Here is a 55,123-nt window from a genome sequence, read left to right on the forward strand (position 1 = left end):
GGCGCCGGCGTAGCTGCCGGCGGCCGGCAGCGGCGCCTCGCAGGTCAGCAGCGGGAAGGCGGCCGGCTTGGAATCGGCCGGGGCCGACGGCGTCGGCCGCAGCGGCACGGTGGCGGCCGGCGCGCGCAGCGCCATCGGCCGCGGGCGCTGGTCGATGACGATGTCGGGGCAGGCGGGGGCGGCGATCAGCACGCGCGCCACGGCGGCGCCTTGCTCGCCCAGCACCACGTACGAGGAAAAGGCCGGCGGCTGGCCGACGGTGGCGCAGCCGGCCAGCAGGGCGGCCAGCGAGGCGGCAACCAGGGCGGCGGGCAGCGCGGGCGCGCGGCGCGAAGGCCGCCGCAAGGGCTGGGAAAAGGGCAGGGAAAAAGGCAGGGAAAAGGGCACGGGGTCTCCAGCAGGGCAATCCGGTAATTTACCATGCCCTCGCGCGGCGGCGATCGGTGCGACAATATGTGGATTCCACATTCCGAGTTGCCCGCCATGACCCCACGCCGCCCGCTAGCCCTGCTGTTCGACCTTGACGATACCCTGTGGCCGATCGGCCCGGTGATCGCGGCGGCGGAAACCAGCTGGCACGCCTGGCTGGCCGCGCACGCGCCCGAGGTGGCGCAGCGCTACAGCGTGGCCGAGCTGCGGGCCCGCCGCATGGCGCTGCTGGAGCAGCGGCCGGAACTGGTGGTCGACCTGTACCAGCTGCGCCGCGTGGCGCTGGAACAAGTCTTCGCCGAGACCGGCGCCGACGCCGCCCACATCGACGGCGCCATGCGGCACTTCCACGAACGCCGCAACGCCGTTACGCCGTTCGACGACGTGGCGGCCGGGCTGGCCGCGCTGCAGGGCATGCTGCGGCTGGGCGTGATCACCAACGGCAACGCCGACCTTGAAGTCATCGGCCTGCACCACCATTTCGACACCGTGCTGGCCTCGTCGCGCTTCGGCCGTGCCAAGCCCGACCCGTCGATCTTCCTGGCCGCCTGCGCGGCGATGGGCGTGGCGCCGGCGGACGCCGTCTACGTCGGCGACGACCTGCGGCTGGACGTGCAGGGCGCGCAGCGCGCCGGCCTGCGGGCGGTGTGGATGAACCGGGGCGGCAGCGCCGCGCACCTGGAGGCGGGCATCGCGCCGGACGCCATCTGTGCCGGTTTTGACGAACTTCTGGCCTGGGTGCGCGGGCAAATGCAGCATTGACGCCACGCGGCGGCCCCCAGCGCCCGCAGAGCGTGCATAATAAGAGGAACTACCATTAGTAAATGACCATGCAACTCGATACCCGCGCACAAACCTTGCTCAAGGCCTTAGTCGAACGCTACATCGCGGACGGCCAGCCGGTGGGCTCGCGCGCCCTGTCCAAGATCTCCGGCCTGGACCTGTCGCCGGCGACCATCCGCAACATCATGGCCGACCTGGAGGAGCTGGGCTACGTCGCCAGTCCCCACACCTCGGCCGGCCGGGTGCCGACGCCGCGCGGCTACCGCATCTTCGTCGACACGCTGCTCACCGTGCAGCACCTGGACGAACAGTCGGTCGAAGGCCGCATGCGGCTGCAGGCGCCGCAGCCGCAGAAAATGATAGCCAACGCGGCGCAGATGCTGTCGTCGCTGTCGCAGTTCGCCGGCGTCGTGCTGAGCCCGCGGCGCGAATCGGTGTTCCAGCAGATCGAGTTTTTGCGGCTGGGCGAGAAGCGCATCCTGCTGGTGATCGTCGGCCCGACCGGCGACGTGCAGAACCGCCTGCTGCTGACCGACGCCGACTACAGTCCGGCGCAGCTGGTGCAGTCGGCCAACTACATCAACCAGAACTACGGCGGCCTGGCCTTCGACGAAGTGCACACGCGCCTGCAGAACGAAGTGCGCCAGCTGCGCGACGACATGGGCCGGCTGATGCAGGCGGCGGTGGAGGCCGGCAGCGAGGCGATGGCGGACAATTCGGACGACATGGTCATCGCCGGCGAGCGCAACCTGCTGTCGGTCAGCGACCTGTCGTCGAACATGACGTCGCTGCGGCAGATGTTCGACATGTTCGAGCAGAAGACGGGATTGATGCAGCTGCTCGACGTGTCGAGCAAGGCCAGCGGCGTGCAGATCTACATCGGCGGCGAATCGAGCCTGGTGCCGATGGACGAGATGAGCGTGGTGACGGCGCCGTACACGGCCAACGGCAAGATCGTCGGCACGCTGGGCGTGATCGGCCCGACGCGCATGGCTTACGAGCGGGTGATACCGATCGTCGACATCACGGCCAAGCTGCTGTCGAACGCCTTGAGCCACAATTAAAAAAAGCCCCGACGGGGCTTTTTTTTATGGCCGGTGCGGGCAGGCGGTCTTGGTGCAGTTGCCGTAGATCGCCAGCGCGTGCTCGGCGATCTTGAAGCCGCGCTCCTTGGCCACCAGTTGCTGGCGGCTTTCGATTTCCTCGTCGAAGAATTCTTCAACCCGGCCGCAATCGAGGCACACCAGGTGGTCGTGGTGCGAACCCTCGTTCAGCTCGAAAATGGCCTTGCCCGTTTCGAAGTGGTTGCGGTTCAGCAGGCCGGCCTGCTCGAACTGGGTCAGCACCCGGTACACGGTGGCCAGGCCCACGTCCATATTGTCGGCCAGCAGGATCTTGTAGACATCCTCGGCGGTCAGGTGGCGCACCTCGCTGTTCTGGAAGATGTCCAGGATTTTGAGGCGTGGCAGCGTGGCTTTGAGGCCGCTGGCCTTCAGGTCGGTCGGATTGTTGCCCATGGTGGAGACTCTTAGTAGTGGTTGGCGATAGCTAGCCCACAGTTTAACGCACTCCGGCTGCCGCCGCAGCTTTCCTTCCCCGGCGGCGCGGCCCCGCGTGAAATTTACATTTGCAATGTTTTACAATTAATCTTTATAAAACAAGGACATAGTTGCCGATTTGCTGGATAATGCCATCTCTCCGAGTGCCCGCGCAGCCCCATGTCGCACCTTGTGCTTTATGATATAGCGTTTTTCGGCACTTCCGCTCGATCAGATTGAGGACAACCATGCGCGTCACCCAGGCTTTATCGCAGTCTTTGTTGCACCGTTTCACCCGCCGCGCGCCCTTGCTCGCCGGCGCTGTTTGCGTCGCGCTGGCCGCGGGCGGCTGTGCATCCAACACCACGCTGGGCGAGAAATCGACCGAAGTGAAAGAAACCGGCACCACGCTGGACGCCAACAAGGGCGCGCAAACCACCACCATCACCCAGTTCCAGAAGTTCATGTGGTTCTTCTCGCCGTATCGTCCGGACATCCAGCAGGGTAACTTCGTCTCCGAGGAAATGCTGTCCCAGCTCAAGCTCGGCATGACGCGCGAGCAGGTGCGCTTCATCTTCGGCACCGCGCTGCTGGCCGACCCCTTCCACGCCGACCGCTGGGACTACGCGTTCCGCATGGCCAAGGGCAATGGCGAAATCACCACCAGCCGCGTGATCGTGTTCTTCGACAAGGACGGCAAGGTGGCGCGCTGGGAAGGCGGCAACCTGCCGACCGAAAAAGACTACATCGCCCGCATCGCCGGCCCGGCGCCCAAGGTCAAGAAAGACTTGAACACGCCGGACGCGCGCCCGGTGGGCAATACCTCGCCGATTCCGGCCGGCAGCGACAACGCCGCCGCCTCGCCGGTGGGCATCACGGTGAACAACGACAAGAAATAAGCACGAGGACAGACGCATGACAGACCTGAACATCGCCATCGCCGGCGCCGGCGGCCGCATGGGCCGCATCCTGATCGAAGCGGTGCAGGACGCGCCGGACGCGCGCCTGTCCGGCGCGCTGGACCGCGCGGGCTCGGCCAACATCGGCAGCGACGCCGCCGCCTTCCTCGGCAAGCCGGCCGGCGTGTTGGTCGAAGCGGAACTGGCCAAGGGCCTGGCCGGCGCCCAGTTCCTGATCGACTTCACCCGTCCCGAAGGCACGCTGGAGCACCTGGCGTATTGCGCCGAGCATGGCATCAAGATGATCATCGGCACCACCGGCTTCGACGAAGCAGGCAAGGCCGCCATCGCCGAAGCGGCCAAGAAAACCGCCATCGTGTTCTCGCCCAACTTCAGCGTCGGCGTCAACGTCACGCTCAAGCTGCTGCAACAGGCGGCCAAGGCGCTGTCGACCGGCTACGACATCGAAGTGATCGAAGCCCACCACCGCCACAAGGTCGACGCGCCGTCCGGCACCGCGCTGAAGATGGGCGAAGTGCTGGCCGACGCGCTGGGCCGCGATTTGAAGGATTGCGCCGTCTACGCCCGCGAAGGCGTGACCGGCGAGCGCGACCCGTCGTCGATCGGCTTCGCCACCATCCGTGGCGGCGACATCGTCGGCGACCACACGGTGCTGTTCGCCGGCACCGGCGAGCGCATCGAGATCAGCCACAAGTCCAGCAGCCGCGTGACCTACGCCCACGGCTCGCTGCGCGCCTGCCGCTTCCTGGCCGACAAGGCGACCGGCCTGTACGACATGAACGACGTGCTGGCGCTGAACTGATGACGCCCAACCACTTCACCCTCGCGAGCTACTGGGAGCAGGGCGACACCATCAGCCACCTGGTGGCGCTGGTGCTGCTGGCGATGTCGCTGGTGAGCTGGTTCTTCATCCTGTCCAAGGCGTATGCCGCGTGGCGCATCCGCCGCAGCGCGCCGGCCGTGCAGGCGTTCTGGGAGGCGCCGACCATGCAGGACGGCGTCGCCGCGCTGACGCTGGCCGACCCCGAGCAAGTCTTCCTGCCGCTGGCCCAGCAAGGCGCCGCGCAATTGCAAACCGCCGGCCGTCCATCGCTGGGCGGCGCCATGGGCCACGCGGCCCAGGTGACGCGCGTGCTGCGCGTGGCGATCCAGGCGTCGACCAACCGCCTCGAGGGCGGCCTGACCCTGCTGGCCTCGATCGGCGCCACCGCGCCGTTTGTCGGCCTGCTGGGCACGGTGTGGGGCATCTACCATGCGCTGGCCAATGTGTCGGCCAACGGCACGGTGCAGATCGACAAAGTGGCCGGCCCGGTGGGCGAGGCGCTGATCATGACCGCCATCGGCCTGACGGTGGCGATTCCCGCCGTACTGGCGTATAACGGATTCAACCGCGTCAACCGGCTGACCCTGGCCGAACTGGACGCCTTCGCGCACGACCTGCACGCCTACCTGACCACGGGCGAGCGTGCGGGTGGGGGTCAAGTCTGACATTTGGACACGAGCTCTGCCGTAGCGGTCGCTACGGCAGAGCTCGTGTCCAAATGTCAGACTTGACCCCACCGTTTTAGGAGCAAGCATGAGCTTTGGCGCATTCAACCACCACCGCAATCCGGGGCCGATGGCCGACATCAACGTCACGCCGATGGTGGACGTGATGCTGGTGCTGCTGGTGATCTTCATCCTCAGCGCGCCGATGTTCACCAATTCGGTCAAGCTGGACCTGCCGAAGGCGCAGGCGCAGGCGAACCCGCAGCAGCCGGCCACGGTGACGCTGGCCATCGACGGCGCCGGCAAAATATTCTGGAACAACGACCCGGTCGAGCAGAGCATGCTGGAGGCGCGCCTGGTCGAGGCGGCCAAGCTGGAGCCGCAGCCGGAACTGCAACTGCGCGCCGACAAGGACACCCGCTACGAAGTGGTGGCGCAGGTGATGGCGGCCGCGCAGTCGAATGGATTAACGAAATTGGGCTTCGTCACCGATCCCAAAAAAGAAGGAAAAAAATAATGGCAACCGCAGAATTGAACGGCGCGGACATCACCGGCTTCGACAGCTTCCACGCCGCCTGCAAGGCCGCGCTGGGTTTCCCCGACAGCTACGGCAACACCATGGACGCCTGGGTCGATTGCCTCAGCTATCTGCGCGACGAGGACGGCATGAGCAAGTTCCGCCTGAAGCCGAACGAGGTGCTGGAAATCGTCATCAAGGACGCGGCGGCCATGCAGGCCGCGGTCCCGGATATTCTGGAAGAAGTGACGTACTGCGTGGCCGGCATCAACGAGCGCTACGAAGACTACGGCGAGAAGCCGGCCCTGAAACTTACGCTGCGCTAGGGGCTGCAGCTCCGGCGGCGCCGGCCGGCACGGCGTTCGGGATCTGCGCCTTGGCGCCGGTCTCGCCCGGGGCCAGCGTCAGCACCTCGAAGCCGGTCTCGGTAACAAGCACCATGTGCTCCCATTGCGCCGACAGCGATTTGTCGCGCGTCTCGACGGTCCAGCCGTCGCTCAATTCCTTGGTCGCCGCCTTGCCGGCGTTGATCATCGGCTCGATCGTGAACAGCATGCCCGGCTTGAGCACCACGCCCTGGCCCGGACGGCCGTAGTGCGTCACCTGCGGCTCCTCGTGGTAGACCATGCCGATGCCGTGGCCGCAGTAGTCGAGCACCACGCTGTAGCCGGCCTTCTCGGCGATGGTCTGGATCGCGAAGCCGACATCGCCCAGCGTCGCGCGCGGCTTGACGGCGCGGATGCCGGCCCACATCGCCGAATACGTGGTTTCCACCAGCTTGCGCGTGGCCTTCGACGGTTCGCCGACGTAGTACATGCGGCTGGTGTCGCCATGCCAGCCATCCTTGATGACGGCGACGTCGATGTTGATGATGTCGCCGTCCTTGAGGATGTGGTCGGCCGCCGGAATGCCGTGGCAGACCACGTGGTTGACCGAGCTGCACACGGTGGCCGGGAAGCCGCCGTAGCCGACGTTGGCCGGGATCGCCTGCTGCACGTTGACGATGTAGTCGTTGCACAGCTGGTCGAGGTGGGCCGTGCTGACGCCCGCCTTGACGTGCGGCGCGATCATCGTCAGTACGTCGGCCGCCAGCTGGGCGGCGACGCGCGCCAGGACGATTTGCTCGGGCGACTTGATCAGGTTGGCGTTACGGCGGGACATGGGACGACCTCTTTCATTTTTTAAGCCGCGTATTCTGCCACAAATGCGTGCCGCGATCGCTAGCGCACCGCCTTCACGTCGAAGTGCGGGTTGTCGGTCAGGCAAAGCAGGTTGCCGAACGGGTCGGCCAGTTCGACCGTCTTGATGTTCTCGCCGACGTCCTGGATGGCGCCGTGCACGCTGGCGCCCAGGGCGACGATGCGCTCGACTTCGGCGGCGATATCGTCCACGCCCCAGTAGACCATGCTGCCGGTCTGGCCCGGCTTGCCGTCCGGGATCAGGCCCAGCTCGAAGCCGCCGATGTTGAAGCCGACGTAGAACGGCTGGTCGAAATAGGGTGCGGTGTCGAATACCTTGCTGTACCAGGCCTTGGCGGCCGCCAGGTCGGCGACCGGATAGGCCACGGTGCGTAATCCCTTGATCATGCTTGTCTCCCTTGAGATGTCGAAAACATCATCTTGGCACAATGGCGGCGCGAGCGATTGTAAAAATGGAAGCTAGGCCGCCAGCAGGAAGCGCTCCGGCGCGCTGCCGGCGAATTCCCGGAACTCGTGGATCAGGTGCGACTGGTCGAAATAGCCGCAGGCCAGCGCCAGTTGCGCCCAGTCCGGGGCGGGCGAGGCCTTGAGCGCGGCGGCGGCACGGCGGAAGCGGCAGATGCGCGCATACAGCTTGGGCGACAGCCCGACCCGCGCGCGGAACAGCGCCGCCATGTGCTGGCGCGACACGCCCAACTGGGCCGCCAGGTCTTCGATGCGCAGCGCGCCGCCGCTGGCGTCCAGCGCGGCCAGGGCGCGGCGGATCAGCAAATCGCCCGCATCGGCCGGCTTGCCCGCTGCGCGCAGGCGCAGCAACAACTGGTGCTCGATGACGGCGATCCGTTCGCGGTCGGACAGCTCGCAGGTCCACAGCGCATCGGCCAGCCGCTCGGCATCGCTGCGGCCCCACAGCTGGTCGATATCGGCCCGCTGGTCGGTCAGCGCATGCAGCGGCGCGGCCAGGAAGGCGCCGGCCGCACCGGGCTTGAAGCGCACCGCCACCGTGCGCAGCGGCCCGTCGCTGGCGACCAGGATGGCGCTGCTCATCATGCCGACCGCGAAGCCGGGCCGGCCGCCGTCCTGCCACAGAATATCGACGCAGTTATCCGGCAGCACCCGGTGCGTATGGGCGCCGCCGGGCGCGCAGGCGGCCCACATGCACTCGACATGCGCGGCCAGCGCCGGATGGGGAGGATATTCGCGGTAATACATCCGCCCAGTATACCCCGTGGGGTCAAGTCTGACATTTGGACACGGCCTCTTCCGCAGTGCAGCAGAGGCCGTGTCCGAATGTCAGACTTGACCCCCTGGGTTATAATGTCCGGTTCATATACACTTATTGGCCGCACACCATCATGCAAGATAAATATAGTCCCGCTGACGTAGAAAAAGCCGCTCAATCCCACTGGAAAGCCATCGACGCCTACAAGGCCGTCGAGCACGACCCGCGTTTCCCGAAAGGGAAGTACTACGCCTGCTCGATGCTGCCTTACCCATCGGGCAAGCTGCATATGGGCCACGTCCGCAACTATACGATCAATGATGTGATGTACCGCTACCTGCGCATGAACGGCTACAACGTGCTGATGCCGATGGGCTGGGATGCGTTCGGCATGCCGGCGGAAAACGCGGCGATGGCCAACAACGTGCCGCCGGCGCAATGGACCTACTCCAACATCGCCCACATGCGCGAACAGATGGAGTCCATGGGCCTGGCCATCGACTGGTCGCGCGAAATGACCGCGTGCAAGCCGGAATACTACAAGTGGAACCAGTGGATGTTCCTGAAGATGCTGGAAAAAGGCATCATCTACAAAAAGACCGGCACCGTGAACTGGGATCCGATCGACCAGACCGTGCTGGCCAACGAGCAGGTGGTCGACGGCCGCGGCTGGCGTTCCGGCGCGCTGATCGAAAAGCGCGAAATCCCGATGTACTACGCCCGCATCACCGACTACGCCGACGAGCTGCTGGCCTACGTCGACGACAAGCTGCCAGGCTGGCCTGAGCGCGTGCGCACCATGCAGACCAACTGGATCGGCAAATCGACCGGCGTGCGCTTCGCCTTCCCGCACCAGATCAAGGGCGCCGACGGCTCGCTGATCCAGGACGGCAAGATGTACGTCTTCACCACCCGTCCGGACACCATCATGGGCGTGACCTTCTGCGCCGTGGCCGCCGAGCACCCGCTGGCCATCCACGCCGCGCAGACCAATCCGGCACTGGCCGCCTTCAACGCCGAGTGCAAGCTGGGCTCCGTGATCGAAGCCGACATGGCGACGATGGAGAAGAAGGGCATGCCGACCGGCTTGTTCGTCACCCATCCGCTGACCGGCGAGCAGGTTGAAGTCTGGGTCGGCAACTACGTGCTGATCACCTACGGCGACGGCGCCGTCATGGGCGTGCCCGCGCACGACGAGCGCGATTTCGCCTTCGCCAAAAAATATAACCTGCCGATCAAGCAGGTCATCCAGGCCGAGGGCAAGGAGTTCTCGACCGAAGCCTGGCAGGAATGGTACGGCGACAAGGAAGTCTCCATCGTCACCAACTCCGGCAAGTACGACGGCCTGGCCTACGCCGCCGCCGTTGACGCGGTGGCCGCCGACATGGCCGCCAAGGGCCTGGGCGAGAAGAAGATCACCTTCCGCCTGCGCGACTGGGGCATCTCGCGCCAGCGCTACTGGGGCACGCCTATCCCGATGATCCACTGCGGCGATTGCGGCGTGGTGCCGGTGCCGGAAAAAGACCTGCCGGTGGTGCTGCCGGAAGACTGCGTACCCGATGGTACCGGCAACCCGCTGAATAAATACGAAGCCTTCCTCAAGTGCGACTGCCCGCAGTGCGGCAAGCCTGCGCGCCGCGAAACCGATACGATGGACACCTTCGTCGATTCGTCGTGGTACTACATGCGCTATACCTCGCCGGGCGCCGACAAGGCCATGGTCGACGAGCGCAATGACTACTGGATGCCGATGGACCAGTACATCGGCGGCATCGAACACGCCGTCATGCACCTGCTGTACGCGCGCTTCTGGACCAAGATCATGCGCGACTTCGGCCTGGTCAAGTTCGATGAGCCGTTCACCAACCTGCTCACGCAAGGCATGGTGCTCAACGAGACCTACTACCGCGAAGACGCAGCCGGCAAGAAGACCTGGTTCAACCCGGCCGACGTCGACCTGACGCTGGACGACAAGGGCCGCCCGCAAGGCGCGACCTCGAAGGCCGACGGCCAGCCGGTCAACATCGGCGGCACCGAGAAGATGTCTAAGTCGAAGAACAACGGCATCGACCCTGCGGCGCAGATCGACCAGTATGGCGCCGACACCGCGCGCCTGTTCACCATGTTCGCTTCGCCACCGGAGCAGACGCTGGAATGGTCGGGCAGCGGCGTCGAAGGCGCCAACCGCTTCCTGCGCCGCGTGTGGGCCTTCGGCTACGCGCAGCGTGAAGCCATCGCCGCCGCCGGCGCGCCGCTGACCGCCGCCGCCACCACGGACGCCGGCAAAGCACTGCGCCGCGAACTGCACAAGGTGCTGCAGCAGGCCGACTACGACATCAAGCGCATCCAGTACAACACCGTGGTGTCGGCCTGCATGAAGATGCTCAACACGCTGGAATCGGCCAAGGATGCGGATGCCGCGTCGGTCGCCGAAGGCTACGCGATCTTCCTGCGCCTGCTGAACCCTGTCGCCCCGCACATCACCCACGTGCTGTGGGAAGAACTGGGCTACGCCAAGGCGCACGGCGACATCCTCAACGTGCAGTGGCCGCAAGTGGACCCTGCTGCGCTGGAGCAGTCCGAGATCGAAATGATGATCCAGGTGAACGGCAAGCTGCGCGGCAGCGTGGTGGTGGCCAAGACCGCCGACAAGGCCAGCATCGAGGCTGCCGCACTGGCCAACGAGGGCGTGCAGAAGTTCATCGAAGGTACGCCGAAGAAGATCATCGTCGTGCCGGGCAAATTGATCAACATCGTGGTTTAACTGGATTCAAACATGCTGACTACTTCCGAGTTGTTCCGGCGCGGCCGCCTGGCCGGCGCGGTGCTGGCCGTGGCGCTGACCGTGTCGGCCTGCGGCTTCCATCTGCGCGGCGACGGCGGCCATTACACGCTGCCGTTCCCGACGATGTACATCGGACTGCCGGAAGCGTCGCCATTGGCCATCGATTTGAAGCGCAACATCCGCGCCAACGGCGGCACCACCGTGGTCAACGCGGCCAAGGATGCGGATGGCGTGGTCGAGGTGATTTCCGATCCGGAGAAAACCCGCACCAAGACCATCCTGTCGCTGAACAGCAATGGCCGCGTGCGGCAGTATCTGCTGTCGTACAACATCGTGTTCCGCGTGCTGGACAAGCAGGGCAAGGAGCTGCTGGGCAGCACGCAGATCCTGCTGACCCGTCCCATCGACTTCAACGAAACCCAGTTGCTGGCGAAGGAACAGGAAGAGGCGCTGCTGTACAAGGACATGCAGACCGATCTGGTGCAGCAGATGATGCGCCGTATCGCGGCCATCAAGACGCAGCAGGTGTCGCTGCCGCCGCCCAAGGCGGTGCCGACGCCGTCGGCGCCGGCCGTGCCTATCCAGTAAGGACGCGCGATGCAATTAAGGTTGGAAGCGCTGGACGGCCATTTGACGAAGTCGCTGTCCCAGCTGTACGTGATCACCAGCGACGAGCATCTGCTGGCGCTGGAAGCCGCCGACAAGATCCGCAAGGCGGCGCGCGCGCAGGGCTATTCCGAGCGCGACGTGCTGACCGTGGAGCGCAGCTTCAAGTGGGGCGAGCTGCTGGCGTCCAACCAGGCGCTGTCGCTGTTCGGCGACAAGAAGCTGATCGAGCTGCGCATCCCGACCGGCAAACCCGGCAAGGATGGCGGCGCGGCGCTGCAGAATTATGTGAAAGACCTGAGTCCGGACAACCTGACCCTGATCACGCTGCCGAAGCTGGATTGGCAGACGCAGAAGGCGGCCTGGGTCGCCAGTCTGCAGCAGGCGGCGGTGTATATCGACATCGCCCAGATTGAGCGGGCGCAGTTACCCAATTGGATAGGCCAGCGCCTTGCCGCACAAGGGCAAAGCGCGGACAGACAGAGCATCGATTTCATCGCCGATCGCGTTGAAGGCAATCTGCTTGCGGCCCATCAGGAGATACAGAAGTTGGCCTTGCTGCACGAGCCGGGCAAGCTGACCTATGAGCAGGTGCACGATGCGGTGCTGAACGTGGCGCGTTACGACGTGTTCAAGCTCAGTGAAGCGATGCTGTCGGGCGATCCGGCGCGTCTGGTGCGCATGCTGGAAGGCTTGAAGGGCGAGGGCGAAGCGCTGCCGCTGGTGCTGTGGGCCGTGTCGGAGGAAATCCGCACGCTGCTCAAGCTGAAGGCGGGCATGGCGCAGGGCCGTCCGCTGGGTGCGCTGCTCAAGGAGTATCGCATCTGGGGACCGAAGGAACGCATGATGGAGCCGGCGCTGCGCCGCATCTCGCTGCCGGTACTGGAAGCGGCGATGAAGGACGCGGCGCAGGTCGACAAGATGATCAAGGGCTTGCGCGCCAAAGCGCACGCCGGCGACGCGTGGGATTCGATGCTGCAGCTGGCGCTGAAAGTCGCACGCGGTTAGGAAAGCTAGCTATGGATATCAAGCACTACATGGAACAACTGGGCCAGCAGGCGCGCAAGGCATCGCGCGCCATGGCCCGTGCCGACAGCGCCACCCGCAACCGCGCGCTGACGCTGATCGCCGACGCGATCGAACGCGACGCCGCCCAGCTGCGCGCCGCCAATCAGCTCGACATGGACGCGGCGGCCGCGAACGGCCTGGCCCCGGCCATGCTGGACCGCCTGGCGTTGTCCGAGCAGGCCATCGCCACGATGGTGGAAGGCCTGCGCCAGATCGTCGCGCTGCCCGATCCCATCGGCGAAATCACCGGCCTGAAATTCCGCCCGACCGGCATCCAGGTCGGCCAGATGCGCGTGCCGCTGGGCGTGATCGGCATCATCTACGAATCGCGCCCAAACGTGACGGTGGACGCGGCAGGGCTGTGCATCAAGAGCGGCAACGCCACCATCCTGCGCGGCGGCTCGGAAGCGATCCACTGCAACCGCGCGCTGGCCAAGCTGGTCAAGGAAGGCCTGCTGGGCGCTGGCCTTCCGGCCGACGGCGTACAGGTCGTGGACACCACCGACCGCGCCGCGGTGGGCGCGCTGATCACCATGCCGCAGTACGTGGACGTGATCGTGCCGCGCGGCGGCAAGGGCCTGATCGCGCGCCTGATGGAAGAGGCGACGGTGCCGATGATTAAGCACCTGGACGGCATCTGCCACGTCTACATCGACGCCAAGGCCGATTTGAAGAAGGCGCTGGACATCGGCTTCAACGCCAAGTGCCACCGCTACGGCACCTGCAACACCATGGAAACGCTGCTGGTGGCGCGTTCCATCGCGCCGGCGGTGCTGCCGGAACTGGCGAAGCTGTACGCCACCAAGCAGGTCGAACTGCGCGCCGATCCGGAAGCGATGGCGATCCTGGCCGGCTACCCGCACCTGGTGGCGGCCACCGAGGAAGACTGGTCGACCGAATACCTGGCCGCTATCCTGTCGGTGAAGATCGTCGCCGGCATCGACGAGGCGATGGAGCACATCAACCATTACTCGTCCAAGCACACGGAATCCATCATCACCGAAGACCATACGGACGCGATGCGCTTCCTGCGCGAAGTCGATTCGGCGTCGGTGATGATCAACGCGTCGACGCGCTTCGCCGACGGTTTCGAATATGGCCTGGGCGCGGAGATCGGTATCTCCAACGACAAGCTGCACGCGCGCGGCCCGGTGGGGCTGGAAGGTTTAACATCGTTGAAATACATCGTTTTCGGTAATGGACAGATTCGTGCCTAAAGGGCCAACATCATGCTAACTCGTCTGCGTGTCAAGGGATTCAAGAGCTTAGAGGACATAGAAGTGCGCTTCGGTCCGTTCACTTGCATTGCGGGTGTGAATGGCGTTGGGAAGTCGAATCTGTTCGATGCGATCTTGTTTTTGAAATATCTTGCAGACCTTCCGATCATTGAAGCTGCGACGAATATACGTAATTCCGTAAAACAGCGCGCAAACATTGCATCGCTATTCACGAAAACCGCCACGCACCATGCGCAATTCATGGAGTTTGAAGCGGACTTTCTGGTGCCCGCTACTGTGACGGATGATTTTGGTCGTCAAGCAAAGCCCAAAGTCACTTATCTGCGATACAAGTTAGCCTTGAAATATGTCGCAGCCACTTCATCAACATCCGAAGGGATTGAACTGGCGTCGGAGTCGCTGACCTTTATCCAGAAAGGCTTGGCTGCCCGCGAACTAGGCTTCGAGATGTCGAAGGAGTTCTTTGCGTCCATTTATCAGGGAAGTAGCAAGATCGACTTCATCTACATGGATGAAGATGCGGTGGGCGTTGTTAAGATCCGGCAGGATCAAAATGGTGGCGGAGGCTCTCCAATTAGTATTCCCATCGCGAAGGCCGGACGCACGATCCTCAGCAATATTAATACGATAGATCGCCCTACTGCATTAGCTGCCCGGCGCGAGATGCAGTCCTGGGTTAATTTGCAGCTTGAGTCGAGCTCATTGCGGAAGCCAGATGATTTTCTTTCTGTTAGCACGGTCTCTGCAACAGGTGAACATTTACCTGCCGCTTTGGATCGTCTGAAAAAAAATGAGGAAGTGACAAATCAGCTTGCAAATTTGTTGCCTGATGTTGCAGATGTGTTTGTCGATGTTGACGAGAAGCGCCAATTGAAGACGTTGTATCTCGAAACCACGAGTGGAATCCGGCATGAGGCACGGTCGTTGTCGGACGGTACTTTGCGGTTCTTGGCATTGGCAATTATCGGAGCTGACGGCGAGGCTGGCGGTGTCATTTGTCTGGAGGAACCGGAAAATGGAATTCACCCGGCGCGTATTCCTGCGATTGTTGAATTGCTTAATCAGATGGCTGTTGATACACGGTACGCCGTCGGCGAGGATAATCCACTGCGGCAGATTATTATTAATACGCATTCGCCTTTGGTGATCGAGCGACTGAAGCTGGATAATCTCATTGTTTCTCAGGCATATAAGCGTGACGGCGCATCGCTTTCGACCTTTGGCCCGATCAAGACCACGTGGCGGGATGCCTTTGCTGACGCGGCGAAGGGAACGAGGCCTGTAGGATTTGGAGCGCTCATGGCATACTTGGCTCATGATGATGTATCTGAAGAGGGCATAGCGGATAAATTCAATGTTTTGCACCAATTCAAGCACCAGCTATCGCTGATAGATAGCGGTGCAAAATGACAGTTCTCCGATACACCCTGCTTTCAGATGGCACTTCGGATGCCGTGCTCATGCCGATAATCGAATGGTTGATCAAGGAGCATCGACCAGACTTCGGTCTGCAAGGCCAAGTCGCCACAGGCTTGAGTACTGTCGACCGTAGTCTGGCGAGCAGAATACCGGCTGCCCTTGCCTCGTGCCCGTGCGATATGCTGTTCATACATAGGGACGCAGAAGGGGAGTCGATCGAATTAAGATTGTGTGAAATTGAGGACGCCGCGCAAGTTCATAATGCAGATTACGTACCTATCGTTCCTGTAAGGATGACCGAGGCTTGGCTGTTTTCTGATGAGGCTGCTATTAGATCTGCCGCAGAGAATTTGCGAGGGAATATGACTCTCAATCTCCCTGCCAAAAAGACTTGGGAAAGACTGGCCGATCCTAAAGGCGTGCTTTTTGAGACGTTGGTGATTGCGTCTGGAAAACAAGGGCGTGCTTTGGCGAAGTTTAATCCGCATCGGCAACGACGGTTGGTTACGCAACGAACTCACGATTTTTCCGGGTTACGTGGGTTGCCTTCGTTTGATGAATTTGAATCACAACTTTTGAGAAAGCTAAGAGACTTTTGACTATGCTCTGGATTAAAGCGCTGCACATTTTCTTCGTGATCTCCTGGATGTCGGGCGTGTTCTACCTGCCGCGCATCTTCGTCAATCTGGCGATGGAAACCGACAAGGCCACGACCGCTCGCTTGCTGGTCATGGCGCGCAAGCTGTATCGGTTTTCGATGTGGTTGTCGGTGTTCGCGGTGGTGTTCGGCGCCATCCTGGTGTGGATGCAGTACGGCGCGCAGATGCCGCACTGGCTGCACGCCAAGCTGTTCTTCGTGGTGCTGGTGATCGGCTATCACCACGCGTGCGGCGGCATCCTGAAAAAATTCGAGAAGGGCGTCAATACCCGCAGCCACAAGTGGTATCGCGTCTTCAATGAAATGCCGGTGTTTATGATGCTGGCGATAGTGCTGCTGGTTGTCGTCAAACCCTTCTGATCGGAGCGTCATGAGTAAAGTCTGCCAGTATTTTTTCGCCACCCATTCGCCGTGGACGTATCTGGGCCATGAGCGGTTTATCGCCATGGCGCGTCAGCACGGCGTGCAGGTGGAAGTGCGTCCGGTGGACCTGGGCAAGGTGTTCGGCGTCTCCGGCGGCCTGCCGCTGGCCAAGCGCGCGCCGCAGCGCCAGGCCTATCGCCTGGTCGAGTTGGCGCGCTGGTCGGAGTTCCTCGGTATTCCGCTCAATGTGCAGCCGAAGTTTTTCCCGGTCTCGCCGGAGCTGTCCAACCGCATGGCGATCGCCGCGCGCCTGACGCATGGTGTGGACGTGTCGCTGGAGCTGGCGTTCGCGGTCATGCGCGGCCTGTGGGCTGAAGATAAAAATATCGGCGACGAAGAGACGCTGGTGCAGATCGCCGGCAGCTGCGGCCTGGATGGCAAGGCGCTGATCAAGTCGGCGGAGACGGCCAGCGTGCAGGCCGAGTACGACCGCAATACAGAAGACGCAACGGCGGCCAGCGTATTCGGCTCGCCGTGGTACGTGTTGGATGGTGAAAGTTTCTGGGGCCAGGACCGCCTGGACTTCCTGGAAAGAGCAATGCAGAAGTAAGTAGTGTAGTAAATGCGGCGCCGCGCCACTCGGGCGGCGCGCAATTTTTTTAACGGACAAAAGGTACACCTATGGCATCCTATTTTTGCCCATGCCCTCGCGGCATGGAAGCGGCGCTGGCCGAAGAACTGGGCGAAATCGCCCTGCTGAGCACCACCATGAAGGTGCACAACCAGGTACCGGGCGGCGTGCACTGCTCCGGCGACCTGCTCGATTCCTACCGCATCAACCTGCACTCGCGCATCGCGTCGCGCGTGCTGATGCGCATGGCCGTCACCGGCTACCAGAACGAGAACGACATCTACGACCTGGTGCTGGCGCAGCAGTGGGAAGACTGGTTCACCTACGACCACACGATCCGCGTCGATGTCACCGCCGTGAAGTCCCCGCTGAAAAGCCTGGAGTTCACCACGCTGAAAATCAAGGACGCGATCTGCGACCGCTTCCGCGACCAGTTCGACAAGCGTCCTTCGGTCAACACCAAGGAGCCGGACATGCGCATCGTCGGCTTCCTCGACGCGCGCCAGTTCATCATCTACCTCGACACCTCCGGCGAAGCGCTGTTCAAGCGCGGCTGGCGTGAAGAAACCGGCGACGCGCCGCTGCGCGAAAACCTGGCCGCCGGCCTGCTGCGCGTGTCGGGCTGGAAGCCGGGCATGCCGCTGTTCGACCCGATGTGCGGCTCCGGCACCATCCTGTGCGAAGCGGCGCAGATGGTGCAGGGCATCCCGCCGGGCGCGCGCCGCCGCTTTGCCTTCGAAGCCTTCAACGACTTCGATCCGGCGCCGTGGAACGAGATGAAGAATTCGATCAAGGCCAATCCGCTGCCGGAATCGCCGACCATCTTCGGCTCCGACATCTCGGGCGACATGGTGGCGATGACGCGCCATAACCTGAAGTGCGCCGGCATCATGTTCGACGTGCCGCTCAAGCAGATCGAGGCGCAGGAAGTGAAGGCGCCGACCGAGCAGCCGGGCATCCTGCTGACCAACCCTCCGTACGGCGAGCGTATCGGCGTGCGCGGCGACAGCACGCTGCCGGAAGACGAACTGGCGACCAGCTTCTACTCGGCGCTGTCGACCACCTTGAAGCAGCGCTTCGCCGGCTGGACGGTGTTCCTGTTCACGGCCGACCTGGGCCTGCCTAAGCTGCTGCGCCTGAAGGAATCGCGCAAGACGCCGTTCTTCAACGGCGCGCTGGAATGCCGCTTGTTCCGCTTCGATATGGTGGCGGGCTTCAACCGCCGCGAAGCCGCGAAACCCAAAGAAGTCTAACAACCACGCCACATGTTCCCGACACCTCCCGCAAATCTTCCCCCAGATCCTGTCGCGGAGGTGCCGGAACCGCCGCCGTCGCACATGAAAGTCCTCAGCGCCGGCGCGCTGGCCGCCGTGCTGGCGGCCTTGTCGATGCTGGGGCCTTTCTCCATCGACGCGTATCTTCCCGCCTTCCCCAACATCCAGGCCACGCTTAACGCCACGCCCATCGAGGTGCAGCAAAGCCTGACCTTCTACATGCTGTCCTTCGCCTGCATGGTGCTGTGGCACGGCGCGCTGTCGGACGCCTTCGGCCGCCGCAACGTGGTGCTGGTGTCGCTGGTGATGTTCGCCATCGGCACGCTGGGCTGCGCCGCCGCGCACAGCGTGCATTACCTGTGGGCCTTCCGCATCCTGCAGGGCGTGTCGTCCGGCGCCGGCGTGGTGGTGGGGCGGGCCATCATCCGCGACCTGTACCAGGACGCCGCCGCCGCAAGGCTGCTGTCGATGGTGACGATGATCTTCTCGATCGCGCCGGCCATCGCGCCGATACTGGGCGGCTGGGTGGTCACGCTGTTCGACTGGCGGGCGATCTTCCTGGCGCTGCTGGTATACAGCGTGCTGCTGTTCATCTACTGCTACCGCCGCCTGCCGGAGACGCTGCCGAAGGAAAAGCGCCATCCCTTCAATCCGCACTTCCTGCTGCGTAACTACAGCGAGATCCTGCGCTCGCCGCTGTTCCACATGAAGTCCGGCGTGGTGGCCTGCAATTTCGCCGGCCTGTTCCTGTACATCTCGTCGGCGCCGGTGTTCCTGCCGCAGCACCTGGGGCTGGGCGCCTCGCAGTTCGGCTGGCTGTTCATTCCGTCGGTGAGCGGTATCTTCCTGGGCGCGCTGGCGGCGAACCGGATTGCCGGAAAGATGGCATTTTCGCGACAGATTGGTATTGGCTTTTGTTTCCTGCTGGCGGCGTCGATATTTAACGTTTGCTACCACCTGCTGCTGCCGCCCGCGCTGCCCTGGTCGGTGGCGCCGATGTTCTTCTACACCTTCGGCATGTCGGTGGTGGCGCCGGCGGCGACCTTGCTGGCATTGGACTTGTTCCCGCATATCCGCGGAACGGTGGCATCCTGCCAATCTTTCGCCACCACCCTGCTCGGCGCCATCGTGGCGGGGGTGATCGCACCCTTCCTATCACACTCCGTGCTCTGGCTAGCCGCAGGACAGATGGCATTTAGTGCCTCTGCTCTCGTTTTGTGGTTGACGTCGCGCTATTACCGGCGCATGCTACTACGCCATCCGGGCCAATAATTATTTACGGCAGGAAATTGAGTTAGTTTAGAAAGAAATCTTACTTGCTGTTAAGTTACTAACGAGACTTTATGTTAGTATAACTTTTTGCTAGTGAGTTTCTTCCCACGTTTTTTGCACAACGCACCCGGCCCAGACAACGCTTGATACGATGCATCAACCTGACCATGATATTCGCAATCGCCTGCTGATTGCCCGTCTGCCGGCGATGCCGCAGATACTCATTAAGTTGATTGAGCACTTGCAGGCCGACGACGCCGGCATGCCGGAGCTGGCCGCCCTGATCGCCAAGGATGCGGCGATGACCAGCAAGATCCTCACCGTCGCCAACAGCTCGGCGTACCACCGCAACGCGCGCGTGGTCGGCCTGGAGCAGTCGCTGGTGTCGCTGGGCACCGACATGATCAAGACGCTGGTCATCAGCGAATCCGTGTTCCAGACCTTTAACAGCTTCCCGCATTCGAGCAGCACCGACCTGCGCGGCTTCTGGAAAGGCTCGCTGACCACCGCCGTCATCGCCCGCGACATCGCCAAGAAGATGGAGTACCCGCACGTCGAAGAGGCTTATCTGGCGGGCCTGCTGCACAACGTCGGCCGCCTGGCGCTGCTGGCGACCGCGCCCAAGGAATATGCGTTCAACTTCATGGCGCGCGACGATGAGGACCTGTGCGCCGTCGAACAGCGCACGCTGCAGATCACCCACTCGGAAGCGGGCGCCTGGCTGATCGAGCGCTGGCACCTGGACTCCTTCCTGGCAGACAGCGTGCTGTATCACCATGAACCGATTTCGCGCGTGGAGTCGGCCCATCCGCTGATCCGCGTGGTGCGCCTGGCGCACCTGCTGTGCTTCCACGAAGACCAGGAGCAGGCCATCGCCGAAGCCGGCCACCTGTGCGGCCTGGATGGCGAGGCGCTGGAGCTGATCGTCAAGAGCGCCGCCCGCCAGGTGGAGAAGTCCGCCGCCTACCTGGGCATCGACCTGGCCGGCGCCGACGATATTCCGACGCCGTCGGCCTACGCGCCGCCGGTGGTCGATCCGGTGCAGCAGCGCCTGTCCGAGGAAGTGCGCAACATGGTGCTGGTGTCCGAGATGGGCCAGACCTTCGCGCGCCAGCAGGGCGAAGCCGGCCTGCTGGACGCGATGACGCGTTCGGCGCGCATCCTGTTCGATTTTGAAAACGCCATCGTGCTGCTGGAGAATCCGACCGGCCACGCGCTGCACGGCACCGCCACCGGCGACCAGCAGCAGCGGCTGGCCGAATTCGTCATCCCGCTCAACAAGGGCGGCGTGGTGGCCGAGTCGGCGGGCGCGCGCAAGCTCAGTTTCGTCAGCCGCGATTCGCAGGCACTCAGCGTGGCCGAGGAACAGCTGTTCCGCATCCTCGGCAGCGAGGGCATGGTCTGCCTGCCGCTGGTGGCCAACCAGCGCTGCCTGGGCGTATTGATCGGCGGCGCGCCGGCGTGGCAGATGGCCGGCCTGCAGAAGCGCGAGCGCTTCCTGCAATCGTTCGGCACCCAGGCCGCCTCCGCGCTGGAGACGGCGATCAGCGAGCGTGGCCACACCAAGCGCCAGATCGCCCACGTGGCCGAAGAATACCGTGAAGCCTCGCGCCGCGTGGTGCACGAGGTGAACAACCCGCTGTCGATCATCAAGAACTATCTGTCGGTGCTGGACGGCAAGCTGGCCAAGCGCGAACCGGTGGTGGGCGAGATGTCCATCCTGAACGAGGAAATCGACCGCGTCGGACAGCTGATCAACGGCCTGGCCGATCTGCAGCCGACCGAGAGCTCGCGCGTGACCGATGTCGGCCGCGTGGTCGACGATGTGCTGCGCCTGTTCCGCGCCACCGACTTCGTGCCGGCCTCGGTGCAGATCGTGGTGCGCATGCAGGAGGAGCCGGCCGAAATCGACGGCGACGCCGACCTGCTCAAGCAGATCCTGGTCAACCTGATTAAAAACGCCGTCGAAGCATTGGCCGACGGCGGCAAGATCGAAATCTCGAATCGCGGTCACGTCAACCGCGAACGCAAGCTTTACCTGGAGCTGGTCGTCAGCGACACCGGCCCCGGTTTGTCGGCCGAGGTGCTGGCCAATCTGTTCTCCGCAGTACGCAGCACCAAGGAAGGCGCGCACCACGGCCTGGGCCTGTCCATCGTCCACAGCCTGGTGAAGAAAATGCAGGGACTGATCACCTGCCGCTCCGGTAAAACGGGTACCACCTTTGAAATCCTGCTGCCCGCCCGTGGCAGCACCAGTCAAGTCGCCGGCGTGCAAACGCGGGTGATGGATTCAGTTTAAGGCCATGATGAACTTGAACCCAGCCAGCCTAGCCGCTGTCACCACGGACGACCACGCCCCCGTCGCCCTTCCCGATCACTGCCCGCGCATCCTGCTCGTAGACGACGAGCCGCGTTTGCTGTCATCCCTGTACGAACTGCTGCGCGACCGCGACTACCATCTGGTGACGGCCACCTGCGGCAGCGAGGCGCTGGCCCAGCTGACCCGGCTCAAATTCGACCTGATCCTGCTCGACCTGCGGCTGCCGGACATGAGCGGCCACGAGATCATGGACTTCATCAACGCCAAGGAGATCGACGGCGACGTCATCGTCATGAGCGGCGATGTCGGCATCGAGGCGGCCATCGGCGCCTTGAAGCGCGGCGCCTACGATTACCTGCGCAAGCCTTACAGCCGCGAGGAGCTGCTCAAGACGGTGGAGAACGCGCTGCAAAAGCGCCGCCTGGCCATCGACAACGAGCGTATCGCCTCCAAGCTGGAAAACTCGGAGAAGATGTACCGCTACCTGGTGGACAGCTCGCCGGACATCATCTACACCCTGAACCACGAAGGCAAGTTCACGTTTGTGAACGACCGCGTGCAGCAGCTGCTGGGCTTTACCCGCGAGGAGCTGATCGGCCGCCACTACTCGGTGCTGGTGCATGACGAAGACCAGGAGCGCGCGCGCTACGCCTTCAACGAGCGCCGCGTCGACGAACGCGCCTCGCGCAACGTCGAGCTGCGCCTCAAGTGCAATACCGGCAGCGGCATCGAGCGCACCTTCAACAACACGCTGATGACGATTTCGCTCAACGCGATCGGCATGCACATCCCCGATCACGAAGTCAAAAAGCACGAGTTCTTCGGCACCTATGGCGTGGCGCGCGACATCACCGACCGCAAGCGCGCCGAGGAAGTGATCTCCTACCAGGCCTACCACGACATCCTGACCGACCTGCCTAACCGCATGCTGTTCAAGGACCGCCTGGGCCTGGCCGTGATCCAGGCCAAGCGCAAGCTCACCGAGCTGGCCGTGATGTTCGTCGATCTCGACCGCTTCAAGCTGGTTAACGATACGCTGGGCCACGTCAAGGGCGACGAGCTGCTGCAACAGGTGGCCACGCGGCTGAAGGACTGCCTGCGCCGCGGCGATACGCTGGCGCGCCAGGGCGGCGACGAATTCACCATCGTGCTGCCGGAGCTGCGCGACCGCCAGGACGCCAAGTCCATCGCCGACAAATTCCTCGAAAGCCTGCACAAGCCGTTCGACCTCGATGGCCATGAGGTGCACATCTCGGCCTCGATCGGCATCGCGATCTATCCGGGCGACGGCGAGACCATCGACGAGCTGCTGCGCCACGCGGACATCGCCATGTACCAGGTCAAGGCGCTGGGCAAGAACGGCCACAGCTTCTATCACAACTCGATGCTGGACGTGTCGCACCAGAAGATCGCGCTGGAGCAGAGCCTGCGCAAGGCGCTGGAATTGAACGAGCTGGAAATGTACTACCAGCCGCAGGTCGACGTGGCCACGGGCCGCATCATCGGCGCCGAGGGCCTGATGCGCTGGAACCATCCGCAGCGCGGCCTGCTGTCGGCCGGCGAGTTCCTGCCGTTCGCCGAAGAGAATGGCCTGATGCTGCCGATCTCCGACTGGATGCTGGGCGCGCTGTGCCGCGACCTGCTGCAGTGGAACGCGGCCGGCGGCGAGGCGATCCGCCTGTCGCTGAACCTGTCGCCGCAATACCTGGACCGCGGCGACTTCTTCGAGAAGATGCGCGGCGCGCTGACGCGCTACGGCATTTCGCCGGCGCAGATCGAGGTCGAGATCACCGAGAACATCTGCATCCGCAATCCGCAGTATGCGATCGAGCAGTTGAACAAGTTGTGCCAGCTGGGCGTGTCGGTGGCCATCGACGATTTCGGCACCGGCTATTCGTCGCTGTCGTATCTGCACCGCTTCCCGATCCACACGATCAAGATCGACCAGTCCTTCGTCAAGGAGATCCACGACGAGAACGGCCACTATCCGGTGATCCTGGCCATCATCTCCATCGCGCGCGGCCTCGGCCTGCACCTGGTGGCGGAAGGCGTGGAGACCGACGTGCAGGCGCGCTATCTGCAGGCCAACGGCTGCACCACGATGCAGGGCTATCTGTACCACCGGCCGATTTCCCTGGCCAGTTTCATGGACGTGCTGCAGGACCAGGGCCGCCTGACGGCGCCGCCGTCGGCCCATGTGCTGCATGCGGTTCCCACTTTAGACACCCAACCGGCGATGATCGCGATCCAAGCCTGACGTAGCGTAAAAAAGGTATGACGAAATACAGTCCCAACGAAGCCGACGCGAATAACGGCAGCACTTACACGGCCGAGTTCTTGCGCGTCAAGGGACTGGCCGAGCGCGGCGTCGCCAATGCCCAGCACAGCCTGGGCTTTATGTATTTCAACGGCCAGGGCGTGGCGCAAAGCTATGAGCTGGCAGTGGTCTGGTATCGCCAGGCCGCGCAATCGGGCCTGGAACACGCGCAGTACAACCTGGGCGTGATGTACCAGAAGGGCCAGGGCGTCGAGCAGAATTACCAGGAGGCGGCCGCGTGGTACCAGCTGGCCGCCGAGCAGGGCTACGCCGCCGCGCAGTACAACCTGGGCTGGCTGTACGCCAAGGGCCAGGGCCTGGACGCTGACACGCAGAAGGCCATGTACTGGTTCAGCAAGGCCGCCGACCAGGGCGACGCCGGCGCGCAAAACAATCTCGGCATGATGTACGACACCGGCAAGGGCGTGCCGCAGGACTTCAAGCAGGCCATCGCCTGGTACCGCAAGGCGGCCGAGCAGGGCTATCCGCGCGCGCAGTTCAACCTCGGCCTGCGCTATGACAACGGCCAGGGCGTGCCGCAGGATGTGGGCCAGGCGATGTCCTGGTACCGCAAGGCGGCCGATCAGGGTTATGCGCCGGCGCAGTTCAACCTGGCGCTGCGCTTCGACAAGGGCGACGGCATCGCGCAGGACAGCCAGAAGGCCATCCTGTGGTATCGCCGCGCGGCCGAGCAGGACCACGCCAGCTCGCAGTTCAACCTGGGCCTGATCTACGACAACGGCCAGGGCGTGCCGCGCGACGAGCAGAAGGCGCTGGACTGGTATCGCAAGGCGGCCGAGCAGGGCCACGCGGCGGCGCAGAACAACCTCGGCCTGCGCTACGACCACGGCCAGGGCGTGGCGCAGGATTACGAGCAGGCGCAGTTCTGGTACCGCAAGGCGGCCGAGCAGGGCTTCCCCGGCGCGCAATACCATCTGGGCATGCTGTACGACGCCGGCCACGGCGTGGTGCAGGACCACCAGGAGGCGATCTTCTGGTATCGCAAGGCGGCCGACCAGGGCCATCTGCGCGCCCAGTTCGACCTCGGCCTGCGCTACGAAACGGGACGCGGCGTGCCGCGCGACGACCGCAAGGCCATGGCCTGGTATCGCCGCGCCGCCGAGCAGGATTACGCGGCCGCCCAGTACAACCTGGGCCTGCTGTTCGACAAGGACGACGGTCCGCAACCCGATTGCGCCCAAGCCAACGGCTGGTACGCCAAGGCGGCCGAGCAGGGCCATGCGCTGGCCCAGTTCACGCTCGGCCTGCGCTATGACAACGGCCAGGGCCTGGCGCAGGATTACGCGCAGGCCCACCACTGGTATCTGAAGGCCGCCGGCCAGGGCCACGCGCGCGCGCAGTTCAACCTGGGCCTGATGTTCATGGTCGGCCAGGGCGTGCGCGCCGATATCGCGCAGGCCTGGATGTGGCTGGCGATGGCCGAGCGCAGCGGCTATGCCGCCGCCGGCCGCTACCTGAAAAACGCCGCCGCCCGCATGGACGGCGCCCAGCTGGCGCAAGCCCGTGAGCGCCTCGAATTGCTACCTGGTTAAAATTATTCTGTAACAGGGATAGACACGCTAGTTATTTTATAGTTAATATCTAAAAACCAACTAAAACATAGGGTGTCTTATGAATAAATTTTTGACCGCCGCAATGCTCGCCAGCCTGGTGGGTTTGACCGCCTGCGCCACCGTGGATCAGCCTATCGTGCAGGCCGACGCTTCTGCGCCCGCCGTCAAGCCATCCCAGGTTCGTCCGCTGACCGGCACCCGCATCCCTTCCAAGGGCACGGGCCAGACGCTGTCCGCCACCGAAGGTTCCGACTATGACCGCGATTCGCGCGGCCAGGCTGCGCCCTACACCAAGTAATTGTTTCGCACGGGACGTTCAAGTCCCGCTGTTTGCTGCCGTTAGTTAGACGACAACCACTTTTTCGCAGTGGCATCGGACAGCGACGGCATGCAGATCAACACCAACCTCTCCTCCCTGAACGCCCAGCGCAGTTATGCGCTGTCGGGCGAGGAGATGGCTGCGCGCCTGCAAAAACTGTCCAGCGGCCTGCGTATCAATTCCGCCCGCGACGACGCCGCCGGCCTGGCCATCAGCGACCGCATGAGCTCGGACATCAACGGCCTGCGCCGCGCGCGCCAGAACATCAACGATGGCATTTCGCTACTGCAGGTGGCGGACGGCGCGACCGGGCAATTGCTGGGCAATTTCCAGCGCATGCGCGAGCTGGCGGTGCAGGCCGCCAACGATACCAACAGCAAGGTCGATCGCGCCGCCATCCAGGTCGAGGTGAATGCGCTGGTCGCTTCCAACGTGGACATCGTGGCCGGCGCCCGCTATAACAATCTGGCCTTGCTGGACGGCTCGTTCTCGCAGCAACTGCAGGTCGGCTCCCAGGCCGGGCAGACGCTGGCGCTGGCCATCCCGGCCGCGCTGGCGCCGGCCAGCTACAACAAGACCCTGGTCAACGTCGCGCCGCAGCAGGCCACCCTGGTCGGCACGGCGGTGCTGGGGGCGATCGCTTATGGCGACGTGATCATCAACAACACCGCGGTCGGCGCCTCGTCCGCCGGCGCGCAGCCCGGGCAGGGCGCGGCCAGCGCCTACGCGGTGGCGGCGGCCATCAACGCCGCCAATGTGCGCGACGTGACGGCCAGCGCCGCCACCACGCTGTCCGGCGACGTCGGCGCCAGCGGCGTGCTGGCGGCCGGCAGCTTTTCCATCAACGGCGTCAACATCGGCGCCATCGCCGGCAACACCGCCGCCATCCGCGCCGCCAATGCCGCCGGCGCCATCAGCGCGGCGTCCGCCACCAGCGGCGTGACCGCCAGCGCCAGCGGCGGCACGCTGACCCTGAGCGCCGCCGACGGCCGCGACATCATCATCATCGAATCCAACCCGGGCAGCACCGCCTCGCTGGGGCTGGCGTTGGGCACGCACAAGGGCAACGTCACCGTCAGCAATGTGCCGCGGCCGGGATCGCATCCGATCAGCATAAGCGGCGGCAATCCGGCGGCGGCCGGCCTGCTGGCGGGCCGGCAGGCGTCGGTGGTGGTCGGGCCGCCGGACCTGCAGCTGCAGGATGTGTACAGCGGCGGCGAGCCGGTGCAGGATCTGTCCAACTTCAGCGGCGCCACGGCCGCGCTGGACTACTACGACGGCAAGATCGACCAGGTGAGCGAGATCCGCGCCGCGCTGGGCGCGGCCAGCAACCGGCTGTCGGCGGCGGCCGGCAACGACGAAAGCGGCGCCAACAACCTGGAGGCGGCGCGCTCGCGCATCCGCGACACCGACTACGCCAGCGAGACCGCGCAACTGACGCGCGCCAGCATCCTGCGCCAGGCCGGCGCCTCGATGCTGGCCCAGGCCAACGCCCAGCCGCGCTACGCGCTGCTGCTGCTGCGCTAGTCCTGGCCCGGCGCCGACACGTGGCCGACCCGGTAGCGCTGCTCGTTGGGCAGCGGCGGCAGCGCCGGTTCGGCGCGCCACAGGCACAGGCGCACGATGCTCCAGCCGCCCGGCTCGAAGCCGATCACCACCGCCAGCGCGCCGCACGCGAGCGCATGGCGCGCATGTTGCTCCTCCCGCTGCCGCCATTGCGCCAGGTCGCTGTGGGGCGGGATCGCCTCGACGCTGCGGGTGGCGTGGCGCGCCTGCCGCACGTCGGCGCCGACGCTGGCGTGCCACGGCGTCCAGGTGCGCACCGCCGGCCAGCCGAAGGCCTGGGCCACGCCGGCGAACCCGGGGCCGTTCAGGAAGTCGTGCATGCCATCCTCGCTGTGCCACAGGTAGAAGGGTGCGTACAGCTTGTCCGGCGCCGCGCCGCGTTCGGCGTACAGATAGGCCTTGAACGCCAGGTGCGGCAGCCGGTCCAGCAGCGGCCCCTTGCTGGCGATGCGCTCGCGCACGATGGCCATGTCGTAGTCGGCCGGCAGCGTGAAGCTGTATTGCATGGCGATCATGCCGGCCTCCACAGGCTGGCGGCCGGGGCGCCACCGCTGAACGACCAGTCGTCGCCCTGCGAGACCGATAACACCACCATCACATCCTGCGGCCGCAGGCCCGGCGCCTCGGCCAGCAGTTCGACCAGGCGGCGGTAGAAGGCCTGCTTCATTTCGGTGCTGCGCGGCTTGCCGGTGGTGATGTTGATCAGCACGTAGTCGTCGGAGCGCGGGCCGGCCGGGCTTTCATAGTCGCGGTCGAACACCAGCTCGTACGGCTCGTGCTGGTGGATGGCCTGGAAGCGGTCTTTTTCCGGCACGTTGAAGGCCTCGACCATGGCGCGGTGCAGGCTGTTCGACAGCGCGGCCAGGTACTCGGGCGATTTTCCTTTCAGCAGAGAGATGCGGCTCATGGGCATGACGGCCTCCGTTTTGTGATTGACAGCTTCACGATACAGGGATATTTTAATCCTGAAAATCAGGAATATTTTGATTGATGGTTCGATAAATCAGGATGGTTATGCGACGAATTACCTTCGACCTCGACGTGCTGCGCACCTTCGTCACCGGCGTCGACCTGGGCAGTTTCGCCAAGGCGGCGGAGCGGCTGGGGCGTTCGACCTCGGCCGTCAGCGCGCAGCTGAAAAAACTGGAAGACCAGCTGGGCCTGCCGGTGCTGCGCAAGGAAGGGCGGGGCATGGTCACGACCTCCGCCGGGGAATCGCTGCTGGGCTATGCGCGCCGGCTGCTGGAGTTGAACGATGAGGCGGCCACGGCGGTGCGCGGCGCCGAGCTGGCCGGCAGCGTGCGGCTGGGCATGCAGGAGGATTTCGGCGAGCACATCCTCACCGAAGTGCTGGGCCGCTTCGCCCGCGTGCATCCCAGGCTGCGCATCGAGGCTTGCGTGGCGCGCAACGCCGACCTGATGGCGCAGCTGGCGGCCGGCCGGCTGGAGCTGGCGCTGGCCTGGCACAGCGACGCCGCGCCCTCGGCGCCGGCACCGGCGCCCGAGCTGGCCCGCCTGACGATGCGCTGGATCGCCGCCGCCGACAGCGGCGCCTGGCCCGCCTGGGGCGGCGGACGCGAGCCGCTGCCGCTGGTGATGATGGACGCGCCCTGCATCATGCGCTCGGCCGCGATCCAGGCGCTGGACCGGGCCGGCATCCCGTGGCGCATCGCCTTCAGCAGCCCCAGCCTGGGCGGCGTGTGGGCGGCGGTGGCGGCCGGACTGGGCGTGACGGTGCGCACGGCGATCGGCTTGCCGCCGGCCTTGCGCGCGCTGGAGCAGCCCGGCCTGCCGCCGCTGCCGGTGATCGGCCTGCGCCTGCACTGCGGCAGCGACGAACTGAGCGCCCCGGCCCGGCGGCTGCACGACATCGTGCTGCAGGCCATCGCCGCCCATCCGGCGATATCGGCGCACGCCGCGGCCGTGGGGCGGTGATGCAAGATTTGCCATGTTCCATCCGGATTGCGTAGACTAGCGCGCACTATGAAAAAAATCGCCAGGGTGTCCATGTTTGCTGCATTGATCGTCGCTGCCTATCTGAGTTTGTGGCCGGTTCCCATCGAGCCGGTCAGCTGGACCGCCCCCCCGCCGCCCGGCTACACGGCGGCCAACAGCCGGCTGGCCGGCCTGCAGCAGATCTCGCTGGGCGCCGAAGCCGGCCCCGAGCATGTGCTGGCCGGGCCCGACGGCCAGCTCTACACCGGCGTCCTCAGCGGCAAGATCCTGCGCCTGCCGGCCGACGGCGGCGCGCCGCAAGTGCTGGCCGCCACCGGCGGCCGGCCGCTCGGCCTGGCCTTCGACGCCGCCGGCCAGCTGATCGTCGCCGACGCCATCAAGGGCTTGCTGTCGGTCGCGCCCGACGGCCGCGTCAGCGTGCTGGCCGACCGCGTCGATGGCGAGACTATCCGCTTTGCCGACGGCGTGGCGGTCGCGGCCAACGGCAAGATCTACTTCAGCGATGCGTCGCAGCGCTTCGGTCCCGGCGCGCGCGACACGATGGAGGCGGCCATGCTGGACGTGCTGGAGCAATCGGCCACCGGCCGCGTGCTGGAGTACGACCCGGCCGCCAAGGCCACGCGCGTGGTCGCCGCCGGCCTGAGCTTTTCCAACGGCGTGCTGATGAGCGCCGACCAGCGCCACCTGTACGTGTGCGAGACCGGCCGCTACCGGGTCTGGAAAATCGACGTCGACGCGGCGCGGCTGGACGTGCGGATGGCCTCGCCGCAGGCGCAGGTGCTGCTCGATAACCTGCCCGGCTACCCGGACAACCTGGTGCGCGGCGAGGGCGGCCGCATCTGGCTGGGCCTGTCCGGCCCGCGCAACGACCTCGACAAGATGGCCGGCCAGCCGTGGCTGCGCAAGCTGATGCTGCGCGTGCCGCGCGCGCTGTGGCCCGAGCCCAAGCCTTACGGCCACGTGCTGGCCTTCACCGAGGATGGCAGCATCGTCGCCGACCTGCAGGACCCCAGCGGCGCCTCGCCCGTCACCACCGGCGCCACCGAGGCCGGCGGCCGCCTCTACATCCACAATGTGGCGGCCCACAGCATCGGCTGGCTGCCCCGCTGAGCCCGCTTGCATCTTGCAACTATGATAAAAACAACGTTTTCATAATATTTTTAAAAATAGCTATCATATTGATAATTTGTTGACATATTCGCAGTAAAATAATCGCACTGTTGCCCGCCAAATCCTCCAATCTTCTGAGGTTAGCCATGCGTAAGTTATTTTCTGCCTTGTTGTGCGCCGTCGCGTTCGGCGCTTCGTCCGCCGAGGCGGCCACCAATCTGGTTGCCGACGGCGATTTCTCCGCCGCGACGCTGTCGCCCGCCTGGACGCAAAGCGGCGACACCTCGGCGCAGACGCTGGGCTATGATTATTCCGGCACGCCGTTGTCCAATCTGTTCAACAGAGTGTTCAGCGATGGAGCCTATGACGGCTTCGGCATCCTGGGCCAGAAGGTGGACCTGGACCGCCACTTCGTCTACAAGCTGGAGTTCGACCTGCAGCGCTACCATGCGAGCCAGACCGACCCGGTCGTCAACGACTCCAAGGTGCTGCTCGACGGCAAAGTCATCTGGCAGCAGACCAATAGCGGCGGCGACTGGACCCATGTCACGGTGCCCAATCTGTGGAGCGACCAGGGGCAGGTCTGGCTGCAGTTTTTCAATAAGAACTTCTTCGACTACACGGCGCTCGACAATGTGATGCTGCGTCCGATGGGCCAGGTCGTGCCCGAGCCTTCTTCCGTCATGATGCTGTCGCTGGGCCTGGGCATGCTGCTGCTGGCGGGCCGCGTCAAGCGGCGCCGACCCTCCTGAGCCGGCCCCCGTCCGCCTGAACGCCGTCCGCCGACGGCGCTTTTTTCTTACGCCGCCCGGCATCGCCACCGCGGCCTCTTTCGCTACCAGGAGCCACCATGTCCTTACCCTTCTTAGGTGAAATCCGCATGTTCAGTTTCGGCTTCGTGCCTAAAGGCTGGGCGCGCTGCGACGGACAACTGCTGTCGATTAACCAGAACCAGGCGCTGTTCAGCATCCTGGGCACCAACTACGGCGGCAACGGCGTCAATAATTTCGCGCTGCCCGACCTGCGCGGCCGCATGCCGATGCACAACGTCCAGCCGGGGGCGGCAGGCGGGGCGGCGCATATCACGCTGACGACGGCGCAGGTGCCGCAGCACGGCCACACCGTCTACGCCGCCAACGAAGTGGGCCCCGGCGCCTTGCGCTCCACCAGCCCCAGCGGCAACTACCTGGATTCGATCCCGGCGGGCGGCGCCAACATCTACCACGGCTTCGACGGCAGCGCGGCCTTGCATCCGGACACGGTGGGCTACGCCGGGAATTCGGCGCCGCACGAGAACCGGCAGCCCTACGCGCCCAGCATGTTCTGCATCGCCCTGTCGGGTATTTTCCCTTCATACAATTAAACTTTTCCTGCTTCCAGGAGACTAACCATGTCCGTACCTTATGTTGGTGAAATTCGTATGTTCGCGGGGAACTTCGCTCCGTCGGGCTGGGCGTTTTGCGATGGCGCCCACTGGCCGATAGCGGAGAATGAAGTCTTGTTCGCCCTGATCGGCAACATCTATGGCGGCGACGGCATCGAGACCTTCGCCATGCCCGATTTGCGCGGCCGCGTGCCGGTCCACGTCGGCACGCTGCAGGGCGACACCTACCAGCTCGGCCAGAACGGCGGGGTGGAGCGGGTCACGCTGAGCACGGCGGAAATGCCTTCCCACAAGCATGTGATCAACGCCAGCACCGCCGCGCCGCCGTCGGCCGGCGGCGGCATCAACATCACCGATGGCAACAGCTGGGTGCCTGCGGCGCCGTCGCCCAAGCCCAAGGTGTATGCCGCGGTGGCGCCGAATCTGCTGATGGGCGGCAGCACCATCGGCCCCACCGCCGGCGGCCAGCCGCACGAGAACATGGCGCCCTACCTGGCGATCCAGTTCATCATCTCGTTGTTTGGCATCTTCCCTTCCCAAAGTTAAGGAGTCGTCATGGCAGATCCATTCCTTGCTGAGATCCGTCTGTTTGCCGGAAACTTCGCACCCACGGGCTGGGCCACTTGCGACGGCCAGATATTGCCGATTTCGCAGAATACGGCCTTGTTCTCCTTGCTGGGAACCCAGTATGGCGGCGATGGAAAAAGCACGTTCGCGCTGCCGAACTTGCGTCAGCGCGCACCGCTGGGTACTGGCCAGGGGCCGGGATTGAGCGAACGCTTCCAGGGCGAGACGGGTGGCCAGGCCAGCGTGACGCTGGCGGCCAGCGAGCTGCCGCCGCACTCGCACGCGATGCAGGCGACCAGCACGCTGGCCACCACGGCCAGCCCGAACGGCAACACGCTGGCCGTTTCGGTGTCGCCGACGCCGCCGTATATCGGTCCGTCGCCCTTGCATCCGATGGGGCCGGCCGTGCTGAGCGGCGCCAACGGCGGCGGGCAGGCGCACAACAATGTGCAGCCCTATCTGGAGCTGAACTTCATCATTGCGTTGCAGGGCATCTTCCCACCGCGCAGCTAATCTTCGTCAAGGAGCGATCATGGAACGTCGAACATTTGTGCTGGCTACCGGAGGCATGCTGGGCAGCGGGGGCCTGTGCGGTGCGGCCGAACTGAGCAAGGCCAGGACCGCGCCGGCAGCCGGCATAGGCGCCGGCAACGTCGCGCCGGCAGCGGCCGGCAGCGCCACCTATCTGCCGCTGGTGCGGGAGCGCTTCAATGTGTATCCGGGCAGCCGGGGCGTGGCGATGACGCTGCTCAGCGTCAAGCGCAGCTTCGTCGATGCGCGCGGGGACCAGTTCTCGCTGACCTTCGCGGTGGCCGCCGGCCAGACGCTGGCCAGCGGCGTCTACGAAGTCGAGAACGCCAGCATCGGCAAGCAGTCCATCTATCTGCAACGCGCCGGCAGCGGCCCGGAAGGCACGTACTACCGGGCCGACTTCAACCTGCTGAACTGAGGGGGCAGCGGCGCGGCGGCGCCCGCCGCCGCTATCCTGCTGCTTAAATGCTGTTGCAACTATCCGGCTTGAAGTTGGAGCCGCTGGCCGGGCCGTAAAGGCAGGCCGCACCCAGTTTGTCTTTTTGCGTCAGTGTCAGAGACCAATCGCCAAGCCCGTTACATTGCGGGTAGTGCATCACGGAGAAGGCGTCGTAGCTGGTCAAGGGCACCCAGTTTTTGTCTTCAAAACACTTGCCGGCTTCAGGCCTGGTTTGCTCATGGCGATAGCCCAGGGTATGGCCTAGTTCATGACGCAGTATCCCGGCCAATTCCAGTTTTCCCGGCTTCAGCGTGAACGACGAATCGTCGATCAACACATTGCGTTGGGCGCGGGCATAGCGCGGGAAAAATGCGCGGGCAAGATACTCTCCGCCGACGTTCACCGGCCGTACATCGAACACCACGCCGGGCGTGGACGCATCACATTTTCCATCCAGGCTGTCGACGTGCACGAAGCGCACATCTGCCACCGCTTCCCAGGCCTGCGTTGCGCTCTGGATCGCCTGCAGGGTTTTCGTGTAGTTGCTCCCGAATGTCTTGCTGATGCAGTAGGTCAGATTTCTCTTGCTCACGTTATCCCAGGCTGCGGGGTTGCCGTTGGGAGCGTCCAGGATGAGCTGAGTCGTGGCGCCCTGGCCAAGGGCGATGCCGAATTTTATGCTCTTCCATTCAGCCACGATCTCTCTCTGGTAAAAGTCCAGCAATTCCTTTTCATCGGCCACCGGCGTATCGCCGTTCACGATATAGACGCCGCCCGGGAAGGATTCCTTGTAGACCTTCTTTTTAAATGCCTCGTACCCGAGGTCTATCGCTTTCTCGCGCGCTGCCAGGGACAGGAGTTTGCTTTCGCGTACGGCTGATTTAAAAGAGCTCGCCTCATCCGCGCCCAGCGCAAATGCCAGCGAAAGTGACGCGATGGAAGATGTCACCAGTACTGCCGTGATTACTTTTTTCATGGAAGCTCCCAGGGTGGAATTTATGTGTAGGCGCTCATGTGTCACGTTGGCGCTTTCCTATCGTGCGCTTCGATTGTGTCCGCAATAAAATGCAAAAATATACACAAATTGTCACTATAGTTAAATTCTCTCCCTGGGGAATTTTGATAGCGGGAAGGCTAATGATTCAGGGACGCAGCAGCGTCGGCAAGATCAGGCTGGTCAGCAGTTTTTCGCTCAGCGGATGGGCGCCGCGAATCTGGAAATTGGTGGTCGTGATGACGACCACCGCATCCTGCTCCGGCAGCACGAACACCTTGTTGCCGCCCGATCCGGACATGCCGAACGCCGGCACGGTGCGGCCATCGACCTTGAAATTTTGCAGCCACCACAGATAGCCGTAGTCGTAGCCTTCCCGCGCATTGGCGTGCGGCGCGATGGAGTTGCGCACCCATTCGGCTGAAATGATTTGCTTGCCTTCCCAGCGGCCGCCGTTGAGGTAGAGCTGGCCGAGCTTGGCCAGGTCGACGCTGCGCAGTTGCAGGCCGCCGCCGGTCATGGCCGATCCCTTGGGCTGGAATTGCCATTTCACCTGCGTGATGCCAAGCGGCTTGAACAGATTGGCGGCGGCGAAGTCCGGCACGCTCTGGCCGCTGACGCGTTCCAGCAAGGGCCCCAGCAGCGTGACGCCCGCAGTGCAATAGCTCCAGGCGCGGCCGTAGGGCGATTTTTCCGGCCGGGGCTGCCAGTCAGGGAAGCCCCGTATCGGCAGCTCGGCGGCAAAGCGGCTCCAGTCTTCGATCAGGTACATGCGTTCCTCGTTGCCACGGGAGAGCTGGTTGTCGTCGTCGCATTCCAGCAGCGAGCTCATGGTGAGGAAGTCTTCGACCGTGATGTTGTCCTTGCGCGGATCGGGGTTGGCCAGCGGCCGCAACTCCGGGAAGCGGGGCAGCACTTTGGTGTCCACGCGCAGCAGCTTGCGGTCGGCGGCCACGCCGACCAGCATGCCCGTCACGGTTTTCGTCACCGAGCGGGTGTTGCGCAAGCCTTCGGCGCCGTCCTGGTCGAAGTAATGTTCGTAAATCAGCTTGCCGTGCTGCGACACGACGACGCTGGTGATCTGTTTGTACTCGCCCGCATCGACGGCGGTCGTCACGCCATCGAATGGCTGGGCGTGGACGCAGCTGGCCAGCAGCAGGAACGGCAGGGGCAGGTGTCGCAACATGGTGGTCTCCGATCGTTGAAAGTCCGGACATTCTAGGGAGGACGGATGTGCCGCGTGAGCCCCATCCGATGAAGCATGCCGGTGGCGGGATGAATGGTGGAAACCGTATGACGAGCTGTCGGCGCCGCCGGCAGCATTGTCAACATGATGCAAAGCCGCGTAGAATGCGTGCATCGCGGGTGTAGCTCAATGGTAGAGCAGAAGCTTCCCAAGCTTACGACGAGGGTTCGATTCCCTTCACCCGCTCCAGCCTTTCTTCATTCCCATAGTAGCCCGCTTCGATATCGACCAGCACCTGGTGCAGCTGCGCCGGCGCCACCGGCTTGTGCAGCAGGGGCACGCCGCTGTTGCGCGCCTCACGCAGCCGGGCCGGGGCGGTGTCGCCGGTGATCAGCAGGGCCGGCAGCGCCACGCCCGCCTGTTCGCGCAAGGCGGCGATCGCCTCGGCGCCGGTCTGCTGGCCGCGCAGCCGGTAGTCGCTGATGATCAGCTCGGGCCGCAGCGCCGGCGCCAGCGCCAGCGCCTGGTCTATGCCATCGGCCACCTGGCACTCGCAACCCCAGGCCTGCAACAGGCGCTGCATGCTGGCGCAGACGATGGCGTCGTCGTCCACCAGCAGCACCCGCATCGCCAGCGGACGCAGCGGCGCCGGCGGCGGTGCGGCCACGGCCGCGGCCGGCGCGCTCAGCGTCGCCAGCGGCAGCGCCAGGCGGAACACGCTGCCGCGTCCCGGCTGCGACGACAGCGTCAGCGGCGCGTCGAGGATGCGCGCCAGGCCGCGCGCGATCGACAGCCCCAGGCCCAGGCCTTTCTGCCGGTCCCGCTCGGGATTGCCCAGCTGGTGGAACTCCTGGAAGATTTCCTGTTGCTGCGCGGCGGCGATGCCGATGCCGGTGTCCCACACCTCGACCACGGCGCCGCCGCCGCGCCGCCGGCAGCCGACCAGGATGCCGCCGCGCTCGGTGTAGCGCACGGCGTTGGACACCAGGTTGCGCAGGATGAGCTCGACCAGCGCCGGGTCCGATTGCAGCACCAGCTCGCTGTCGTGGGTGCGGTAGACCAGGCCCTGGCTGTCGGCCTGCGGCGCCAGCTCGCTCTCGATCTTGGCCAGCAGCGGCTGCAGCCGGAACGGCACGATGTGGGCCTCGACCACGCCGGCCTCGATGCGCGAAAAATCGAGCAGCGTGTGCAGCATGCTGGCCGACGCCTCGGACGCCGAACGGGCGCTGGCCAGCACCTCGCGCTGGGCCGGCGTCAGCGCCGAGCGGCCCAGCACTTCGAGGAACAAGCCCTGGGCATGGATGGGCTGGCGCAGGTCGTGGCTGGCGGCGGCGAGGAACTTGGACTTGGCCAGATTGGCCTGCTCGGCCGCGTGCAGCGCCTGCTGCGCCTTGTCGGTTTCGACCCGCAGCTGGCTGATCAGTTCGATGTTGTCGAAGCGTAGCTGGATCGCCGCGCGCGCCGCACGCGAACTGTTGCGGCCCTGGCTGAGCAAACTGGCCAGGTAGATCAGCACCGCCAGGCTCAGCGCCTGGAACGCGACGTCGCCCAGGGTCCAGGTCTTGAGCGCCAGCGCGCCCAGTTCGAACACGCAGAACACGGCGAACACCGGCAGCACCGGCGACAGCAGCGACATCGAATTGCCGACGATGCCGGCCAGCACCGCCACCACCAGGATGCTGTTGGCGGCCGAGCTCGGGTCCAGGCCGGCGAAGGCCAGCGCGCCCCAGGCGGCGCCGTCGATCGCGTTGAGCACGATCAGGCGGCGCGTCAGCCGGCCGGCGTGTTCGGGCAGGATGGGGGCGCGCAGCAGGCGCCGCGCATCCCAGCTGGCGAACACCTTGGAGACGATCACGCTGGCGCACCACAGGCGCAGCGCCAGCGTGTTGTCCGGCCTGGCCAGCACATGGACCAGCAGCAGGGCGACGGCGATGGCCGGCAGCAGCGAGCTGCCCATATTCCCCATCAGCAGGCGGGCCTGCTCGGCGCGGATCAGGCGCTCGGTATCGGGCGCGGGCCGGCTAGCCAACCAGGCCCCGCTTGCGGGCGGCAAAGGCGGCCTCGGCGCGGCTGACCACGCCCAGCATCGCCAACAGCGCCTGCACATGGCCGCGCACGGTGTTTTCCGACAGGTTCAGGCGGCGCGCGATCAGCTTGTTCGACAAGCCCTCGCAGATCAGGGCCAGCACTTCGCACTGGCGCGGCGTCAGGTGCGGGCGCGGGTCGGCGGCGGCCGGGGGCGCGTCGCATTCGCCGCGCAGCACGGCGCTGATCGCGGCCTCGATCGCGGCGGCCGGCTCGGCCTTCGAGATGAAGCGGGCGGCGCCGCGCGCCAGCGCGCTGTGGGCGGTGGCGCTGGCGCCGTCGGCCGACAGCACGATCACCGGACAGTCCGGCCAGCGGCGGTGGATCAGCGTCATGCCGTCGAGGCCGTTGACGCCGGGCAGCTGGATATCGAGCAGCACCAGGCAGGGGGCGGGACTGTCGCGCGGGATGCCGAGGGCTTCGTCGATCGAGGCGGCCTCCCGTACGTCGAGGTGGTCTATGGCGCCGGACAGCATCAGGCGCAGGCCGGCGCGGAACAGCGAGTGATCGTCGATCAATAGGACGGTGGGTTTCATGGCGTGCATTGTCGCTAGGGTGCGGCGGCGCAGACAAGGGCCGTGCCGCACTTCAGTCCAAATGGACTATTTTCCGATTAATGGTGTCAATTTATTATCACATTTAGTCGCCGAGCAAGCAACATGCAGGCGCCTCCAACCTCAACTATCCAGGAACCATGCTATGAAATCGACCCTTCTCGCGTTCGCCTTGAGCGCCGTCTTCGCCTCGTCCGCGATGGCCAAGACCTATGACATCGAATTGCACCAGTCGAAAACCAATCCGCTGCAGTGGACCGGCAGCTTCAACCTGAGCCAGCCGACCCCGCTGGAAGGCGACTACTTCTCCGACACCTACAACTTCAAGCCCGACCTGCCCGGCAACCTGAAGATCAACGGCGGCGTGATCAATTTCTTCGGCTACGACGACGAGAAAATCTATTTCACCAACGTGTCGCTGAACGGCGTCTCGCTGGATCTGACCTACGGCGACGGCGAGAGCAAGGCGCGCCTGTTCAACACCGTGCTGAGCGGCCCGCTGACGCTGCGCGTGAGCGGCTTCACCGGCAGTTCGGCCAGCTACTCGGGCAACTTCAACATCACCACCGCCGTGCCGGAACCGGCGACCTACGGCATGCTGCTGGGCGGCCTGGGTCTGGTCGGCATGGCGGCCCGCCGCCGCAAAGCGCAATGATATAAATCGTTTATATCGCGCCGCGCCGGAGCCGTCCGCTCCGGCCGGCGTTCAGCTGCGTGATGCCCACGGCCAGCATGATGCCGACCGTATAGGCGAGCATGTCGTGCCAGGAGAAGGTCGACCCCAGCACCAGATGTCCCGCCGTCGTGGCGCGGACCGCGTTGATCCACGGCGCCTGGTACAGCTGCGACAGTTCATCCAGATAGCAGATCGCTAAAGCGCAGGCAGCCAGGCGGCCCGTTGCCGCGCCGGGCCGGACGAAGGCGCAGCCCAGGTAGACCATCGCCGCCCATAGCGCGTCGCCGGGATATTTGCCCAGGAACGCCGGCAGCAGGAACGGGTATTTGCGCGACAGCAGGCCGCACACGATCACCGCGACAAAAGCCACGAACAGCCGCAATCGTTTCCTCGCCATGCCTAGCCCTTGCCCTGTACCGACTTGATCAGGCTGTCGCGCAGCGTGGCGACGGCTTTTTGCACGGCGGAGAATTCGTCCGGCGTCAGGCCGCAGGCGTCCACCAGGTTCATGTCCAGCCCTTTTTCGCGCAGCGCGCGGCCGGCGCCGGTCAGGTTGACCAGCACCTGGCGCTCGTCGCCGGGATCGCGCTCGCGGCGCAGATAACCCATCGTTTCGAGCTTCTTCAGGATGGGCGTGAGCGTGTTCGATTCCAGGAACAGCTTCTCGCCCAGGCTGCCGACGGTCTGGCCGTCCTGCTCCCACAGCGCGATGATGGTGATGTACTGGGTGTAGGTCAGCCCCAGCTCGTCCAGGATGGGCCGGTAGGCCCGGCCGAACGCCAGGTTGGCGGAGTAGATCGAGAAGCATAGAAAATCGGCCAGCTTGCGCGTTTCTTTTTTTGCGGCGGCTTTGGTGCTCATGGCGGTCCTCTTGATCTGGAGATGGTTGATTATACATCGGATGCGATTTGATCGGAAATGCTTGACATTGTTTTTGCCTGGGGTATTATTCGTCACATCCGATTGCATCGGATGCGATATAAACTTAATGCCAACCACCAGGAGCGCACCATGACCCGCATCGAACAAGTGTTGTACACCGCAAAAACCCACACCACCGGCGGCCGCGACGGCAACGCCCGCAGCAGCGACGGCCGGCTGGACCTGAAGCTGTCGCCGCCCGGCGGCAACGGCCAGGGCACCAATCCTGAGCAGCTGTTCGCGGCCGGCTGGTCGGCCTGCTTTATCGGCGCCCTGGGGCATGCGGCGCGGGCGATGAAGGTGCAGTTGCCGGCGGACCTGGCGGTCGATGCCGAGGTCGACCTGGGCACCGCCGGCGGCGCCTACCTGCTGCAAGCGCGCCTGAACGTCAGCCTGCCCGGCCTGGAGCGCGAAGTGGGCCAGGCGCTGATCGACGCGGCGCACCAGACCTGCCCGTACTCCAAGCTCACGCGCGGCAATATCCACGTCGAACTGGCGCTGGCAGCATGAACACCCGGCGCCGCAACTTGCTGACCGGCGCGCTGGCCGCCGTCGGCCTGGCCGCCGCCGAGCTGCCATTCGCATCGCTGGCGCGCGCCGCCGATCTGCCGCAAGCGCTGGCGCCGATCCGCCAGATCCGCGCCGGCGAACTCGATGTCGGCTACTACGAGGCCGGCCCCGCCGACGGCAAGCCGGTGCTGCTGCTGCACGGCTGGCCGTACGACATCCATAGCTACGCCGAAGTGGCGCCGCTGCTGGCGGCGCAGGGCTACCGCGTGATCGTGCCCCACCTGCGCGGCCATGGCAGCACGCGCTTCCTGTCGGATGCGGCGTTCCGCAACGGCCAGCAGGCGGCGGTGGCGCTGGACATCATCGCGCTGATGGATGCGCTGAAGATCCCCAAGGCCATCCTGGCCGGCTACGACTGGGGCGCGCGCACGGCCAACATCATCGCGGCCTTGTGGCCGGAGCGCTGCAAGGCCATGGTTTCGGTGAACGGTTATCTGATCAACAACCGCGAGCGCAACAAGCTGCCGCTGTCGCCGAAGGCGGAACACGGCTGGTGGTATCAGTTCTACTTCGCCACCGAGCGCGGACAGGCGGGCTACCAGGCCAACCGCCGCGAATTCGCCCACCTGATCTGGAAGGCCAATTCGCCGCAGTGGAACTTCGACCAGGCCACCTTCGACCGCAGCGCGGCCTCGTTCGACAACCCGGACTACATCGCCATCGTGATCCACAACTACCGCTGGCGCCTGAGCGTGGCGGACGGCGATCCGAAGTACGACGCGCTGGAGCGCCAGCTGGCGGCCGGCCCGGCGATCGCGGCGCCGACCATCACGCTCGACGGCGACAGCGACGGCGTGGCGCCGGCCACGGACGGCAAGGCCTATGCCGCCCGCTTCACCGGCAAGCGCACGCACCGCGTGATCAAGGGCGTGGGCCACAATCTGCCGCAGGAAGCGCCGCAGGCGTTCGCCCAGGCCGTGATCGACGTCGATGCGTACTAACGAACGAACAGCGCGATCAGGATGACGATGGGAAGTGGAATGCCAAGCAACAGCAGTAGTATCGAACGCATAATCTTCTCCGGTTAGATGGTGGTGCGCACGATGACGCGTGCGTGATCGCGGTTGCGGCCGCCCAGCGTGGCAAACGCGCTGGCGACGAAGGCGCCCAGCAGCAGGGCGACAAACATCCACAACGCCGAATGGGCGGCGGCTTTGCGTGCTTCCTCTGCGGCTGCCATGGCTTTGGCCTTGGCGTCGTTGGCCGCCTGCGCTGCCTGGGCGTAGACCAGGTCCACGCGCTGCGCCGCCTCATCCTGCGTCAGGCCGGTGCGTTTGGCGATCAGCTGCGCCAGATAGCCGCGGTCCTCGGCGCTGATTTTGCCCGAGGGCAGATCGGTGATCAGGATGCGGTTGATTTCATTGCGCTGCGCGTCGGTGGCGGCGTCGCCGTTGGGCGAACGCAGCATCATGTCGGCGAAGTAGGTGCTGCCGCGGCCCGCATCGCGCGCCATGGCTGGCGCGGCGGCGTTGGCGACCGCTGCGCCGGAGTCGATGGCGCCGCTGAGGACGGCGCGCACGCCGCCGGCCAGCACCGCTACCGTGATCAGCGTCGCGACAGCCCAGGCCAGCAGGCCGTGTGCGGTGTCGCGGAAGTGCACCTCATCGCCATGGACGCTGGCCCATTTGACGCGCAGGCGTCCGGCCATGTAGCCGCCGATGCCCGACGCCGCCAGCTGCACGAAGGCGATCCAGGCGACGGCGGCGCTGCCCAGCGGCGTGGCGTTGTACTGATAGGGCGATACCGACGACAGGCCGAGGCCCGTGCCGAGTATCAGCAGGATGAATGACAGCGCGGCGGCAGCGGCGGCGCCGGCGAATACGGCGCCCCACGAAACGCCGGAAGCGTAGCCGTCTCCGAGTTCGTGGCTGGCCATGGCGCCGGCATGTAATGGTTGGGTATGCATGGTCTCTCCTCTGGTTGTAAATATCAAGTAGGGACCATCATGTGCGACGCTCGGGCTCCGGTATGTTCGCGTCCGTACGCTCGGCGCTTTTTAACCGGAATACGACAGTCAGGCGGTCTTGCGCTCGCCGCGCTGGAGGAAGTGGTCGATCAGCGCCCGGTGCGTGGGCAGGTCGGCCAGCGCGCGCTGCGACATCTGCTCGATCATCTGGAACTCCCTGCGCGCTTCATCGAAGCGCGGCAGCGTGCTGGCGTTGGCGTATTGCGCGGTCGGATACTCCATCCCGTACAGCACGTACTGCCAGCTGGACGGCGGATACATCTCCAGGTCCACCACAAAGTCCATGCGGTGCGGCGCGCGGCGGCGCCACATCGCCAGCTTGTCGCGCAGCGATGCGGGGATGCTGGCCGGGTCGGTGTTGTCGGTCCAGAAGGCGTGGTCCCGGCGCTGCGTCAGGCAGTAGTGCAGCTTGACGAAATCGACGATGCGCTCGTAGCGCGCCTTCATCATCTCGTTGAACACCTTGGCCACCGGCGCCATGTCGCCGTCGTGCGGGAACAGGTAGCTGACCAGATAGGCCGCCGTTTCGATCAGGCCGATGCCCGACGATTCCAGCGGCTCCAGGAAGCCGCCCGACAAGCCCACCGCCACGCAGTTCTTCACCCAGTGCTGCTCGCGGTAGCCCACATTGAGCTTGAGCTGGCGCGGATTGAGGCCGTCGCTGGCCTTGCCGATGTAGGCGCGCAGCACCTGCTCGGCGCGGGCGTCGTCGGTGTGGCGGCTGGAGTAGACGTAGCCGATGCCGCGCCGCTGGTGCAGGCCGATGTCCCAGGTCCATCCCGCCTCGTGCGCGGTGGCGATGGTGTAGGAGGGGATGGGGGCGTCGGCCGTATCGTAAGGCACCTGCATCGCCAGCGCGCGGTCGACGAACAGCGTGTCGTTGATGTTGCGGAAGGGCGTGCCCAGCGCGTCGCCGATCAGCGCGGCGCGGAAGCCGGTGCAGTCGATGTACAGGTCGGCCGTCAGCTCGCCGGCTTCCCTGGTGTGCACGGCGCCGATCGCGCCTTGCCCGTCCAGGGACACGCGCTCCACCGTCGCCAGCACATGGCGCACGCCCAACGATTGCGCGTGGGTGCTGAGCAGGGCGGCGAACTTGCCGGCGTCGAAATGGTAGGCGTAGTTCAGCGGTCCCATGAAATCGGCGTCGTTGAAGCGCTTGGGCGCGTGCGATGCGTCGGCCACGCGCTTCTGCATGGTGGCGGCGGCGGCGAAGCCCACGCCCGCAGGCGCGGCGCCCTGCAGCCAGTAGGGCAGCAGTTCCGGGCCGCCGGGGCGCTGGCTGGGCAGGCTGAAGGGATGGAAGTAGTGGTCGTTGCCCGGCGTGCCGGGCGGGCGCACCCAGTCGGTGAACTTGATGCCCTGCTTGAAGGTGGCGTTGCATTCGCGGATGAAGCGCGCTTCGTCGATGCCGATGGCGGCCAGCGTGCCGCGGATCGACGGGAAGGTGCCTTCGCCGACGCCGATGATGCCGATCTCCTTCGATTCCACCAGCGTGATGCGCACGCTGTCCCCGCCGGCGCCCGGACCGGCGTCGGCGCCCAGGGTGCGGGCCAGGAAGGCTGCCGTCAGCCAGCCGGCGGTGCCGCCGCCGACGATCAGGACATTTTTGACTGGTGTTGGTATCGTTTTCATCGTTTTTCCGGTCTCCATCGGCAGGGTGCGCCTCCGCCCTGGCATGCCAGGGAAACAACGCCGCTACAATTTTTAAATTGACATCCGTGATTTGAATTATGTACCATGAAATCGATTTCACAAATAAGGAAAACGGTTTCAGTTGATTTGAAAACGTTTTCAAACAACATGGAATCGTTTTTAACGATGATAAATGTAGCGTCGCACCTCCGCCGCGATCGCTACGACAAAGGAGACTTATGAACGTCCACGTACCGCAGTCCGGGAAGCGCTTGCCGTCCCCGATCCAGTTGGCCATCCTCGCCCTGATGGCCGGCACCAGCGTCGCCGCGTATGCATCGCCGGCCGACGCCCCAGCCGCCGAGCAGTCCACCGCCGCGGCAGCGGCCGCCGCCGACAAAAACTCGACCGCCATCACCGAGGTGTATGTCACCGCGACCAAGCGTTCCACCTCGCTGCAAAAGACCCCGGTGGCCGTGACGGCGCTGAACGCCGCGGTGCTGGACGATAACCATGTGCAGACCTTGCAGGACGTGGTCAACCTGGTGCCAGGCTTCGCCGCCACCGGCCAGGGCGACCACGGCGTGATCACCATGACCTTGCGCGGCATCGGCAACGACAGCGCCAAGACCGAATACGCCGATCCGGAAGTGGCCAGCTTCGTCGACGGCATCTACTCGCCGCGTCCTGAAGGCGCGACCGCGCTGCTGTTCGACCTGGAAGCGATCGAAGTGCTGCGCGGCCCGCAAGGCACGCTGTGGGGACGCAATTCGACGGTCGGCGCAGTCAATATGCAGACCGTGAAGCCGGAAATCGGCAGCAGCGCCGGTAACTTCGAAGCGGGCTACGGCAGCTACGCCCGCCTGGGCGCGCGCGGCGCGGTCAACATTCCGATCAACGACACGATGGCGATGCGCGTGGCGGTGGTGCACGAGCAGCACAACGGCTACGTCAACTACCAGACCGCGCCCAACCTGTCGCTGGCGGACCAGCATGCGGCGGCCGATCCGGTCATCGCCGCATGGAACAAGGCGCATCCGGGCAACCCGATCGCCTTCCAGCCGATCAACACCAACCTGTTCGTCAACAACAACCAGAAGTACAGCGCCCAGGACCAGAGCGCGGCGCGTCTGAGCTTCCTGTGGCAGCCGGCGCCGGGCCTGAAATGGAATGTCGCGTACGAGCACTATATGGACCGCGGCACGCCGAGCATGAACCTGATGCAGACGCCGCGCGCGGGCCAGGAGTTCTGGTCGGCGCTGATCGATACGGCGCCTAGCGTCAACCGCGATTCGCACTCGCTGCGCAGCCGCGTCGACTACGAGATCAACAAAGACATCAGCCTTGCGTACATCGCCGGCTACTCGCGCTTCAACGGCTCGTCGACCTTCGACCAGGATGGCGGCGCGAATATCCCGACCAGCTTCACCAGCAACGGTAGCTACCAGGCCAACAACACCGTCTGGTCCAAGTACAAGAACTACAGCCACGAACTGGAGATCCAGTCGACCGGCAAGCGCGATGTGGACTGGCTGCTTGGCCTGTACTACGCCAATGAGGACAACGGCATCCGCTTCGACATCCCGATCATGAACGGCACCCAGCAGGGCACCGTGGGCTGGCAGGGTTCCTTCATCCAGCCTAAGGAAACCGTGGATTCGAAAGCCGTCTTCGGCCAGGCGACCTGGAACGCCACCGACGCGCTGCACGTGACCGGCGGCGTGCGCTACACCTCGGACGAGCGCAAGAACATCGGCGGCACCAACAACGGCTGGAGCAACCTCGATGCGCCGCAGATTCCTGTCAGCCCGTCGATGAATCCACTGGGCGGCGGCACCGGCTTCACGACCTACCAGCACAACGACGGCGTGTTCACCGACCACAAGCTGACTGGCCTGGTGCGCGCGAGCTACGAGATCGACAAGAACAATATGGTCTACGCCAGCGTATCGACCGGCTACAAGTCGGGCGGCCTGCAGGATGGCGGCGTGCCATATGGTTCCGAGACGCTGACCAACTACGAGATCGGTTCGAAGAGCACCTTCTTCGGCGGCACGGTGCGGATGAACAACTCGGCTTACTATGAGAAGTTCAAAGGCTTCCAGTTCAGCGCACCGGTGACGTATGCGGACGGCACGCGCGGCCTGGCGACCAGCAATGCGGAAGGTGCGAAGATATGGGGTATCGAGACGGAGATCGCGGCCAAGATCACGCGTGAAGACCGCGTGCAGTTCACCGCCGCGTACACCAACGCCACGCTGAAGCATCTGATCGGCGGCAGTAACGATTACGTGCTGCCGGCCTGCACGGCGCCCGGCATCACCAACCCGTGCCTGGACGTGAGCGGCAACACCATGCCGCACTCGCCGAAGTTCAGCGCGCAGGTCATGTACCAGCACAGCTTCGCGCTGGACAGCGGCACGCTGATCCCGCGCATCAGCGCGCACTACGAGACGGCCAGCTGGCTGAGCGTGTTCAACCTGGGTGAACCGGACAAGCAGAAGGCTTATACCCGTACCGACCTGGGTCTGCGCTTCGATTCCAATTCGAAGTGGTACTTCGATGCCTACGTCCGCAACGCGGAAGACGCGAAGATCAAGACCAGCGCGATGAACGCCAACGGCCCGTGGCAAGCGCAATACCTGCCGCCGCGCACCTTCGGCATCAACGTCGGCAAGTCGTTCTAAGCACGGAGTTGTTCCTGTAGTCCCAGTTGTAGTGGTCTTCCCACCCCTCGTCCCGTAAAGGCCGAGGGGTTTTTTTTATCCGGGGTCAGGTCCCCCATTTCCACACGGGCTAGTCCGTAGAACCAATTAAGGCAGTGCTCGTGTAGAAATGGGGGACCTGACCCCGGATTGAGATGGAAAAAGGGCCGGCGTTTTTAGCGCCGGCCCTTTTACTTGTTCTCTTACCGACTTAATCCTTGTGGTGGAACGGCGCGTACCAGGTGACGATGAACGAGGGTATCGTCGCGGCCATCACCAGCCAGAAGTAGTGCACATAACCCAGCGCCTGCTGCAAATGGCCGCTGACGATGCCCGTCACCATCATGCATAAACCCATCAGGCCCGTGCCGAATGCGTAGTGGGTCGTCGTGTATTTACCGGGCGCCAGCTGTTGCATCAGGTAGATCATGAAACCCACCGAGCCGAAACCGAAGAAGAACTTCTCGATCGCCACGCCGGCGCTGATCACCAGCAGGTTGTCCGGCTGGTAGACGCTCATCAGCAGGAAGGTGACGTTGGGGATGTTGACCGCGCAGCACAGCACGAATAAGGTCGCCGGCAGGCCGCGCCGCGCGACGAAGATCCCGCCCAGCAGGGAACCAAGCAGCACGGCGATCAGGCCGTACGTGCCGTAGATCAGCCCCAGCATCTCGTTCGACAATCCCAGCCCGCCCTGCGCCACCGGATCGACCATGAAGAAGGGACCGATCTTTTCCAGCAGCCCGATACTGAGCCGGAACAGGAAGGCAAACGCCACCATCGTCCACACATCGCGCTTCTGGAAGAAGGTGACGAAGGAATCCTTGAGGATGAAGGCCGCTTCGGCCACCGAGGATGGCGCGTTCTCCGCCTTGGCGCCGTCCGGCATCACGCGCATATGCCACAGCGCCGCCACGATGGTGATCGCCGCCACGATGAAGAAGATGATGCGCCACGATTCGATCCACTCCGGCCCGAACACGCCGGCCTGGTGATGGAAGTAGTGCGTGTGCAGCCAGCCGCTCAGGTACACCATGCCGCCCGAGGCGACGATGGGACCGATGTTCCAGCTCAGGCTCTGGATGCCGCAGAACAGCGATTGCGTCCTGGCGTCCAGCGAGGTGACGTAGACGCCGTCGGAGGCGATGTCCTGCGTGGCGCCCACCAGCGACAGCACGCCGAACAGGAACACCATCACCACCATGTAGTCCGGCAGCGACATCGCCAGCGCCACGCCGGCGAAGCCGACGCCGATGATCAGCTGAGCGCACAGCACGAAGAACTTCTTGGTTCGGTACATCTCGACGAAGGGCGCGAACAGCGGCTTGATGGTGTAGGCCAGGATCAGGTAGCTGGCGTACTGCGCGGCCTGGCCGTTGTCCATGCCCAGGTTCTTGAACATGATGGAGGTGACGCTGGTGAGCATCATGTAGGTCAGCGCCATCGCGAAGTAGCCGCTGGGGACCCACAGCATCGGCGTGCCGCGCGCGAACATGGCGCGCAGCAGCGATGGCGGTTGAATGGCGGCGGGTGCTTGCTGTTCCTGCGCCGGCGCGGCGGATGGTGCGGTTTGCATGATGTCGTCCTCGTTATTCTCGTTGGAGTGTAAAGCATCAGGCTCTGCGGCCTGTAGAAAGGAAAACGCCGGCATCTGCGCCGGCGGGTTAAAACGCTTGCTCTAGGCCGCGTGCGCGGTGCGCTGCGGCCTTTGTTTCAACAGATAGTCGCGGTACCAGTGCGCGCTGTGCTTCAGCGTTCGCTTCTGCGTGGCGTAGTCGACATGCACGATGCCGAAGCGCTTCGCGTAACCGGAGTTCCATTCGAAGTTATCCAGCAGGCTCCAAAGGAAGTAGCCCTGGATGTCCACGCCTTGTAGCCGCGCGTCGTTCAGCGCCTTCAGGTGGCGCAGCACGAAGTCGATACGCGCCTCGTCCGGGATCTCGCCGTCGACGATCACGTCCGGGTTGGCCATGCCGTTCTCGGTGATGTAGATCGGCGGCAGATCGTATTCGGCCTTCAGTTTCAGCAGCAGCTCGGTCAGGCCGTCGGGGAAGATCTCCCAGCCCATGTCGGTGGTGCCCAGCTTCGCTTCCGGCTGGCGCGGCGGCGTCTCGGCCGAGCAGTAGGCGCGGAAGTAGTAGTTCACGCCGAGGAAGTCGATCTTGTGCTGGATGTCCTTGAAATCGTTCTCGTGGACCACCGGCGCGTTGTCGCCGTGGCCCTGCAGCGCCAGTTCCGGGTACTTGCCCTTGAAGATGGGGTCCATGAACCACTGCACCGAGCGCGCGTATTCGAATTCCGCCATCGCCTTGTCTGCGGCGCTGTCGGTGGCCGCGTCGGCGGTCCACTGATTGAGCACGATGCCCAGCTGCGCGCTGCTGCCCACCGCGCGCATCGCCTGCATCGCCAGCCCGTGCGACAGCAGCAGGTGGTGCGACACCTGTATCGACTGCTTCAGGTCCGCCACGCCCGGCGCGAACTGCGCATTGCCGTAACCCAGGTTGGCCGTGCACCATGGCTCATTATGCGTTGCAATCGTTTTCAAGCGCGAGCCAAAACGACGCGCCACTTCGCCGGCATAGTCGGCAAAGCGGTAGGCGGTGTCGCGATTGAGCCAGCCGCCGTCGTCCTGCAGCCCTTGCGGCAGGTCCCAGTGGTACAGCGTGACATGGGCGTCTATGCCCTTGGCCTCCAGCTCGGACAGCAGCCGGTCGTAGAAGGCGAAACCGGCTTCGTTCCACGCGCCTTTGCCCTGTGGCTGCACGCGCGACCATGCCATCGAGAAGCGGTAGGCGTCCACGCCCAGGCCGGACATGATGGCCACGTCTTCCGGGTAGCGGTGGTAGTGGTCGCAGGCGACATCGCCATTGCTGCCGTCGATGACTTTGCCGAGGGTGTGGCTGAAGGTGTCCCAGATCGACGGCCCCTTGCCGTCGGCGGCCGCGCCGCCTTCAATCTGGAACGCGCTGGTGGCCACGCCCCAGGTGAACGAGGGCGGGAATTGCGTGAAATCGGTCATGTTGATGTCGCTTGAGGATTAACGGGAGTGCTTGAAAACGTTTTCAAGCCACTGAACACGATTAGACCTGAACTCAAACTGGGTGTCAATCATTTGCTGAAGCGGGGCGGCGGGGGAGGCGGGAGGGGCCTGGGCGGCTGATATAATGCTGCCTCATTGATTATCGACCCAGTTCATCCCATGTCTTCCGATACCCCTAAAGACGGCCCAGCGCGGCCTATGCTCTACGACCCGACCGAACACCGCATCCGCAGTTTCGTCACCCGCGCCGGCCGCCTGTCGACGGCGCAAGCGCGCGCGCTGGAAGAGCTGAGCCCGAAGTACATGATCGAATACGCCAAGGCGCCGCTCGACTACGAGCAGGCCTTCGGCCGCAAGGCGCCGGTGGTGCTGGAGATCGGCTTCGGCATGGGCGGCACCACGGCGCACATCGCCGGCGTGATGCCGGAGAAGGACTTCATCGGCGTGGAAGTGCACACGCCCGGCGTGGGCAGCCTGCTCAAGCTGATCGAAGAGCAGGGCCTGACCAATCTGAAGGCGATCCAGCACGACGCGGTCGAAGTGCTGAACCAGATGATCCCGGACGGCTCGCTGCACGGCGTGCACATTTATTTCCCGGACCCTTGGCACAAGGCCCGCCACAACAAGCGCCGCCTGATCCAGTCACCGTTCGTCAAGCTGCTGGTTCAGAAGCTGGCCGTGGGCGGCTACCTGCACTGCGCCACCGATTGGGAAGACTACGCGGTGCAGATGCTGGAAGTGCTGGGCGCGGAAGAGGGCTTGCAGAACACCGCCGACGGCTATGCGCCGCAGCCTGCTTATCGTCCGCTGACCAAGTTCGAAAACCGCGGCCTGAAACTGGGCCACGGCGTGTGGGACCTGGTCTTCACCAAGAAGTAATTATTTGCGCAGCCGGACGATGGCGGCGTTCAAGCGTTTGAACGTCTCGTCCGGCACCGACTTGCTGCACCACAGGCGACGCTCGTAGCCTTTGTACAGGTCGGAGAAGTAGATCCGCTTGTAGTGCGAAGCGGGATACCCCGAAGCCTTGACGGCTTCCTCCAGCTCCTCCTCCGTGATGAAGAAGTAATCGATGCTGTGCCGGCGCAGCATGTCCAGCAGCTGCTGGGTGTCGGCCGTGGTGGGGATGGTGGTCGTCTTGTAGCGCAGCAGGCCGCGGTCGATCGCGACGCCGTAGGAGGCGCCCCGGTTCACCACGGCGCGCAGGTTCTTGTCGGTCAGCGTGTCCTTCAGCGGCTCTTCATCGTGCATGGCCGTGTTGCCGCTCCAGGTCAGCGCGAACGGGCGCTTGTCTTCGTACACCACTTCCGAGAATTTGCCGGTGCGTTCGCGCTCCGGCGTTTGCAGCCAGCCCAGCATGCAGGCGGGTTCCTGGCCGTCCTGCATCAGCACCAGTTGCATCTTGGCCGGCGTTTGCCGCACCTGGAAGGGAATGCCGGCGGCCTTCAGCGCGGCGATGGCGGGCCTGGCGACGTGGCCGGTCAGCACGCCGCGCGAGTCGGCGTAGTGCAGCGGCGGGCTTTGCGAAAAGTGCAGCGCCAGCGGCAAGGCCGGCGCAGGCGCCGGCGTCTGGGCAGGTGCGGCGCCTGCCGCCATCAGCAGGGACAGGGCGAACAGCTTCATCACTTCTCCAGCGGCTCCATGTCCAGCACCACGACATACGACAGGCGGCCGTTCTGCCACACGCCGCCGCCGCGCACCTGTGCCTCGCAGCTGGTGATGCGGCCTTCGATCTCCTTGTGCTTCAACAGCGCGCGGAAAGTCAGCGATGCCTTGGGCGACAGGTAGCCCGTCATGCGGCCGCCGAGGAAGACCGCAACGGCGGCGCTTTCATAGGGATTGACGTCGTCCGGCACCAGCGTGGCCAGGTAGGGCGCGGCGGCAGCCTGGTCGCCATGGTCGCCGGCCAGCGCCTTGAGCGTGGCCTGGTAGCGCGATTCGTTGACCACTTCGACCAGGAAGCGGCCGTCGTCGGACCAGTGCAGCACGGGAGCGCCTTCGGGCAGCGCCGGCTCGTAGGGCGTGGCCGGACGTGCCGGCAGCTGCATCGGCTTGGCCGGATTGGTCTTGATGATCGCGTAGACCACCAGGCCGGTGACGGCGATGATCAGCAGGGAGATGGCGAGTTCCATGGCGGGCTTGTTTATGCCTGTTTATCTAAAGGCCGACATCTTAACGCATGCCCTTGGCCTGATACACAATTTTGCCGCCCACCATAGTCTGCAGCACCTTGATGTTGGCGATGTCCTCGGCCGGGATGGTGAAGAAGTTCCGGTCCAATACGATCATGTCGGCCAGCTTGCCCGGCTCCAGCGAACCGGTAAGCGCCTCCTGGCGCAGCGTGTAGGCGGCGTTGAGCGTGATGGCGCGCAATACGGCGGCGCGCGGCATGCCGGGCTGCGGCCCCAGCGTGCCCCCATACTCCTTGCCGGCGTTGGGTGCGGCGGTGCGGGTCACGCCGACCTTGAGCGCGAACCATTCGTCGAGCGGATCGACCGGCCAGTCGCTGCCGAAGGCGATGCGCGCGCCGGCGTTCAGCAGCAACGCCTGCGGTTCGACGATGGCGTAGCGCTGCGGGCCCATGTAGTCCTTCAGCGCGCCCACGGTGTCCGGCGCCGGCTTCCCCCACTGGAGGGACAGCACCGGCGTCACATCCAGCTTGGCGAAGCGCGGGTAGTCGGCCGGGGCGACGATTTCGTCGTGCGCCAGTGCGGGCCGCATGGCCTTGCCGGCCGGCGTGGCGCGCAGGGCTTCGATGGCGTCCAGCGATTCGCGCACGGCGCGGTCGCCGTCGACGTGGATGTGCGGATCGATGCGGGCGTTGGCCAGTTCGGTCAGCGTGGTCTTCAGCGCCTCTGGCGAGAAGTAGCTGGCCGGGCCGGTGCTGGCGCCGGGCTGCCAGTCCGGCTTGTCCGCCGTGCCCTTGTTGACCAGGTAGGGTTCCAGCATGGCGCCGGTGAAGGCTGGCGCGGAGATCACGCCGTCCATGAACAGCTTGGCGTGACGCACCTGCATCGACGGCGCGACGACGGTCGGTCCCTGGTCGAACTGCTTCTGCTGCTTGAGCAGCTCGGCCACCGCGCTTTGCGGCGTGGCGCCTTTATCGAGGTCGATCAGCACAGCGAAGTGGGCGCGCGCCGTCAGCTTGCCCTGCTTGTGCAGGTCGGCGAAGGCGGTCATGGTTTCGGGATCGGTGTAGGCATCGAGGAAGCTGGTGATGCCCTGCTTGCGCATCGCCGCCAGCGCGGCCTTGGAGGCGGCCAGGTTCTCGGCCACGGTCAGCGGCGGCAGCAGGTTCATCGCCATGTCCTGCGCGGCGTCCTCCAGCAGGCCGGTGGCGTCGCCCTTGGCGTCGCGGGTGATCTTGCCGCCGGCGGGATCGGGCGTGTCGCGCTTGATGCCGGCCAGTTGCACGCCCTTGGTGTTGAGCAGCGCGGAGTGGCCGAAGGAGGAGCGCACGATGATGGGGCGTTCGGTCTTCAGCGCGTCGAGCATGGCGGCGGTGGTTTCCACGCCATCCGGCAGCATCCCTTGCTGGAACCAGTTGACCACCACCAGCCAGCGGTCGGCGCCGGACTTCTTGTCCTTGTCGAGACAGGCCTGGATGCGCGACTGGAACTGGGCGACGGTCAGCGCCTCGTAATCGAGGCTGCAGTTGAGCAGGCGGCTGCCGCCCGATTGCGGGTGCATATGGCCGTCGATCAGGCCGGGCATCAGCATGCGACCGTGCAGGTCGATGACTTTGGTCTTCTTGCCGGCCAGCGGCCTGGCGCCGGCATTGTCTCCCACGTAGACGATGCGGCCGGCGCGCACGGCCAGCGCTTGCTGCACGCTGTCCTTGGCGTCGACGGTGTAGATGTAGCCGTTGCGGTAGATGGTGTCGGCCGGCGCCGGGGCGGCCGATGCCGGCGCCCCTGCCTGTCCTGCGAGCGCCAGCGTCAGCGCGGCGGCGTATCGGTTCATGCGTTCCCCTGTTTTTATGCGGCTCCCATCGCCTTGGCGCGCGGCGCCAGCGGCAGGAACGCCAGCAGGTTCCCCGCCAGTACCAGCGCCAGCCCGGTCAGGGCGGTCGGCGTCCAGTGGTAGCCTTCATAGATCGTTGAAATGGTCAATGCCACGATGGGGAATAATACCGTGGAATAGGCCGCGCGGTCCGGTCCTATGCGGCCGACCAGCAACAGGTAGGCGGTGAAGCCGATCACCGAGCCGGGGATCGCCAGGTAGAGCAGGGCGCCGACATAGCGCGTGGTCGGCTCCAGCGCGAACGGCATGCCCAGCGCCAGCGCCGCCACGCCCAGCGTGGTGGAGCCGATCAGCATGGCCCAGCTGTTGGTCAGCCACGGCGTCAGCCCCATGGATTGCATGCGGCTCGACAGCAGGTTCCCGCAGGAGAAGCACAGCGTGCCGCCCAAGGTCAGCGCGAGGCCCATCATCACCTTGCTGTCGTGCCAGTGGCCCGCCATCTGCGGCGCGAACAGCAACACGATGCCGGTCAGGCCGAGCAGGGCGCCCACCATCACCTGGCGGCGTATCGGCCGGCCGAGGAAAATGCGGCCGTTGATGGCGTTCCACAGCGGCGCGGTGGAGAACACCACCGCTTCGAGGCCGCTGGTGATCCACTGGCTGGCGTAGTAGAAGCACAGGAAGTTCAGGCAGAACAGCGCCATGCCCTGGGCGAACAGGTAGCGCCAGGCCTGGCGCGGCGGCCACCACGGCTTGCGGGTGACGAGCAGGAATCCCATCAGCACGGCGGCGGCCAGCCAGAAGCGGTAGGCGATCGACACCGGCGCCGGGACTACGCCCAGCTGGAAGGTGATGGCGATCCAGGTGGTACCCCAGATCAGGACGGTGAGCAGGTAGAGGAAGATATTCATGCCGCCAGCATGCCGGATGGGCGCGGGCGGCGCTTGTCTAAAATTGCGCATATCGGCCGACCGCCAGCGGGGAGTGGGCGCTCCATGCTAGACTTTAAGCCAACTCTTACTGAATGTCCGCGCCGTGCCAGCCCGTCCTCCGAACGCCACTAATGCCTCTCCCGACCGCGCGCCGGACGGCCTGATTTCGCACGCGGTGTTCCGCACCATGTCCGAAACGGACGCGGTGCTGGAGCGCTTCGCCTGGCTGGGCGACGACCTGGCCGTAGCCATCTGGCGCCGCGACACCGAGGTCGCCGAGACCAGCTACAACAAGCCGGGCCACCACACGCTGTCCTACTACATGGGCGGCGGCTACCGCACCGAGCGCGACGAACTTCCCGGCCTGTACGGAGCGCCGGAGCGTCTGTGCACGCTGCCGGACTGG

General features: G+C 64.7%; 55 protein-coding genes, 1 tRNA gene and 1 pseudogene (1 of these 57 cut by a window edge). 36 read left to right on the top strand and 21 right to left on the bottom strand.

Annotated elements, in window-relative coordinates; genetic code table 11:
* Positions 1 to 387: pseudogene (locus tag DUGA2_RS17985) on the bottom strand (serine/threonine protein phosphatase); the annotation flags it as partial.
* A gap of 96 nt (positions 388 to 483) precedes the next feature.
* Between DUGA2_RS17985 and DUGA2_RS17990 the strand changes: the two are divergent.
* A complete protein-coding gene (locus DUGA2_RS17990; RefSeq protein WP_070270870.1) occupies positions 484 to 1,191 on the top strand; it encodes an HAD family hydrolase in 708 nt (235 codons plus the stop codon).
* Between the two features lie 68 nt (positions 1,192 to 1,259).
* Positions 1,260 to 2,276, top strand: a complete 1,017-nt coding sequence (gene hrcA, locus DUGA2_RS17995) for a heat-inducible transcriptional repressor HrcA (RefSeq protein WP_210402575.1) — start codon at positions 1,260 to 1,262, stop codon at positions 2,274 to 2,276.
* Positions 2,277 to 2,300: 24 nt separating this feature from the next.
* Here the strand turns inward: hrcA and fur are convergent, their stop codons facing one another.
* Positions 2,301 to 2,729, bottom strand: a complete 429-nt coding sequence (fur, locus tag DUGA2_RS18000; protein ID WP_008452832.1) for a ferric iron uptake transcriptional regulator — start codon at positions 2,727 to 2,729, stop codon at positions 2,301 to 2,303.
* A gap of 269 nt (positions 2,730 to 2,998) precedes the next feature.
* Here fur and DUGA2_RS18005 point away from each other — a divergent pair, with 269 nt between their 5' ends.
* The 5 genes from DUGA2_RS18005 (at position 2,999) to DUGA2_RS18025 (ending at position 6,001) form a co-directional block, all read left to right on the top strand.
* The gene (locus DUGA2_RS18005; RefSeq protein WP_070270872.1) at positions 2,999 to 3,649 is read left to right on the top strand and encodes an outer membrane protein assembly factor BamE; all 651 of its coding nucleotides are present in this window, start codon (positions 2,999 to 3,001) and stop codon (positions 3,647 to 3,649) included.
* A 16-nt stretch (positions 3,650 to 3,665) separates the two neighbouring features.
* Positions 3,666 to 4,472, top strand: a complete 807-nt coding sequence (gene dapB, locus DUGA2_RS18010) for a 4-hydroxy-tetrahydrodipicolinate reductase (RefSeq protein WP_070270873.1) — start codon at positions 3,666 to 3,668, stop codon at positions 4,470 to 4,472.
* The gene (locus tag DUGA2_RS18015) at positions 4,472 to 5,158 is read left to right on the top strand and encodes a MotA/TolQ/ExbB proton channel family protein (protein WP_070270874.1); all 687 of its coding nucleotides are present in this window, start codon (positions 4,472 to 4,474) and stop codon (positions 5,156 to 5,158) included. The genes dapB and DUGA2_RS18015 overlap by 1 nt, the downstream gene beginning before the upstream one ends.
* An 88-nt stretch (positions 5,159 to 5,246) precedes the next feature.
* Positions 5,247 to 5,675 (top strand): biopolymer transporter ExbD, encoded by a 429-nt coding sequence (locus DUGA2_RS18020; RefSeq protein WP_070270875.1) that lies wholly within the window; start codon positions 5,247 to 5,249, stop codon positions 5,673 to 5,675.
* Positions 5,675 to 6,001: a barstar family protein gene (locus DUGA2_RS18025; protein ID WP_070270876.1), complete on the top strand. Its 327-nt coding sequence runs from the start codon at positions 5,675 to 5,677 to the stop codon at positions 5,999 to 6,001. The genes DUGA2_RS18020 and DUGA2_RS18025 overlap by 1 nt, the downstream gene beginning before the upstream one ends.
* On the opposite strand, the gene map is transcribed toward DUGA2_RS18025, so the two are convergent.
* From map to DUGA2_RS18040, 3 genes are all read right to left on the bottom strand, one after another.
* Entirely contained in the window at positions 5,988 to 6,836 is an 849-nt protein-coding gene (gene map, locus DUGA2_RS18030) for a type I methionyl aminopeptidase (RefSeq protein WP_070270877.1), read from the bottom strand. The genes DUGA2_RS18025 and map overlap by 14 nt on opposite strands.
* A 59-nt stretch (positions 6,837 to 6,895) precedes the next feature.
* Positions 6,896 to 7,261: a VOC family protein gene (locus DUGA2_RS18035; protein WP_070270878.1), complete on the bottom strand. Its 366-nt coding sequence runs from the start codon at positions 7,259 to 7,261 to the stop codon at positions 6,896 to 6,898.
* A 72-nt stretch (positions 7,262 to 7,333) separates the two neighbouring features.
* Positions 7,334 to 8,086: an AraC family transcriptional regulator gene (locus DUGA2_RS18040; protein WP_070270879.1), complete on the bottom strand. Its 753-nt coding sequence runs from the start codon at positions 8,084 to 8,086 to the stop codon at positions 7,334 to 7,336.
* Between the two features lie 143 nt (positions 8,087 to 8,229).
* On the opposite strand from DUGA2_RS18040, the gene leuS reads away from it, so the two are divergent.
* The 15 genes from leuS to DUGA2_RS34810 all read left to right on the top strand — a co-directional run bounded on the left by leuS (position 8,230) and on the right by DUGA2_RS34810 (position 27,467).
* A complete protein-coding gene (gene leuS / locus DUGA2_RS18045; RefSeq protein ID WP_070270880.1) occupies positions 8,230 to 10,860 on the top strand; it encodes a leucine--tRNA ligase in 2,631 nt (876 codons plus the stop codon).
* Positions 10,861 to 10,872: 12 nt separating this feature from the next.
* Positions 10,873 to 11,469 carry an LPS assembly lipoprotein LptE gene (gene lptE / locus DUGA2_RS18050; protein ID WP_070270881.1) on the top strand — a complete coding sequence of 199 codons (597 nt, stop codon included), beginning with the start codon at positions 10,873 to 10,875 and terminating at the stop codon, positions 11,467 to 11,469.
* A gap of 9 nt (positions 11,470 to 11,478) precedes the next feature.
* Positions 11,479 to 12,495, top strand: a complete 1,017-nt coding sequence (gene holA, locus DUGA2_RS18055) for a DNA polymerase III subunit delta (protein ID WP_008452809.1) — start codon at positions 11,479 to 11,481, stop codon at positions 12,493 to 12,495.
* Positions 12,496 to 12,506: 11 nt separating this feature from the next.
* Complete coding sequence (locus DUGA2_RS18060; protein ID WP_070270882.1) at positions 12,507 to 13,772, top strand: glutamate-5-semialdehyde dehydrogenase; 1,266 nt, start codon at positions 12,507 to 12,509, stop codon at positions 13,770 to 13,772.
* A 12-nt stretch (positions 13,773 to 13,784) separates the two neighbouring features.
* Positions 13,785 to 15,203, top strand: coding sequence for an AAA family ATPase (locus DUGA2_RS18065; protein WP_070270883.1), 1,419 nt, complete (start codon positions 13,785 to 13,787; stop codon positions 15,201 to 15,203).
* A 50-nt stretch (positions 15,204 to 15,253) separates the two neighbouring features.
* Entirely contained in the window at positions 15,254 to 15,811 is a 558-nt protein-coding gene (locus DUGA2_RS33615; protein WP_141753309.1) for a hypothetical protein, read from the top strand.
* Positions 15,812 to 15,813: 2 nt separating this feature from the next.
* Entirely contained in the window at positions 15,814 to 16,230 is a 417-nt protein-coding gene (locus tag DUGA2_RS18070) for a CopD family protein (protein ID WP_070270884.1), read from the top strand.
* A gap of 10 nt (positions 16,231 to 16,240) precedes the next feature.
* Positions 16,241 to 16,843, top strand: a complete 603-nt coding sequence (locus tag DUGA2_RS18075; RefSeq protein WP_070270885.1) for a 2-hydroxychromene-2-carboxylate isomerase — start codon at positions 16,241 to 16,243, stop codon at positions 16,841 to 16,843.
* Between the two features lie 71 nt (positions 16,844 to 16,914).
* Positions 16,915 to 18,117: a class I SAM-dependent RNA methyltransferase gene (locus DUGA2_RS18080; protein WP_373994841.1), complete on the top strand. Its 1,203-nt coding sequence runs from the start codon at positions 16,915 to 16,917 to the stop codon at positions 18,115 to 18,117.
* A gap of 12 nt (positions 18,118 to 18,129) precedes the next feature.
* Positions 18,130 to 19,410 carry a multidrug effflux MFS transporter gene (locus DUGA2_RS18085; protein ID WP_210402576.1) on the top strand — a complete coding sequence of 427 codons (1,281 nt, stop codon included), beginning with the start codon at positions 18,130 to 18,132 and terminating at the stop codon, positions 19,408 to 19,410.
* 208 nt (positions 19,411 to 19,618) lie between these two features.
* Positions 19,619 to 21,709, top strand: a complete 2,091-nt coding sequence (locus DUGA2_RS18090; RefSeq protein WP_083296365.1) for an HDOD domain-containing protein — start codon at positions 19,619 to 19,621, stop codon at positions 21,707 to 21,709.
* 4 nt (positions 21,710 to 21,713) lie between these two features.
* Positions 21,714 to 23,987, top strand: coding sequence for a bifunctional diguanylate cyclase/phosphodiesterase (locus DUGA2_RS18095; protein WP_141753311.1), 2,274 nt, complete (start codon positions 21,714 to 21,716; stop codon positions 23,985 to 23,987).
* A gap of 17 nt (positions 23,988 to 24,004) precedes the next feature.
* Positions 24,005 to 25,600, top strand: coding sequence for an SEL1-like repeat protein (locus DUGA2_RS18100; RefSeq protein WP_070270888.1), 1,596 nt, complete (start codon positions 24,005 to 24,007; stop codon positions 25,598 to 25,600).
* Between the two features lie 79 nt (positions 25,601 to 25,679).
* Complete coding sequence (locus DUGA2_RS18105; protein ID WP_141753312.1) at positions 25,680 to 25,919, top strand: hypothetical protein; 240 nt, start codon at positions 25,680 to 25,682, stop codon at positions 25,917 to 25,919.
* 90 nt (positions 25,920 to 26,009) lie between these two features.
* Entirely contained in the window at positions 26,010 to 27,467 is a 1,458-nt protein-coding gene (locus DUGA2_RS34810) for a flagellin (protein WP_070271062.1), read from the top strand.
* Here DUGA2_RS34810 and DUGA2_RS18115 read toward each other — a convergent pair.
* Both DUGA2_RS18115 and DUGA2_RS18120 read right to left on the bottom strand, forming a co-directional pair.
* Positions 27,464 to 28,021 (bottom strand): DUF4865 family protein, encoded by a 558-nt coding sequence (locus DUGA2_RS18115; RefSeq protein WP_070270890.1) that lies wholly within the window; start codon positions 28,019 to 28,021, stop codon positions 27,464 to 27,466. The genes DUGA2_RS34810 and DUGA2_RS18115 overlap by 4 nt on opposite strands.
* Positions 28,018 to 28,413, bottom strand: a complete 396-nt coding sequence (locus DUGA2_RS18120; protein ID WP_373994842.1) for a tautomerase family protein — start codon at positions 28,411 to 28,413, stop codon at positions 28,018 to 28,020. The genes DUGA2_RS18115 and DUGA2_RS18120 overlap by 4 nt, the downstream gene beginning before the upstream one ends.
* 107 nt (positions 28,414 to 28,520) lie before the next feature.
* Here DUGA2_RS18120 and DUGA2_RS18125 point away from each other — a divergent pair, with 107 nt between their 5' ends.
* The 7 genes from DUGA2_RS18125 (at position 28,521) to DUGA2_RS18155 (ending at position 33,472) form a co-directional block, all read left to right on the top strand.
* Positions 28,521 to 29,441, top strand: coding sequence for a LysR substrate-binding domain-containing protein (locus DUGA2_RS18125; protein ID WP_070270892.1), 921 nt, complete (start codon positions 28,521 to 28,523; stop codon positions 29,439 to 29,441).
* Between the two features lie 48 nt (positions 29,442 to 29,489).
* Entirely contained in the window at positions 29,490 to 30,572 is a 1,083-nt protein-coding gene (locus DUGA2_RS18130) for an SMP-30/gluconolactonase/LRE family protein (RefSeq protein ID WP_070270893.1), read from the top strand.
* A gap of 146 nt (positions 30,573 to 30,718) precedes the next feature.
* A complete protein-coding gene (locus DUGA2_RS18135) occupies positions 30,719 to 31,324 on the top strand; it encodes a PEP-CTERM sorting domain-containing protein (RefSeq protein ID WP_070270894.1) in 606 nt (201 codons plus the stop codon).
* Positions 31,325 to 31,422: 98 nt separating this feature from the next.
* A complete protein-coding gene (locus tag DUGA2_RS18140; protein ID WP_070270895.1) occupies positions 31,423 to 31,935 on the top strand; it encodes a phage tail protein in 513 nt (170 codons plus the stop codon).
* A gap of 27 nt (positions 31,936 to 31,962) precedes the next feature.
* Positions 31,963 to 32,502, top strand: coding sequence for a phage tail protein (locus DUGA2_RS18145; protein ID WP_070270896.1), 540 nt, complete (start codon positions 31,963 to 31,965; stop codon positions 32,500 to 32,502).
* Between the two features lie 9 nt (positions 32,503 to 32,511).
* The gene (locus DUGA2_RS18150) at positions 32,512 to 33,036 is read left to right on the top strand and encodes a phage tail protein (protein ID WP_070270897.1); all 525 of its coding nucleotides are present in this window, start codon (positions 32,512 to 32,514) and stop codon (positions 33,034 to 33,036) included.
* Positions 33,037 to 33,055: 19 nt separating this feature from the next.
* Positions 33,056 to 33,472: a hypothetical protein gene (locus DUGA2_RS18155; RefSeq protein ID WP_070270898.1), complete on the top strand. Its 417-nt coding sequence runs from the start codon at positions 33,056 to 33,058 to the stop codon at positions 33,470 to 33,472.
* Between the two features lie 43 nt (positions 33,473 to 33,515).
* Here the strand turns inward: DUGA2_RS18155 and DUGA2_RS18160 are convergent, their stop codons facing one another.
* Together DUGA2_RS18160 and DUGA2_RS18165 are read right to left on the bottom strand one after the other, a co-directional pair.
* On the bottom strand, positions 33,516 to 34,469 hold the full coding sequence (locus tag DUGA2_RS18160) for a matrixin family metalloprotease (RefSeq protein ID WP_070270899.1): 954 nt from the start codon (positions 34,467 to 34,469) through the stop codon (positions 33,516 to 33,518).
* A 166-nt stretch (positions 34,470 to 34,635) separates the two neighbouring features.
* Positions 34,636 to 35,673, bottom strand: a complete 1,038-nt coding sequence (locus tag DUGA2_RS18165; RefSeq protein ID WP_083296366.1) for a serine hydrolase — start codon at positions 35,671 to 35,673, stop codon at positions 34,636 to 34,638.
* Positions 35,674 to 35,848: 175 nt separating this feature from the next.
* Here DUGA2_RS18165 and DUGA2_RS18170 point away from each other — a divergent pair.
* Positions 35,849 to 35,922: transfer RNA gene (locus DUGA2_RS18170), tRNA-Gly, on the top strand.
* On the opposite strand, the gene DUGA2_RS18175 is transcribed toward DUGA2_RS18170, so the two are convergent.
* Together DUGA2_RS18175 and DUGA2_RS18180 are read right to left on the bottom strand one after the other, a co-directional pair.
* Positions 35,888 to 37,702 carry a hybrid sensor histidine kinase/response regulator gene (locus DUGA2_RS18175; protein WP_229214718.1) on the bottom strand — a complete coding sequence of 605 codons (1,815 nt, stop codon included), beginning with the start codon at positions 37,700 to 37,702 and terminating at the stop codon, positions 35,888 to 35,890. The two genes, DUGA2_RS18170 and DUGA2_RS18175, sit on opposite strands and share 35 nt — an antisense overlap.
* Positions 37,695 to 38,294 (bottom strand): response regulator, encoded by a 600-nt coding sequence (locus tag DUGA2_RS18180; protein WP_070271066.1) that lies wholly within the window; start codon positions 38,292 to 38,294, stop codon positions 37,695 to 37,697. The genes DUGA2_RS18175 and DUGA2_RS18180 overlap by 8 nt, the downstream gene beginning before the upstream one ends.
* A 163-nt stretch (positions 38,295 to 38,457) precedes the next feature.
* Between DUGA2_RS18180 and DUGA2_RS18185 the strand changes: the two genes are divergently transcribed.
* Positions 38,458 to 38,967: an FxDxF family PEP-CTERM protein gene (locus DUGA2_RS18185; RefSeq protein ID WP_070270900.1), complete on the top strand. Its 510-nt coding sequence runs from the start codon at positions 38,458 to 38,460 to the stop codon at positions 38,965 to 38,967.
* A gap of 10 nt (positions 38,968 to 38,977) precedes the next feature.
* Here the strand turns inward: DUGA2_RS18185 and DUGA2_RS18190 are convergent, their stop codons facing one another.
* Complete coding sequence (locus DUGA2_RS18190) at positions 38,978 to 39,385, bottom strand: DUF2809 domain-containing protein (RefSeq protein ID WP_070270901.1); 408 nt, start codon at positions 39,383 to 39,385, stop codon at positions 38,978 to 38,980.
* Positions 39,386 to 39,387: 2 nt separating this feature from the next.
* Positions 39,388 to 39,849: a MarR family winged helix-turn-helix transcriptional regulator gene (locus DUGA2_RS18195; RefSeq protein WP_070270902.1), complete on the bottom strand. Its 462-nt coding sequence runs from the start codon at positions 39,847 to 39,849 to the stop codon at positions 39,388 to 39,390.
* A gap of 150 nt (positions 39,850 to 39,999) precedes the next feature.
* Here DUGA2_RS18195 and DUGA2_RS18200 point away from each other — a divergent pair, with 150 nt between their 5' ends.
* Together DUGA2_RS18200 and DUGA2_RS18205 are read left to right on the top strand one after the other, a co-directional pair.
* Positions 40,000 to 40,419: an organic hydroperoxide resistance protein gene (locus tag DUGA2_RS18200; RefSeq protein WP_070270903.1), complete on the top strand. Its 420-nt coding sequence runs from the start codon at positions 40,000 to 40,002 to the stop codon at positions 40,417 to 40,419.
* Positions 40,416 to 41,420: an alpha/beta fold hydrolase gene (locus DUGA2_RS18205; protein WP_070270904.1), complete on the top strand. Its 1,005-nt coding sequence runs from the start codon at positions 40,416 to 40,418 to the stop codon at positions 41,418 to 41,420. The genes DUGA2_RS18200 and DUGA2_RS18205 overlap by 4 nt, the downstream gene beginning before the upstream one ends.
* An 83-nt stretch (positions 41,421 to 41,503) precedes the next feature.
* Here the strand turns inward: DUGA2_RS18205 and DUGA2_RS18210 are convergent, their stop codons facing one another.
* Together DUGA2_RS18210 and DUGA2_RS18215 are read right to left on the bottom strand one after the other, a co-directional pair.
* On the bottom strand, positions 41,504 to 42,385 hold the full coding sequence (locus DUGA2_RS18210) for a hypothetical protein (protein ID WP_210402577.1): 882 nt from the start codon (positions 42,383 to 42,385) through the stop codon (positions 41,504 to 41,506).
* Between the two features lie 108 nt (positions 42,386 to 42,493).
* Positions 42,494 to 44,077, bottom strand: a complete 1,584-nt coding sequence (locus DUGA2_RS18215; RefSeq protein WP_070270906.1) for a tryptophan halogenase family protein — start codon at positions 44,075 to 44,077, stop codon at positions 42,494 to 42,496.
* Between the two features lie 239 nt (positions 44,078 to 44,316).
* Here DUGA2_RS18215 and DUGA2_RS18220 point away from each other — a divergent pair, with 239 nt between their 5' ends.
* A complete protein-coding gene (locus DUGA2_RS18220) occupies positions 44,317 to 46,764 on the top strand; it encodes a TonB-dependent receptor (protein ID WP_070270907.1) in 2,448 nt (815 codons plus the stop codon).
* Between the two features lie 229 nt (positions 46,765 to 46,993).
* Here DUGA2_RS18220 and DUGA2_RS18225 read toward each other — a convergent pair whose 3' ends face one another.
* Complete coding sequence (locus DUGA2_RS18225) at positions 46,994 to 48,358, bottom strand: MFS transporter (RefSeq protein WP_210402578.1); 1,365 nt, start codon at positions 48,356 to 48,358, stop codon at positions 46,994 to 46,996.
* Positions 48,359 to 48,460: 102 nt separating this feature from the next.
* Positions 48,461 to 49,801, bottom strand: a complete 1,341-nt coding sequence (locus DUGA2_RS18230; RefSeq protein WP_070270908.1) for a GH1 family beta-glucosidase — start codon at positions 49,799 to 49,801, stop codon at positions 48,461 to 48,463.
* A 219-nt stretch (positions 49,802 to 50,020) separates the two neighbouring features.
* Here DUGA2_RS18230 and trmB point away from each other — a divergent pair, with 219 nt between their 5' ends.
* Positions 50,021 to 50,701, top strand: a complete 681-nt coding sequence (gene trmB / locus DUGA2_RS18235) for a tRNA (guanosine(46)-N7)-methyltransferase TrmB (RefSeq protein WP_070270909.1) — start codon at positions 50,021 to 50,023, stop codon at positions 50,699 to 50,701.
* Here the strand turns inward: trmB and DUGA2_RS18240 are convergent, their stop codons facing one another.
* Genes DUGA2_RS18240 through DUGA2_RS18255 form a run of 4 tightly spaced genes read right to left on the bottom strand, consistent with a single transcriptional unit; the run spans position 50,702 to position 54,696 of the window.
* Positions 50,702 to 51,445, bottom strand: a complete 744-nt coding sequence (locus DUGA2_RS18240; RefSeq protein WP_070270910.1) for a transporter substrate-binding domain-containing protein — start codon at positions 51,443 to 51,445, stop codon at positions 50,702 to 50,704.
* Entirely contained in the window at positions 51,445 to 51,954 is a 510-nt protein-coding gene (locus tag DUGA2_RS18245) for a hypothetical protein (protein WP_070270911.1), read from the bottom strand. Before DUGA2_RS18245 ends, DUGA2_RS18240 begins: the two co-directional genes overlap by 1 nt.
* Positions 51,955 to 51,994: 40 nt before the next feature.
* Positions 51,995 to 53,785: an amidohydrolase gene (locus tag DUGA2_RS18250; protein ID WP_070270912.1), complete on the bottom strand. Its 1,791-nt coding sequence runs from the start codon at positions 53,783 to 53,785 to the stop codon at positions 51,995 to 51,997.
* A gap of 14 nt (positions 53,786 to 53,799) precedes the next feature.
* On the bottom strand, positions 53,800 to 54,696 hold the full coding sequence (locus DUGA2_RS18255) for a DMT family transporter (protein ID WP_070270913.1): 897 nt from the start codon (positions 54,694 to 54,696) through the stop codon (positions 53,800 to 53,802).
* A 124-nt stretch (positions 54,697 to 54,820) separates the two neighbouring features.
* Here DUGA2_RS18255 and DUGA2_RS18260 point away from each other — a divergent pair, with 124 nt between their 5' ends.
* Positions 54,821 to 55,123, top strand: partial view of a helix-turn-helix domain-containing protein gene (locus tag DUGA2_RS18260; protein ID WP_070270914.1) — the beginning only. It continues 621 nt past the right edge of the window; 303 of the gene's 924 nt are visible here — the first part of the coding sequence; the start codon lies at positions 54,821 to 54,823; its stop codon lies off the right edge, out of view.

It is taken from the genome of Duganella sp. HH101, assembly GCF_001758795.1.
GTDB classification, from domain to species: Bacteria; Pseudomonadota; Gammaproteobacteria; order Burkholderiales; family Burkholderiaceae_D; genus Rugamonas; species Rugamonas rivuli.

Coding starts and splice junctions, on each gene's coding strand:
- DUGA2_RS17990 (WP_070270870.1), top strand. CDS start 484: ATGACCCCACGCCGCCCGCTAGCCCTGCTGTTCGACCTTGACGATACC.
- hrcA (WP_210402575.1), top strand. CDS start 1,260: ATGCAACTCGATACCCGCGCACAAACCTTGCTCAAGGCCTTAGTCGAA.
- fur (WP_008452832.1), bottom strand. CDS start 2,729: ATGGGCAACAATCCGACCGACCTGAAGGCCAGCGGCCTCAAAGCCACG.
- DUGA2_RS18005 (WP_070270872.1), top strand. CDS start 2,999: ATGCGCGTCACCCAGGCTTTATCGCAGTCTTTGTTGCACCGTTTCACC.
- dapB (WP_070270873.1), top strand. CDS start 3,666: ATGACAGACCTGAACATCGCCATCGCCGGCGCCGGCGGCCGCATGGGC.
- DUGA2_RS18015 (WP_070270874.1), top strand. CDS start 4,472: ATGACGCCCAACCACTTCACCCTCGCGAGCTACTGGGAGCAGGGCGAC.
- DUGA2_RS18020 (WP_070270875.1), top strand. CDS start 5,247: ATGAGCTTTGGCGCATTCAACCACCACCGCAATCCGGGGCCGATGGCC.
- DUGA2_RS18025 (WP_070270876.1), top strand. CDS start 5,675: ATGGCAACCGCAGAATTGAACGGCGCGGACATCACCGGCTTCGACAGC.
- map (WP_070270877.1), bottom strand. CDS start 6,836: ATGTCCCGCCGTAACGCCAACCTGATCAAGTCGCCCGAGCAAATCGTC.
- DUGA2_RS18035 (WP_070270878.1), bottom strand. CDS start 7,261: ATGATCAAGGGATTACGCACCGTGGCCTATCCGGTCGCCGACCTGGCG.
- DUGA2_RS18040 (WP_070270879.1), bottom strand. CDS start 8,086: ATGTATTACCGCGAATATCCTCCCCATCCGGCGCTGGCCGCGCATGTC.
- leuS (WP_070270880.1), top strand. CDS start 8,230: ATGCAAGATAAATATAGTCCCGCTGACGTAGAAAAAGCCGCTCAATCC.
- lptE (WP_070270881.1), top strand. CDS start 10,873: ATGCTGACTACTTCCGAGTTGTTCCGGCGCGGCCGCCTGGCCGGCGCG.
- holA (WP_008452809.1), top strand. CDS start 11,479: ATGCAATTAAGGTTGGAAGCGCTGGACGGCCATTTGACGAAGTCGCTG.
- DUGA2_RS18060 (WP_070270882.1), top strand. CDS start 12,507: ATGGATATCAAGCACTACATGGAACAACTGGGCCAGCAGGCGCGCAAG.
- DUGA2_RS18065 (WP_070270883.1), top strand. CDS start 13,785: ATGCTAACTCGTCTGCGTGTCAAGGGATTCAAGAGCTTAGAGGACATA.
- DUGA2_RS33615 (WP_141753309.1), top strand. CDS start 15,254: ATGCCGATAATCGAATGGTTGATCAAGGAGCATCGACCAGACTTCGGT.
- DUGA2_RS18070 (WP_070270884.1), top strand. CDS start 15,814: ATGCTCTGGATTAAAGCGCTGCACATTTTCTTCGTGATCTCCTGGATG.
- DUGA2_RS18075 (WP_070270885.1), top strand. CDS start 16,241: ATGAGTAAAGTCTGCCAGTATTTTTTCGCCACCCATTCGCCGTGGACG.
- DUGA2_RS18080 (WP_373994841.1), top strand. CDS start 16,915: ATGGCATCCTATTTTTGCCCATGCCCTCGCGGCATGGAAGCGGCGCTG.
- DUGA2_RS18085 (WP_210402576.1), top strand. CDS start 18,130: ATGTTCCCGACACCTCCCGCAAATCTTCCCCCAGATCCTGTCGCGGAG.
- DUGA2_RS18090 (WP_083296365.1), top strand. CDS start 19,619: ATGCCGCAGATACTCATTAAGTTGATTGAGCACTTGCAGGCCGACGAC.
- DUGA2_RS18095 (WP_141753311.1), top strand. CDS start 21,714: ATGATGAACTTGAACCCAGCCAGCCTAGCCGCTGTCACCACGGACGAC.
- DUGA2_RS18100 (WP_070270888.1), top strand. CDS start 24,005: ATGACGAAATACAGTCCCAACGAAGCCGACGCGAATAACGGCAGCACT.
- DUGA2_RS18105 (WP_141753312.1), top strand. CDS start 25,680: ATGAATAAATTTTTGACCGCCGCAATGCTCGCCAGCCTGGTGGGTTTG.
- DUGA2_RS34810 (WP_070271062.1), top strand. CDS start 26,010: ATGCAGATCAACACCAACCTCTCCTCCCTGAACGCCCAGCGCAGTTAT.
- DUGA2_RS18115 (WP_070270890.1), bottom strand. CDS start 28,021: ATGATCGCCATGCAATACAGCTTCACGCTGCCGGCCGACTACGACATG.
- DUGA2_RS18120 (WP_373994842.1), bottom strand. CDS start 28,413: ATGAGCCGCATCTCTCTGCTGAAAGGAAAATCGCCCGAGTACCTGGCC.
- DUGA2_RS18125 (WP_070270892.1), top strand. CDS start 28,521: ATGCGACGAATTACCTTCGACCTCGACGTGCTGCGCACCTTCGTCACC.
- DUGA2_RS18130 (WP_070270893.1), top strand. CDS start 29,490: ATGAAAAAAATCGCCAGGGTGTCCATGTTTGCTGCATTGATCGTCGCT.
- DUGA2_RS18135 (WP_070270894.1), top strand. CDS start 30,719: ATGCGTAAGTTATTTTCTGCCTTGTTGTGCGCCGTCGCGTTCGGCGCT.
- DUGA2_RS18140 (WP_070270895.1), top strand. CDS start 31,423: ATGTCCTTACCCTTCTTAGGTGAAATCCGCATGTTCAGTTTCGGCTTC.
- DUGA2_RS18145 (WP_070270896.1), top strand. CDS start 31,963: ATGTCCGTACCTTATGTTGGTGAAATTCGTATGTTCGCGGGGAACTTC.
- DUGA2_RS18150 (WP_070270897.1), top strand. CDS start 32,512: ATGGCAGATCCATTCCTTGCTGAGATCCGTCTGTTTGCCGGAAACTTC.
- DUGA2_RS18155 (WP_070270898.1), top strand. CDS start 33,056: ATGGAACGTCGAACATTTGTGCTGGCTACCGGAGGCATGCTGGGCAGC.
- DUGA2_RS18160 (WP_070270899.1), bottom strand. CDS start 34,469: ATGAAAAAAGTAATCACGGCAGTACTGGTGACATCTTCCATCGCGTCA.
- DUGA2_RS18165 (WP_083296366.1), bottom strand. CDS start 35,673: ATGTTGCGACACCTGCCCCTGCCGTTCCTGCTGCTGGCCAGCTGCGTC.
- DUGA2_RS18180 (WP_070271066.1), bottom strand. CDS start 38,294: ATGAAACCCACCGTCCTATTGATCGACGATCACTCGCTGTTCCGCGCC.
- DUGA2_RS18185 (WP_070270900.1), top strand. CDS start 38,458: ATGAAATCGACCCTTCTCGCGTTCGCCTTGAGCGCCGTCTTCGCCTCG.
- DUGA2_RS18190 (WP_070270901.1), bottom strand. CDS start 39,385: ATGGCGAGGAAACGATTGCGGCTGTTCGTGGCTTTTGTCGCGGTGATC.
- DUGA2_RS18195 (WP_070270902.1), bottom strand. CDS start 39,849: ATGAGCACCAAAGCCGCCGCAAAAAAAGAAACGCGCAAGCTGGCCGAT.
- DUGA2_RS18200 (WP_070270903.1), top strand. CDS start 40,000: ATGACCCGCATCGAACAAGTGTTGTACACCGCAAAAACCCACACCACC.
- DUGA2_RS18205 (WP_070270904.1), top strand. CDS start 40,416: ATGAACACCCGGCGCCGCAACTTGCTGACCGGCGCGCTGGCCGCCGTC.
- DUGA2_RS18210 (WP_210402577.1), bottom strand. CDS start 42,385: ATGCATACCCAACCATTACATGCCGGCGCCATGGCCAGCCACGAACTC.
- DUGA2_RS18215 (WP_070270906.1), bottom strand. CDS start 44,077: ATGAAAACGATACCAACACCAGTCAAAAATGTCCTGATCGTCGGCGGC.
- DUGA2_RS18220 (WP_070270907.1), top strand. CDS start 44,317: ATGAACGTCCACGTACCGCAGTCCGGGAAGCGCTTGCCGTCCCCGATC.
- DUGA2_RS18225 (WP_210402578.1), bottom strand. CDS start 48,358: ATGCAAACCGCACCATCCGCCGCGCCGGCGCAGGAACAGCAAGCACCC.
- DUGA2_RS18230 (WP_070270908.1), bottom strand. CDS start 49,801: ATGACCGATTTCACGCAATTCCCGCCCTCGTTCACCTGGGGCGTGGCC.
- trmB (WP_070270909.1), top strand. CDS start 50,021: ATGCTCTACGACCCGACCGAACACCGCATCCGCAGTTTCGTCACCCGC.
- DUGA2_RS18240 (WP_070270910.1), bottom strand. CDS start 51,445: ATGAAGCTGTTCGCCCTGTCCCTGCTGATGGCGGCAGGCGCCGCACCT.
- DUGA2_RS18245 (WP_070270911.1), bottom strand. CDS start 51,954: ATGGAACTCGCCATCTCCCTGCTGATCATCGCCGTCACCGGCCTGGTG.
- DUGA2_RS18250 (WP_070270912.1), bottom strand. CDS start 53,785: ATGAACCGATACGCCGCCGCGCTGACGCTGGCGCTCGCAGGACAGGCA.
- DUGA2_RS18255 (WP_070270913.1), bottom strand. CDS start 54,696: ATGAATATCTTCCTCTACCTGCTCACCGTCCTGATCTGGGGTACCACC.